The sequence below is a fragment of the Niastella sp. OAS944 genome (genome assembly GCA_024809215.1).
Taxonomy (GTDB): domain Bacteria; phylum Bacteroidota; class Bacteroidia; order Chitinophagales; family Chitinophagaceae; genus Niastella.
The window spans coordinates 57,672-115,342 of the sequence record JANUBW010000015.1; the positions used below are offsets into that span (position 1 = coordinate 57,672).

General features: G+C 44.7%; 34 protein-coding genes and 1 pseudogene (2 of these 35 cut by a window edge). 8 read left to right on the forward strand and 27 right to left on the reverse strand.

All coding sequences use genetic code 11. The annotated features are described in order from the left end of the window. The 9 genes from GGD38_RS36270 to GGD38_RS36310 form a co-directional block, all read right to left on the reverse strand. Window positions 1–1,459, reverse strand: partial view of a zinc-dependent metalloprotease gene (locus tag GGD38_RS36270; protein WP_375301026.1) — the 5' portion only. 1,016 nt of this gene lie to the left of the window's left edge; 1,459 of the gene's 2,475 nt are visible here — the first part of the coding sequence; the start codon lies at window positions 1,457–1,459; its stop codon lies off the left edge, out of view. 54 nt (window positions 1,460–1,513) lie between these two features. After that, window positions 1,514–2,614, reverse strand: a complete 1,101-nt coding sequence (locus tag GGD38_RS36275) for a redoxin domain-containing protein (protein ID WP_375301027.1) — start codon at window positions 2,612–2,614, stop codon at window positions 1,514–1,516. Window positions 2,615–2,653: 39 nt separating this feature from the next. Next, on the reverse strand, window positions 2,654–3,955 hold the full coding sequence (locus GGD38_RS36280; protein ID WP_375301028.1) for a thioredoxin family protein: 1,302 nt from the start codon (window positions 3,953–3,955) through the stop codon (window positions 2,654–2,656). Window positions 3,956–3,969: 14 nt separating this feature from the next. Further along, the gene (locus GGD38_RS36285; RefSeq protein WP_375301029.1) at window positions 3,970–4,926 is read right to left on the reverse strand and encodes a putative zinc-binding metallopeptidase; all 957 of its coding nucleotides are present in this window, start codon (window positions 4,924–4,926) and stop codon (window positions 3,970–3,972) included. Between the two features lie 51 nt (window positions 4,927–4,977). Continuing rightward, window positions 4,978–6,519 carry a RagB/SusD family nutrient uptake outer membrane protein gene (locus tag GGD38_RS36290; RefSeq protein WP_375301030.1) on the reverse strand — a complete coding sequence of 514 codons (1,542 nt, stop codon included), beginning with the start codon at window positions 6,517–6,519 and terminating at the stop codon, window positions 4,978–4,980. A 27-nt stretch (window positions 6,520–6,546) separates the two neighbouring features. Next, window positions 6,547–10,281, reverse strand: coding sequence for a SusC/RagA family TonB-linked outer membrane protein (locus tag GGD38_RS36295; protein ID WP_375301031.1), 3,735 nt, complete (start codon window positions 10,279–10,281; stop codon window positions 6,547–6,549). A gap of 59 nt (window positions 10,282–10,340) precedes the next feature. Beyond that, window positions 10,341–11,522: a FecR family protein gene (locus GGD38_RS36300; protein WP_375301032.1), complete on the reverse strand. Its 1,182-nt coding sequence runs from the start codon at window positions 11,520–11,522 to the stop codon at window positions 10,341–10,343. Between the two features lie 50 nt (window positions 11,523–11,572). Further along, entirely contained in the window at window positions 11,573–12,151 is a 579-nt protein-coding gene (locus GGD38_RS36305) for an RNA polymerase sigma-70 factor (protein ID WP_375301033.1), read from the reverse strand. A gap of 158 nt (window positions 12,152–12,309) precedes the next feature. Then, window positions 12,310–12,948, reverse strand: coding sequence for a hypothetical protein (locus tag GGD38_RS36310; RefSeq protein ID WP_375301034.1), 639 nt, complete (start codon window positions 12,946–12,948; stop codon window positions 12,310–12,312). Window positions 12,949–13,568: 620 nt separating this feature from the next. Here GGD38_RS36310 and GGD38_RS36315 point away from each other — a divergent pair. Further along, on the forward strand, window positions 13,569–13,694 hold the full coding sequence (locus tag GGD38_RS36315) for a hypothetical protein (protein WP_375301035.1): 126 nt from the start codon (window positions 13,569–13,571) through the stop codon (window positions 13,692–13,694). A gap of 59 nt (window positions 13,695–13,753) precedes the next feature. Then, window positions 13,754–14,173, forward strand: coding sequence for a hypothetical protein (locus GGD38_RS36320; protein WP_375301036.1), 420 nt, complete (start codon window positions 13,754–13,756; stop codon window positions 14,171–14,173). Between the two features lie 68 nt (window positions 14,174–14,241). Here the strand turns inward: GGD38_RS36320 and GGD38_RS36325 are convergent, their stop codons facing one another. The 3 genes from GGD38_RS36325 to GGD38_RS36335 form a co-directional block, all read right to left on the reverse strand. Next, the gene (locus GGD38_RS36325; protein WP_375301037.1) at window positions 14,242–19,056 is read right to left on the reverse strand and encodes a RecQ family ATP-dependent DNA helicase; all 4,815 of its coding nucleotides are present in this window, start codon (window positions 19,054–19,056) and stop codon (window positions 14,242–14,244) included. A gap of 62 nt (window positions 19,057–19,118) precedes the next feature. Beyond that, entirely contained in the window at window positions 19,119–22,244 is a 3,126-nt protein-coding gene (locus GGD38_RS36330; RefSeq protein ID WP_375301038.1) for a response regulator, read from the reverse strand. Between the two features lie 513 nt (window positions 22,245–22,757). After that, window positions 22,758–23,294, reverse strand: a complete 537-nt coding sequence (locus GGD38_RS36335; protein WP_375301039.1) for an RNA polymerase sigma factor — start codon at window positions 23,292–23,294, stop codon at window positions 22,758–22,760. Between the two features lie 111 nt (window positions 23,295–23,405). On the opposite strand from GGD38_RS36335, the gene GGD38_RS36340 reads away from it, so the two are divergent. Next, complete coding sequence (locus tag GGD38_RS36340; RefSeq protein ID WP_375301040.1) at window positions 23,406–24,290, forward strand: helix-turn-helix domain-containing protein; 885 nt, start codon at window positions 23,406–23,408, stop codon at window positions 24,288–24,290. Here the strand turns inward: GGD38_RS36340 and GGD38_RS36345 are convergent. The 10 genes and pseudogenes from GGD38_RS36345 to GGD38_RS36390 all read right to left on the reverse strand — a co-directional run bounded on the left by GGD38_RS36345 (window position 24,287) and on the right by GGD38_RS36390 (window position 43,228). Then, entirely contained in the window at window positions 24,287–25,678 is a 1,392-nt protein-coding gene (locus tag GGD38_RS36345; protein WP_375301041.1) for an SGNH/GDSL hydrolase family protein, read from the reverse strand. The genes GGD38_RS36340 and GGD38_RS36345 overlap by 4 nt on opposite strands. Next, the gene (locus GGD38_RS36350) at window positions 25,671–28,106 is read right to left on the reverse strand and encodes a glycoside hydrolase family 38 C-terminal domain-containing protein (protein ID WP_375301042.1); all 2,436 of its coding nucleotides are present in this window, start codon (window positions 28,104–28,106) and stop codon (window positions 25,671–25,673) included. The genes GGD38_RS36345 and GGD38_RS36350 overlap by 8 nt, the downstream gene beginning before the upstream one ends. Continuing rightward, window positions 28,106–31,921 carry a GH92 family glycosyl hydrolase gene (locus tag GGD38_RS36355; RefSeq protein WP_375301043.1) on the reverse strand — a complete coding sequence of 1,272 codons (3,816 nt, stop codon included), beginning with the start codon at window positions 31,919–31,921 and terminating at the stop codon, window positions 28,106–28,108. Before GGD38_RS36355 ends, GGD38_RS36350 begins: the two co-directional genes overlap by 1 nt. 22 nt (window positions 31,922–31,943) lie before the next feature. Next, window positions 31,944–35,030 carry a SusC/RagA family TonB-linked outer membrane protein gene (locus GGD38_RS36360; RefSeq protein WP_375301044.1) on the reverse strand — a complete coding sequence of 1,029 codons (3,087 nt, stop codon included), beginning with the start codon at window positions 35,028–35,030 and terminating at the stop codon, window positions 31,944–31,946. A 33-nt stretch (window positions 35,031–35,063) separates the two neighbouring features. Continuing rightward, complete coding sequence (locus tag GGD38_RS36365) at window positions 35,064–36,812, reverse strand: RagB/SusD family nutrient uptake outer membrane protein (RefSeq protein WP_375301045.1); 1,749 nt, start codon at window positions 36,810–36,812, stop codon at window positions 35,064–35,066. Between the two features lie 5 nt (window positions 36,813–36,817). Further along, window positions 36,818–39,712 (reverse strand): SusC/RagA family TonB-linked outer membrane protein, encoded by a 2,895-nt coding sequence (locus GGD38_RS36370; protein ID WP_375303730.1) that lies wholly within the window; start codon window positions 39,710–39,712, stop codon window positions 36,818–36,820. Between the two features lie 12 nt (window positions 39,713–39,724). Then, window positions 39,725–40,012 (reverse strand): annotated as a pseudogene (locus GGD38_RS36375) (carboxypeptidase-like regulatory domain-containing protein); the annotation flags it as partial. Window positions 40,013–40,036: 24 nt separating this feature from the next. After that, complete coding sequence (locus GGD38_RS36380) at window positions 40,037–41,041, reverse strand: DUF4961 domain-containing protein (RefSeq protein ID WP_375301046.1); 1,005 nt, start codon at window positions 41,039–41,041, stop codon at window positions 40,037–40,039. Beyond that, a complete protein-coding gene (locus GGD38_RS36385; RefSeq protein ID WP_375301047.1) occupies window positions 41,041–41,463 on the reverse strand; it encodes a DUF5004 domain-containing protein in 423 nt (140 codons plus the stop codon). The genes GGD38_RS36380 and GGD38_RS36385 overlap by 1 nt, the downstream gene beginning before the upstream one ends. A 13-nt stretch (window positions 41,464–41,476) precedes the next feature. Then, window positions 41,477–43,228 (reverse strand): RagB/SusD family nutrient uptake outer membrane protein, encoded by a 1,752-nt coding sequence (locus GGD38_RS36390; protein ID WP_375301048.1) that lies wholly within the window; start codon window positions 43,226–43,228, stop codon window positions 41,477–41,479. Between the two features lie 398 nt (window positions 43,229–43,626). Between GGD38_RS36390 and GGD38_RS36395 the strand changes: the two genes are divergently transcribed. The 4 genes from GGD38_RS36395 (at window position 43,627) to GGD38_RS36410 (ending at window position 50,506) form a co-directional block, all read left to right on the forward strand. Beyond that, window positions 43,627–44,667, forward strand: a complete 1,041-nt coding sequence (locus tag GGD38_RS36395) for a prolipoprotein diacylglyceryl transferase (protein WP_375301049.1) — start codon at window positions 43,627–43,629, stop codon at window positions 44,665–44,667. Between the two features lie 84 nt (window positions 44,668–44,751). After that, window positions 44,752–46,209 (forward strand): apolipoprotein N-acyltransferase, encoded by a 1,458-nt coding sequence (gene lnt, locus GGD38_RS36400; protein ID WP_375301050.1) that lies wholly within the window; start codon window positions 44,752–44,754, stop codon window positions 46,207–46,209. After that, a complete protein-coding gene (locus GGD38_RS36405; RefSeq protein ID WP_375301051.1) occupies window positions 46,206–48,131 on the forward strand; it encodes a DUF5005 domain-containing protein in 1,926 nt (641 codons plus the stop codon). The genes lnt and GGD38_RS36405 overlap by 4 nt, the downstream gene beginning before the upstream one ends. Window positions 48,132–48,157: 26 nt before the next feature. Then, on the forward strand, window positions 48,158–50,506 hold the full coding sequence (locus GGD38_RS36410) for an alpha-L-rhamnosidase C-terminal domain-containing protein (protein WP_375301052.1): 2,349 nt from the start codon (window positions 48,158–48,160) through the stop codon (window positions 50,504–50,506). A 1-nt stretch (window position 50,507) separates the two neighbouring features. On the opposite strand, the gene GGD38_RS36415 is transcribed toward GGD38_RS36410, so the two are convergent. Beyond that, on the reverse strand, window positions 50,508–50,870 hold the full coding sequence (locus GGD38_RS36415; RefSeq protein WP_375301053.1) for a DUF2200 domain-containing protein: 363 nt from the start codon (window positions 50,868–50,870) through the stop codon (window positions 50,508–50,510). A 194-nt stretch (window positions 50,871–51,064) separates the two neighbouring features. Between GGD38_RS36415 and GGD38_RS36420 the strand changes: the two genes are divergently transcribed. Beyond that, window positions 51,065–52,561: a malate:quinone oxidoreductase gene (locus tag GGD38_RS36420; protein ID WP_375303962.1), complete on the forward strand. Its 1,497-nt coding sequence runs from the start codon at window positions 51,065–51,067 to the stop codon at window positions 52,559–52,561. 53 nt (window positions 52,562–52,614) lie between these two features. Here the strand turns inward: GGD38_RS36420 and GGD38_RS36425 are convergent, their stop codons facing one another. The 4 genes from GGD38_RS36425 to GGD38_RS36440 form a co-directional block, all read right to left on the reverse strand. Beyond that, entirely contained in the window at window positions 52,615–54,588 is a 1,974-nt protein-coding gene (locus GGD38_RS36425) for a hypothetical protein (protein WP_375301056.1), read from the reverse strand. Between the two features lie 6 nt (window positions 54,589–54,594). Further along, window positions 54,595–55,752, reverse strand: coding sequence for a S8 family serine peptidase (locus tag GGD38_RS36430; RefSeq protein ID WP_375301057.1), 1,158 nt, complete (start codon window positions 55,750–55,752; stop codon window positions 54,595–54,597). Continuing rightward, a complete protein-coding gene (locus GGD38_RS36435; RefSeq protein ID WP_375301058.1) occupies window positions 55,745–57,082 on the reverse strand; it encodes a hypothetical protein in 1,338 nt (445 codons plus the stop codon). Before GGD38_RS36435 ends, GGD38_RS36430 begins: the two co-directional genes overlap by 8 nt. A gap of 136 nt (window positions 57,083–57,218) precedes the next feature. Next, window positions 57,219–57,671 carry the end of a reprolysin-like metallopeptidase gene (locus GGD38_RS36440; protein WP_375303963.1) on the reverse strand. It continues 2,736 nt past the right edge of the window, so the window shows 453 of its 3,189 coding nt (coding positions 2,737–3,189); its start codon lies beyond the right edge, outside the window; the stop codon is at window positions 57,219–57,221.

The following is a 57,671-nucleotide window of genomic DNA, read 5'->3' on the forward strand; positions in this document are numbered from 1 at the left end:
GCGCCACATAATTAAATCGGGCATAATCCATTATAGATGGCGTATGGCCATGCGCTTCAACCCAGGCTTTATTACGCAGGTTCTCTACAGGAACGGTGGAAGAAGCCCCCCAGTTATGGCGCAACCCCAATGTATGACCTACTTCGTGGCTCGAAACAAAACGTACCAGCTTACCCATCAGTGAATCGCTGAGTCGGGGCGTGCGGGCACGCGGATCAACAGCCGCAGTTTGTATAAAATACCATTTATACAACAGGTCCATAACGTTATGGTACCAACTGATGTGTGTTTCCAGTATTTCGCCGCTGCGCGGGTCGGTTACACAGGGGCCCATAGCATTGGGAATATTAGAGGGTTTGTATACCAATACAGAATGCCGCGCGTCTTCGAGGCTCCAGGTGGAATCGTTAACAGGCGCCTCTTTGCCCAAAATGGCATTTTTAAATCCAGCCTTCTCAAATGCCACCTGCCAGTCGTTGATGCCCGCCAGCAAATAAGGCACCCATTTTTTGGGCGTAGCAGGGTCAATATAAATAACGATCGGTTTTTGCGGCTCCACCAGTTCACCGCGGTTGTACCGCTCCCTGTCTTCTGGTTTGGGCTCCAATCGCCAGCGCGAGATATTGTAATTTGTTTTCACGCCCTGTGGGTTGGCGTCATAATCAACAAAGCCGTTAGCAAAATACCCAACCCGGCTGTCGTAATAGCGGGCCTGCATAGGCGTTTTAGGCAACAATAGTATAGAACTGTTCAGGCCTAATGTGGCTGGCGTAGTGCCTTTAGTATAAGTTTTGGTGGCCCTTATCTCTATGTTGACCGGGAAGGCTTTTACACTTTCTGTGTAAGAGCGATCGGCCAGCAGAGCGGCCAGACCGTACTTCTTTTTATTAATGCCGCTGAAGAAAAGCAGCTCATTATCGCCATTGATATAATCGGTAAGATCTATTACTGTACCGTCGGCGCCCTTTGAAAAAGCCTTGATGTCGAATGCCGCAACAATGGGTTGCACATTGTTGTTGATGAAGGAACGGTACAAACCGTTTTCGCTGCTATCAGTAGAACGGTCGGGGTAGGAAATGCTTTTTATAAACATTTTATTGTTGGGCCCCTTTTCAAACCTTATCACACTCTCTCCTATTTCGTCGCCTACAAAACCAATCTGGCTCACCCTTAATTCCGCGGCTGCGGCATATACCCGGTTCACCACCAGCAGGTCTCTATGTAACAACGAATCGGGTATCTCGAAATAATACCTGTCCTCTACTTTGTGTACATTGAAAAAACCCTGCTGTGTTTTTGCTTTAGCGGTTATAATCTCGTTGTAAGGCTTGGGCGCACTGGCCGGCCGTGCCGCCGGCCTGGGAGTTGATGTAGAGTCGCCTGTTTTCACCTGGGCCATACCGGCAGTAGCGGCAATGGTTGCCCCAAACATGAACAGGGCATGTTTTATAATTTTCATGATGTTACGCTGTAATTTTAAATGGTTGGTTGAGGTAGCTTTGAAGTATGGGGTTTAATTCTTATTCAGTAGTTCAGCCAGTTTATGGTCCAGCGCCGCTCCGTGTACATCATGCGCAATGATCTTGCCATCGGGACTGATCAAAAAGTTTTGCGGAACCGATTCAACGCCATACAGGTCAACAGCTTCATTTCCGTACACACTTACCCATGGCAATTTGAAACCGCGCGACAATTTTAGCCATTGGGCCTTATCATCGCGGTTAGTTGATTTGGTGATCATAGAAACATCAAGGATGTTAAACTCCCTGTCTTTAAACGTTGCAAAGGTTTTTCTTAAATGACGCTTTTCGTTCATACAGGGCCCACAGGTGGTTGACCAAAAGTTCAGTAATACATATTTGCCTTTAAAATCGCTCAGCGAAACCGGTTTATCTGCTGTATCCTTTGAAGTAAAATCATACGCCTGCGTACCCGGTTTTGTTTTTTCCCAAATGGCTATTGTATGACCATATATTTTCCCAGGTCCTTCTTTTTTGACACGGTCAGATAATAAATGATACAGGGGCCCTACTTCGTCTACATTTGGCGTTTTACCATATTCATACCGCACCAACCTGAAACTTACATAGGAATCGGGATGGGTTTTAATAAATTGGGCATTTACTGCTTTTTCAGCAGCCATTATTTCTTTTAATTTTTCATTATACTCATCGCGTGAAACTTTTGCCGTGTACAATTGCCATTTTTTTTCTTTAACCGGTTTCAAGAGGGCCCTAAGCTCCTGGTAATTATGATTCTCTATCCCGCCTTTAACCATTGCCGTGTGCAGTGAATCGCCGGTAATGGTAATAACCCCGTTCTCAATAAAAAGATCGAGCATTTCATGTTGCCCGTTGGTATTTAATGGCTCTCCTTTTCGCCGCAGGTAAAGTGTTGCTTCAACCGGAAAGTTGGCTGTTCCTTTTAATTCAAACCGGCCATTGTTCAGCATCGCAGAATCTTCTATAAAGGAATAATCGGGCAGTTGCTGAAAGGAAAGATAAATTTTTGCAGGTGCGTTTAAATTACCCAGCCTGCCTTTTATTACATATTTTACCTGAGCCAGTAATCCTATGGGCAATAGCATGCCCATCATGATCATGATCTTTTTCATTATGCATTTTTTATTTCTTACTTCTTACCTCCTGCTTACCTATTCCTCATCCAACAGTTCCCCTTTTTGCATATGCGTGAGGTTGTTTTGTACTATATCGCGGTGAAGACTTATAGTAGGAAGACAGTTCAGTGCTTTTGTTTTTACGAGTATGGCATTGGTGGTATCGCCGCTTTCATACAACAGGTTGGCATAAAAAGTAAGCGCGGGCGAAAAGTTTGGTATAAGCTCGAGCGCTGCTTTTGACCATCGCATGGCTTTCAGTACCACTTCCTTTTCATCCCTGAAATGTTCGTAGTATATTTTGGCATTTTCGCTTACCGTAAATGCGCCGTTGTACATGGCGGCATCTGCAGCTTTTTGTTCCGGTGTTTGCACTACGCCCTTCTTCACCGGCGCTACCGGTTTCAGTTGTGCGCAAATACTGTCGAGCCAGTGGTTCGCCTGCTTGCCAAACTTTTTCCAGTTGCCGGTAGCTGAATAAAATTCAAGCCAGTCGCCCTCCCCTTTTCCGTACGATCCCGGTAACACAGCCATTTTATTTTTTGCGGCAATGTAGTTTTTCATGGCTGTTTCATTGCCGGCTTCGAGTGCATAAATGCGTGTATTGCTGAGCAACATGTCGTTGGCAAACTGTAGCGCTTCGCGTTGCAGGGTGTTGGCCTGCCGGCGAAAGTCTTCACTGTATTGTTCCAGTACTTTGGCAGCCCTGCCGCCATAGTATAGTTCCCGGGGATGTTTTATAAGGAATGCCATCATTTCGGGGCTGCCGGGGCGTATGGCGGTTTGTACGGCCAGGTATTGCTCTATTTCGCCAAAAACATGCATTTGGTTGGCCATTAGTTTATCAATATACAGGCGAAGGAAAGCAGTATCTTTTTTCTTAGCCGCATACTGCGCTTTCAGCCGCGGCAGGCTGTAGGGATTGGTAAACTCCTGCCGGGCGGTTGCAGCTATGTTCAGGAAAACAGAATCTTTGCAATAGCCTACTCCTTTGTTATAAACGGCGCCTTTGTCGTCGAGGAAAAGGTAAGTAGGATAATACTTTATTTTATATTTTGCAACCAGCGCTTTGCCTTCTCCTTTTTCTCCATCTATTTTAAGGCTCACGAAACCGGCGTTAAAAAACTGACCCACATTCTCCTGTTTAAAGACTGTGTTGGCCATTTGCCGGCAGGGGCCGCACCAGGCGGTATAAAAATCAATAAACACCAGTTTGTTTTCTGCTTTTGCTTTGGCGCAGGCAGCCGCAAAGCTCCCGTGCTCAAAATTGATGCCCTGTGATCTCGTGGTAAGCGAAAGGCATAATAGCGCGAATACCAGCCGGAGTACTTTTCTCATATCAACATGTGTTTTTAATCTTGTTTATTTCCTATTGCCTGTATATCTATATTGTAATTCTTTTTAAAATAATCCACCAGCAGGTTATACTTTTTGCGGGTAAGCCCCTGCACATCAACAGTTGGATTAAGCATATAGGCATCGAGGCTGGCTTTTGGTTTTGCACAAATGGTATCGAGGAATGCCAGGATATCTGTCATGGGGTTAGGCGCCCTGCCCGAAACAACGGTATCATATCCATACTTGTATTGATTTGCTTTGGTGAGGCTGCCTACGGAATAATCGCTTACCTTAAAAAAATCGGCCGGCACGGGCACGAGGGCCGGAACGGTGCTTACCAAAGGGTACATCAGGTGTTTCAGAAATAACCTGTTCAGTTGCGCTTTCAGTTGCAGTTTGGAAGCCAGCGCATAGGTATTGAATGCCGTATCAATTTTAGGCAGCGTAAGATGATCGATGCCTTCAATGGGAATTATAACAGGGTTCAACCACGGCGTATCATATACTTTGGTATTATTATTCCAGCGGGTATTGTATATAAGCCCGGCCAGCAATATTTTCTGGGGCAGGTATTTTTTCTTAAAATCTTCGGGGTAAAAGCTGAACCAGTACTGGTCCATAAAATCAAGCGCCGATTGTATGGCAATGGAATCACCGCTGCGCATGATAACCGGTCCGGGTAATGCTGCGGTGCCACCAACAGGCGGCGAGGCCAGGTTATAACTGAGCTGGTAATTAAAATCGATGTCGGAAAATTTATACAGAATGTACGAATTGTACCGGTTAAAATAATCAAGTATGGCGTTATCAAAGGAAGCATTACCCTGCGGCAGCTGGTAACGCTGTGTTGATTTTTCTGAAACCTGCGGCGGATTTTTGTCTTTGCTGCAGGCTACTATCCCTACAGCTAAGAAACATACCATTGATAACCCCAGGACTGCTTTTTCGAAAATATTATTGAACAGTTGCATAGATCATTGTACTAATTGTTTGAAAAGAGGTTTACTGTTTGCCTGGTATTTCTATGGGTTTTGTTCCAGGGCCGTGTTGGCTTCGATGGCATTTGCCGGAAATTTCATTACATAACGGTTGCTGCCCTGCGGCAACGTATAGGTTTCTACGGGAAGCGCTGCATTGGTTACAATCGGTTCATTGGGGTTGAACGTGTGCTCAATAGAAGGCATTCCATAACGGCGCAGATCGAACCAGCGGAACTCTTCAAAAGTGAACTCCCTTCTTCTTTCATTGAGGCAAAACTGCAACACCTGTTGCGGATCGTTGTTCAGCGAAGACAATAATACCGTGGCATTGGCCGCGCCGGTTTTAAAACGTTTTATGCGCAGGGCGTTCAGATCGTCCAGCGTTTTTTGCAAAAGCGATGCATCGCCATTTTTTATGGCATTGCGTACATATGCTTCGGCCCTGTTCACATACGCTTCGGCCATACGAAAACAACGGCTGGCCACGCCACTGCCTGCGTACATCTTTGAATTCATGTAATACCCGCTTAACCTCGTAAGAAAATAGTTGGGGGCAGGGTTGCTTGAACTCCACACCCCAAAACGCATGTCATTGGTTTCGTACAGGCTGATAAGCTGGGAAGAAGCTATACACGAATAGTTACCCATATTCAATGCACTCCAGTCGCCGCCTATTAAGTTGCTGAAAAGAAATAACATTTCTGTGTTGGAGGGCTCTATAAAACTGCCGTTCTTAGTACCATTATACACTTGCGCTACCGGCACGGTACGGGAATTAAGATCTGCCAGTATGGGGTATTCTGCCAATAGCCGGCCGGTATAGTCAATTACCTTGTCCCATTCTTCCATATACAGGTAAATGCGGCTGGCCAGCAACCAGGCTGTACGGTAGTTAACCCGGTATACTGTAGAGATCTTTTTTTGTTTCTCCAGCAGGGCTATGGCTGTTTCTATATCATCGGTAATAAGATCATACACCTGTTTTACCGTACTGCGGCGAACAGCTTCATCGGAGATGTTCCCATTGCGAATGATGGGAACACCCAAACTGGCGCCCGGGTCGTGCACGGCATCGTTATAAGGCCAGCCATACAGGTTCACAAGCATAAGGTAATAATAGGCCCGCAGTACCAATGCCTCGCCCTTTATCTGCTCTTTCTCCGCCTCGGTGCCGCTTACATCGGGTAACATATCCATTACTACATTACAGCCCCTGATGCGGTTATACAGGTTTTGATATGGATTATTTGCACCGCCGGCCGAACCTAGGGCCGCCTGTTCGTATACGTTATCAGACCAGAGATAGAACGGTTTTATATAGTTTAGGAGGCTGGTGCTCGTAGCAAGATTCTGCAGGTGCATATCATCGTCCATCAAATTCAGGTAATTGCAGAGGGAATAACCATCGCCGGCGATTGTCCCCGTAGCTACATAAGGATATCCTTCTTTAGCCAGCAGCTCATTCAGGGAGGCGGCTGAAGTTGGGGTCAGTTCGTCCTGCGAAGCTTCTTTCAAATATTTCTTACACCCACTAAGCGCTAACAGGGTTATCAGTGAAAAAGTGATGATTATATTGCTGTTCATGATTGTATTTTTTACAGGCGGTTTTAATTAAAATCCTGCGTTCAGGCCGAAGGAGAAGGTCCTCATTCTGGTGAGGGTAGGCGTAATTTTGCTGGCGTCGGTTGTGAGTACTTCGGGGTCCTGCCCGTGCAACTTTTTACTGGCAATAATAAACGGGTTGGTCACATTGGCCGAGAACGTAAGCTGGTTAAGCACTTTGAGCTTTGCCAGCTGCTTACCGGTAATGTTCCAGGAGAACATGATATTGTTGCAGCGCAGGTGACTGCCGTTCACCACACGCAGGTCGCTGTAGTTGTACATGGTATACCGGTACCACGAGCCGGCTAATAACGCAATAGACTTATCGCCGCCGAATTCCGTATTGCTGATGCCCTCATCGGTGGCATATATGGCGGGAATATCGGTATACGCTTCATCGCCCGGCTTTTGCCAGCGGTTCACCAACTGCAGGCTGGCGTTTTTGTCGGGCGCCGGCGCCTGGTACTGACCGTTGGAGCCGGCCTGCATAATGGGATTCAGGCGCAGGTAATAGCTCAGTTGTATATTGAACATGGCAGACAGCGACAGGTTTTTGTAACGCAGCGATGTATTGATGCCGCCGCTGATCTTCGGGTTGGCATTGCCGCTGTATGCCAGGTATTTGGTTGCATCGGGGTCTTTCAGTAAAGCCTTGTTGGTATCAACATCCAGGTATTTGAACATGGCCCGGCCGGAATTGTGATTGAGCCCGGCATAACGGAAACTCCAGAAGCCGTCTACCGGGTAGCCGTTTACCAGCGCCGTTCCGTTGGTTAGCGTTTTCAAATTGGGGGTATAACGGGGCTGCTCAACGCTATTCTTATTTATGCTGGTATTGAACTGCAGGCTCCACATCCAGTCGCGCGTTCTTACCGGCACTACTTTCACCGACAGATCGTAGCCCCTGTTGGTCATGTCGCTGCCGTTCACATACATCTGCGCGGTGCCGTATTCAATGGGCACGGTTCGTTGTGAGATGAGGTCTTTGGAATATTTGTAATAATAATCGAACGTAAAGGAAACGCGGTTCTTCAGCATCGAGAAGTCCATGCCTATATTCCAGGTACGTGTTCTTTCCTTGCGCAAGTCGGGATAAGGCATGGTTTTAATAACCAGGTACGATTCGCCGTTCAATGGATTGTATATCGGTGAAGTGTACTGGGCTATGAGGTTAGGGCCTACATCTTCTACAATATTGCCCTGAAAGCCAAATGAGCTGCGAACGGTAAGGTCATTTATCCAGGTAAGTCGGTGTTTAAACCATTTTTCCGCCAGCACATCCCACCGGGCGCCGATGGCCCATACCGGATTGAATGAGGCATTGGTATACTGGCCAAAGCGATTGCTGGCGTCGCTGCGACCGTTTAAGTTGATGGTATATTTTCGTTTGAACGAATAAGTAAGGCTCGTAAAATAAGATACAAAATTTGAAAGGGTATTGGTACGCCGGTTATAATATTTATCGGCAAAGGCATCTGAGGAGGTGGTGGGCGAACCGGGATGGGCAATTGAATAATCATAATCGACCACATCGCCGCGATCGGGGAAATAGCCATAATTCTTGGTAGCAACGCCTTTGTAGGTATTGTTGCGTACTTCGAAGCCGCCCATCAGGTTAAAATTATGCATACCGTCGCCAAGCTTCCTGTTATATTGAAGTGTATTGCGAAACAGGTAGCCGTCGCGGTTCATATCTTCCCTTTCCAGCACGCCGCCACGAGGCAGCACCGAGGCTTGTTCCAATGTGCTTCCTTTAGGTAGTTCGCCCAGGTTGGCGCCCCTGATCTGTGCCACGAAAAATGAATTTTCATCGGCCCAGCGCTCCTGCGTGCTGCGGTCGAAGCTTCCCGATAACATGGTTTGAAAATTCAGGTCTTTCGTTAGCTCTACCTGCAGGTCGGTATTGAAGGTAAGCCCGCGGCTGTCGGTGGTATTGCCGGTATGGGCCCGTTCGTTTATAAAATTATATTTCAGGTTCGAGGTGAGCGTGGAGTAAGCCCCATTGGCCAGGAGCACAGAGGTAGTGCTGTTTACAGTAGAATAATATTGATCGGCTGTTAGCTCCCTGTTGGTGTACAGGGCATATTGCTCGGGGTTCACATTTGAATAAAAGCCATTGTTCTTAAGCGCGTTTGCCTGCAGCCCAATATGCCAGCGCATTCTTTTATTCAGGCGATACTCCATGTTCATAAGGGCGTTCAGTCTTTTCTGGTCGTTGCCAATGGCGCTGTTGGCGGTAGCGCTATACCCCAGCGAGCCGTAATAAGTAGCTTTGTCACTACCGCCGCTGATGCTTAACGTATAATTCTGGTTGTGGGCATAGCGGTACAGTTCATTGAACCAGTCTGTATTATTTTGTTCCAGCCGGGTAACCCCGTCGTTAAATTCCTGTTGTGTGATCTGCTTGTTGATGTAGAGATAATACAAACTTTCATAGCCCACATTCTGCGGCCCTTCTTTTACCTGTACATTTCCCTGTGGACCGGTTGCTGCATAGTTCACCCCTTTCTCAATCAATTCTTTTGAGAGTGCTACACGCTGCGCTGAATTCATTAGGTCCTGCCGGTTGTAGCCTGGTTTTTCAGTAATGCTGTGATCGGTCCTGAAATTGATCTTTGATTTGCCAGCCTTACCTCTTTTGCTGGTGATCACAATTACGCCGTTGGCGGCGCGTACGCCATATAATGCGGTGGCAGAGGCGTCTTTCAGAAAAGTAATGTCTTCAATATCGTCGGGGTTCAGGCCTGCTATGCCATTGCTCATAATACTGAGGCCGGCGGTCATGGAGGCTTTGTCGGCGGCGTTGAGGATGTTGTCTAAATTCTGGTCCTTAAATGGGAATGGGTCTTCCCTAATGATACCATCCACCACCCATACCGGTTCGCGATTACCCAACAAGGTTGATGTACCGCGAACTCTTATTTTAGGGTTTGAACCAACAGTGCCATTAGGAACGCTGATGGCCACACCTGGTATTTGTCCCTGCAGGGCAACGTCGACCCGCGTAATACCGGCAATGCGTATATCTTCTCCTTTTACTTTGGATGTGGCGCCTACCGACTCCCAGGTACGCAGGTTCTGATACCCTGTTATCACTACTTCATCTTCCGATTTTCCTGCCGTTTTCAATATTACGGTCAGTTGTTTTCGGTTGTTCACCCCCACTATCTGTGTTTCATACCCGATATACGAAACGCGTAAGACGGCCGATGGTTTAAGCGTGAGCGTCAATTGTCCTTTACTATCAACCAGCCCTGTTTTAGTAAGATCGGAGTGGTCTGAAACCGTGGCGCCGCCCAGCAGGGAGCCCTCATCGCCTTTAACGGTAATAGTCACCTGACCATACTGTATCTTCGCAACGGACTCTTCCTGCACCATGGGAACACTGATCTTACGAATGATGACCACATTTTTATTGAACACATATTCAAGGCCGGTGCCTGCCAGTATTTTATCGAGCACGCCCGACAAAGGAGCGACGGTCATGTTGAGACTAATGTGCTGAGCTTTATCAGAAACATTTGCCTCAATAACGAACTGCAGTTTTACCTGCCTGCGTAGTATCTGCAATACTTCATCGAGCGAGGCGTTGTCGACCTTTACCGTAACCCGCTGTGAAGCCAGGGGCTGATTTTGGGCCTGCACAGGGTGGTTAAACACAAGCAGTAAAAAACTGAATGTAACAATCAAAAACGGTTTGTAGAAAAGGGCAAAAGAATCCCTGATGAGAAGTTTTGTTCTCATAATACAATTGATTTGGTTAGTTAGGCTGGAAAGGTTTATGAAATTGGCATTAGCAGTTGCTATTTTCCATTAGCAGGCAGTATAACGATCGTTTTATCTTTTACGGCAAATTGAATATTGCTGGTTTGTTCAAAATTCTTCAGCATTTCGGCAATACTATTGGTAAGGTGAAGCGCTCCGTTGTATTCAATGTTCTTTAGTTTTTCTTCGGCAAAACTTATTTGTACGTCATATCTTCTTTCCAGCATCTCTGCCAGTTCGGCAAGTGTCATTTTGGTCATCACCAGGTCATCGTCTTTCCAGGCTATAAAGTCACCGGCGAATACTTTTCTTGTTTCAGTATTGCCGTTGCCTACGTTGAAAACAGTTTGATGATCGGGTGTAAGCTTTACTGCTTTAGCGTTGCCCGGCGGAGTGAACAATACGCTACCCGTAACCAGCGTAGTATAGACCTTTTTCCCATAGGTTTTAATATTGAAACTGGTACCCAATACTTTTGTTGCTGTATTGCCGGCGTGCACCACAAACGGCCATTTATCGTTATGCACTACTTCAAAATAGGCCTCCCCTTCAATGGTCACTTTTCTTTCTGCTTTATCGAAACGTACCGGATACGATATTTTACTATCGGCGTTCAACCAAACCTTTGAGCCATCGGATAACACAAGGTTGTACAGGTAACCGCGGGGAACAATGAGCGTATTTATCAGGGATGCATCGCCTTTTGCATGTTCGCTGTTCTCATAAGCAACTGTTCCCTGTTGTAAGTGTATAAGCGTACCATCTTTTTCCCGGAGTTGTGTGGCTGTATCTAATACAATGGTTTGTCCGCCGGCCGTTACCAGTTGCACCTTGCTGGCAGGCTCATGGTTAGCCATTGCCTTTTCAACAGTTTGCAGGTTATTTATGGCCCCATTGATACTGAACCTGGTATATAACCACCAGGCAGTACCGGCAATGAACAGCAGGCTGGCTGCAGCCACCCATTTCTTCCAGTTAATGGCTATACGGCGAACGGGGGCCGCCCTATCTTCTTTTTCCATTATATGCACCCATGCCTTTGCAGCATCCAGTTGCAGTGCGCCTGTGAGCAGTTGATCATTTTTTACCTGTTGCAAGCGGGCAAAGAGCGCCTGCTCTTCGGTAGAAAGCGCACCGGCCAGTACCTGCTGTTCATCTACGGGCTTTTCCAGCAGATCTATCAATTTGTCCCAATCAATATTTTGCGACTCCTTTTGCATAAGTTCAGTTATATGACAACCGGGTTAATTAATAGGGTGTATGTGTGTTATTATTTTTTTAAGAAAAAATAGAAAAGGGGCAGCAACAGCTTTAGGAGGTTGCGCAACTCCTGGTAGGCCAGGCGAAGGTGCATTTTAACGGTATTCACAGATATTCCCAGCTCGGCGGCAACCTCGGCATATTTCATATTATGCTGCCGGCTGAGGATAAAGGCCTTTTTGCGTTGCTCGGGCAGGTTGTTTACAGCTGTAATTATTTGCAGATAAAGCTGGTCAGTTTCATCGGGTTGTGCAACAGGAAGTAGTGTTTCGTCGCCGGGGAAGGTGGCAGAAGAAGCCGTTTCATGTTTAGAGCGGATGCTTTCTTTTTTAAGATAATTCAGGGCGGCATTGCGTACCGATACCAATGCAAACGCGGCAAAGGATTGCTTTATATGAAGCGAGGCGCGGTTTTGCCAGCATTTTATAAAGAAATCCTGTACAATATCTTCACTGGCATGCCAGTCTTCAGTTATTTTACAAGCCTGCAGGCATAGCCACTGGTAGTATTGGTGAAACAATAACTCATACTCTTTCCTATCCAGGACCGATAGATCGATGGGATCATTATTGGATCGGGCAGCAGCCATTCACTTTTTTTCAGTTTAGAATTTTCAAACTTAAAGTAATTTTTCAATGGCAGCATAAAGGCGTAAAAGAAAGTAAATTATGAACAATAATATAAATTAATGAGCAATTTCAAAAAATACTGTAAAAAGGGCGGCCGGCCTTCGCTTCCAATAATGATCTACTGGTAGTTTTGGGTGGCGTTTAATAAGATCTGTTTTGTTTCGTAGAATATTCTTAGTGTCGGAATTATATGCAGATTTTCTGCTTCTATTAATGCCCCTCTATAGGTTGCGGAAATATTTTTGGGGCCGTAAATGATAATTGTTCCGTTGCAGTCATGCGATGCATATGGTAGCGATTGAATAATGTGCTCGTTCTTTTTTTTGCCTTTTTTGATAAGTTTAGCCTGAAGGGCATCTTCACTTATCTGAATAATGTTGGTGATGTTATTTTGAAGAAGCCTTTTTACGATGCTGTCGGCATTGAATACTAATAATTCTGAATTGTATGGTTTGAATTCAACAATGGCGCCATTTTCTAAGGTGTCTATTGTTGATGGAAAGGGTATCCCTTCAATCGGCTGCAGGCTTTTAATGAAATAACCTTTCCAAAGTAAGTTTTCCTGAATAAAATAGAAAGAACTATACCCTTCGCATATTTTGTAAATTATGGTGTTTTGCAAATTGATCGTTTTGGCAATAGAGTCTTCCACTTCGCTAAAATGTTTATAGAATTGATATAGCTTATCGCTTTTAATGGTTTGTGCAAAACCAGCCTGAACGCTCAAAATGAAGACGAAAAAATGTATTGTTTTCATGTCTTTTTACTACCTGGTGTTTCTTACATATTTGATGCAGATGCTGTAGAAAATCATATTTTTCTGCGAAATATTAGTTTTTCTCGCAGAATATTGGCTTTTCCTGCGAGAAATATGAAAATCTCGCAGAATACGAGGTTATCTCGCAGATAATAAGAAACGCTCGCAGAATTTTAAATTCCTTCGCAGGAAATTAGAAAAGCCCGCAGAAAATAAGATTTCCTCGCAGAAAATAAGAAAAGCTCGCAGAATTTTGAGTTTCCTCGCAAGAAATAAGAAAAGGTCGCAGAATTTATGGTTTGCTCGCAGAAAATAGGAAACGCTCGCGGAAAATGAGAAACGCTCGCAGGATTCTGGCGTTTTTCGCAGGAAAACAGAATCCCTCGCAGAAAATATGAAAAGCCCGCAGAATATGCGATTTTCTCGCAAAAAGTAGGAAATGCTCGCAGGAATTTGCTTCTGTTTCAACTAACCGTTATATTTGTAATGGTTACTGTGCTTTTAGTTTCTCGCCTGCAACCTACTTCACAACAGATTCCCCAATTAGTTTTATTACGTTTTTATTTTGATAATTCCGGTTTAGGTCTTATTGGTAGCTATACAAATTAAATTGCCGTTTTATGAACCGGATAACACCAATTAACAAATTACACCAATCTGATCTGGTAGTAGTAAGCCGTCGCATTGTAGAAAAAATGGAGGACAATGAGTTTTTCTTCCCCCGCACCCAGCCCTGGGTAATTTAAAAAAGGTAATACCTGATCTGGATTCGGCACTCGTTAATGCACGTGGTGGCGATAAAGAAATGATGGCTATTAAAAACAATCAAAAAGATCTTGTACAGGGTCTGTTGGCGGAACTGGCCGAATATGTAACAAAGATCTGTAAAGGCGATTTAGTACTGTTGCTTAGCAGTGGTTTTGATATAACCACAGATGAACCTGGTATTTTACCTGTATCTATCGAAATATTGGATGTAAAATTAGGCCCGCCCGGTGAGGTTACTACAAAAGTGAGAAAGGTAAGCGGCGCCAGAGCTTATGTTCACGAGTATACATCAGAGCAGCCCACCTCCGATACCAATTGGTACCACCAGCCCAGTGGTCTTTGCACTCATACCTTTAAAGGGCTTACTTCCGAAAAGCGCTATTGGTTTCGCGTTATTGCTATTGGCAGTGGTGTACAGCTGGCTTATTCGCCTATTGTTACTATGGTGGTGCAGTGAGGGGTAATTTATTTCCTTATATCCCTGTTCATGCGTTCCTTTACACGCTTAATGCAGTTCTAAGATAATTACTTTCTTTCGAAGAAAAGTTCGGGCAAGATGATCTTAACCTCTTTTTCGGTACCTTCTTTCAACCAATACACTATGAAGTTTACTTTTACGCCCTTTATTTCATAGTTTTTATTTTTAATATCAGCGATTTGTTTAATGAACTGCTGAGAGAATTTTAAAACTGACTGTCCGCTTGAATTCAAACATTCATCCCCGTTCAAGGTCAACACATCTCCACTTAATAGATTTGAGATCAGGTGCTGTTTGTTTATGAAATAATCTAACCAAACATCTTTGTAAGTCAGGTGCATGGCAAGCTCATTGGGCGGTAAATATTTCTCTTTATTATCTATTCGTTCCAGGTTTACTGTAGAAAGCCCATCAAGAAGGTTTGAATTTACATGAACCGTCAGGTTTTGTTTTGCTCTTGTAAGGGCAACATACAATAATCGTTTGGCATCGTCTGTAACTGCGTTGAAGTTTTCGAGCATTAAAAAAACATTGTCAAACTCTTTTCCTTTAGCCTTATGAATTGTTGAAACGAAAATTGTTTCGCCGTTCTCATTGAAAAAATCTTCTAACTTAGATTCCCGAATAAATACATCAAGATCGCTTTTGTATTTCTTCTTTGTATTAGTTGCTTCAAAATCCCTGATCAGATTATTGCAGATATCCCAATTGGTACTTGTGCGAAATTTGATCGTTAATTCCCGTTTTGCCTTTTCCCAAACATCGTCGCCGATCACAAAAACATCATCCGCCAAATTTAACTGACTTAAAAAATACCTTACTTCTAAAAGATTGTATAGGTTGAAGCTGTCATTGGTTTGAATTAATTTTGCCTGCATTCCATTTTTCAAAAAAAGCCCCGTTATTTGTAATGCTTCTGAATTCGTTTTTGTAAGCACGCAGGTTGAGCCTGTAAGATCAGTTGTAAGTATGTTATGTACAAGCGGAGTTATAAGATGGTTGCTTTCATAGCGAATCAGCTTTATTTTCCCATAATCTGTTTGCCGGGCAACAATTGGCGTGTCTTTCAACCGGTGGCTGATGCGTTTTACAAATTGATTAGTAAAGTTAACCAGGTTCGCTTTGCTTCTGTAATTTTCAACCAACTCGTGTTTATTTGCCTTGTTCACGTGAATGAACTGTTCAAGATATTTTGAACTTGCTCCTCTGAATTCATAAATATTCTGATCATCATCTCCCACCGAAATTACCCTCATTTCTTCGTTCTGTTCCATTAATACATTTATCAAATTAAACTCATCTTCGTCCATATCCTGGGCTTCATCAATTACTAATACTGTTTTTGTGATTTTACTTGCTTCAACCTCCTTGTTTATGATCTTTTCTATAGTCTTTTTTAATATTTCGTCCGACTTATCAAGGTTTCCAACCTTACCTAACAAATCAAAACAGTATGAATGAAATGTTTTTATCTCAATGTAGCTGGCTGCGTTGCCAATTAACTTCTGTAGCCGTTTTTTGAACTCTGTTGCGGCTGCTCTTGAAAATGTAACCATAAGCAGTTGCTCGTGTTTTACATCTTCCATTAAAAGCAGCGAAGCGAGCTTGTGAACCAGTACTCTTGTTTTTCCGCTTCCAGGCCCGGCCGCAACAACAATGTATTTTGATTCGTTATCGTTAATGATCTTCAATTGAGTTGGAGAAAGTTCTCCAAAAAGCTGTCTGAACTTAGCTGGTGTAAGGTTTCGTTTAATTTCATTTTGCCGGCTGCCTTTGAAATACTTATTCAGGAACGATGGATAGTTTAACTGAAAATAATCTTCTACAAATTGCAAAGCATCTTTATAGTCGGTGATCATCTTTTTTGCATACTCGCCAACAATATGAATTTGATTAACCCGGTTTTCGTAGAACTGATTTAATTTTTGATAATCCTCAACTTTATAGCGTCGTTTGTTATCCTGTTCAAGTCTTTCAATGGTAAGACGATTGTACACAACCAGAAATCCGCCTTCTATTTTGATTGCCTCAATTCTTGATAAATACAATAAAGCATCTTCAATGTCTTCGATCCGGATGTTCTTTTTATAGAGGTTTTGACTTTTTTCATACGCGTTTTTCAATTCGTGCACTGAAAACTCAACCAGCACTTCTTCTTTTTCTGTGTCATCATCCGAAGTACCTGTATTACTTTTTTGATAGAGAAGGTCAACAATAAACCTGGCTAATTCATGCCGCATCACCAGTTTTTCTTTTAGTGTTGCTTTGGGGTGCAAACAAATTACCGAAAAATGATTTTTTGAATATTCCTGGTTCTGTCGCCTGATCCAATTCTTGATTGCCCAGAAGTTGATGATAGTTGTGATCTTTTTTGTGTCTGCATCTTCGCAACCTTTGGCGGCGGCTGCTTCATTCAGTTCCTTAATATGGAAGGTCACTGCCTGTTCTTCAAATACCGGGAGCAGGAAATTTTCAATTTTGCTGTATATTTCAACTATGTTTAGAGAGCGGTTTTTGTTTTCTCCTTTTTTGATATACGCGGTCAGGTCTTTTGCGTCGGCCAGTATATTTTCTTCACGAAGCAGGTTAACGATATTAATGACTTCCTCTTTTACCATGCCCAGGTGATCGCTAATGTAATCAACTCTTGATTCGGCTGATTCTTCATTTGAGTGTTTCCTGCTTTTGCTCGAAAAAAGTTTCTTAATTATCCGAATCCCTTTCTCTTTTTGCTTTTCTTCAAACTTTTCTGATGCGTTTATTTTATCAATGGCTTCCTGTGCATTTTGGGAAAGAATACTGGTGGCAAAAACCCTTGGCATGTTTTGCCCGCGTTTTAAATATCCGGATTCTTCCAGCGCCGCAATGGCTGTTTTTACCCTTGTTTCAATTTCTGCAACAGTATCGTCCCACCCGGCTTTTCTTGCAATTTCCAGGGCAGAGTTTGAAACTGTTGACCGGAACTTTGTGATCTCTTTTATGGCCTTCCATATCTGTTGAATTTCTTTAATGGAAAGCCTGGTTTGGTTTAGAAGGATAAAATGCTTGCTAAGGTCTTCTTCGTTAAATAAAACATAACAATCAGCTTCTAAATTTTCATCGCGCCCCGCTCTTCCTGCCTCCTGAATATAGTTTTCCAATGAATCGGAAATTTCATAATGGATCACCATGCCAATATCTTTTTTATCAACTCCCATTCCAAAGGCAGAACTTGCCACCATTATTGGAACATTACCCGATAAAAAAGCTTCCTGGTTGGCCGTTTTTTCTTTTATATCCAGTTTTCCATGATATGGTTTTGCTTTAAAACCATCTTCTACTAACCGTTCGGCAAGTGCATATGCTTTTCGGGTTCTTGAAACATATATAATAGTGGGGCAATTTTTTTCTTCAATTAAGTCTCTTACCGCCTGATACTTTTCTTCTTCATCGCCTTTTTCGAAAACTTTATAGTGCAGGTTTGTTCTTGATGCTTTTGACGTGAATAATTCAAGATCGAGCGAAAGTTTTTCCTTAAAGTAATCCCGAATATCCTCAATTACCTTTTGCTTTGCCGTTGCTGTAAAACATGAAACAGGAATGCCATCTTCGAGGTTTTTCTTTTCCTGAAGTGATTTAATAAAGTCGCCTATGTATAAATAATCAACTCTGAAATCCTGACCCCAGGAGGAGAAACAGTGTGCTTCGTCAATTACAAAACGAACAATTTTTCGTCCTAAAAGCAGGCGTTCTATTGTTCGTGAACGCAATGCTTCAGGGGAAATATAAAGGAGAGAAGCGGAGCCTTCTTCAATTCTTTCGAGAGAATTTTGTCTTTCCAGCGGGTCAAGTAATCCGTTTATTGTTACCGCTTCAGTGATACCTTTAGATGCAAGGTTGTCTACCTGGTCTTTCATCAACGATTGCAAGGGGGAGATCACTACCGTTAAACCTTTTGAACTTTCGCCACTTATAAAAGCCGGAACCTGAAAGGTGATTGATTTTCCACCTCCTGTTGGAAAAACAGCCAGTAAAGATTTATTATCAACTGCTGCTTTAACCGCTTTTTCCTGTAACGGTTCACCGCCGTATGTTCTGAACGTATCAAATCCAAAATAGCGCTTTAATCCCCTATGAATATCCAATGCGGTGTTGCAATAAACGCAACCGCTTATACAAGGTTTATTTCGCAGCAGGTACATTATTCTTTCTACTGCAGGATAATTTTTAAGTACCCAGGGTGGTGTTATTGAATGTATTTTGGGTTCCTTTATAAATGAATTGATAAGCGATAAGCTGTAAGCCAGCTCAATTGAATGCGCTGCAATTATATGCTTCAGGTCAACCTGCTCACATATCTCATTCTTAAATTTTGTTCTTATTAAATATTCAGGATCTGTACCCGGGCTTTCATATGCTATAAAACGGAAAAAGGAATTAAATTCTTTTTTGTCTTTTAAAAGCAAATAGAAAATTTGATTAAGTATTTCATCGTTGAATTTAAAAGTAGCGAGCTCATCATAAAACAGGTCCTTTGCTTTAATTGAATCATTCAAAGGATTGTTAGTCTCTTCTGATTGAAGTTTATCGTCTTTTAGCAATTTATGATACGGCCTGGTAGGAAAAAGTAATGGAGAAAGGAACAGGGTGTCAATGATATTTGCAGGAGCTATGCCTGCATCGTTTAATGCGTTACCAATATACTTTATGTCGTGGTTGAGGATGTTGTGACCGCAGATGAATTCTGTTCCTTTAAGAAACTGAATGAATTCGGCTATCGATGATTTGTGAAATGAACTTCCATCTCCCCTGATACTGCCAATATCAAGGACCTTCAGGCTTTTGGGCTCAATTTCGGTATCAATAAATGCAATCGAATTCATTGATCAATTGCTGCCAGTTAGTTATCCGAATATACGTAAAATGTTGAATTTGTGTGCTTTTATTAGGACGATACCGCATCCCCTAAATACTGATTTATATCACTTATAATAGCCATAACCTCTTCCAGTATTTTTTTCTCCAAACCCCTGAGCTTGTCAAAGTCGGTTGTATGGATGATCTTGTATTGCATCAGCAGGTCTTTTAAGGCATCTAAACCCGTATTGGCGCAGGTGCCCAGCATATTGTGTTTTGCCTCTGCCAGGGCTGCGGGGGCTTTAGCGGCAACATGTTGTGAAAATTGCTGTCTGAAGGTATGCAGGTCATGCAGCAGGAGTTCCAAAATATGTTGTTCGGCCCGGCTATCATCGCCTACTATTTCCTTAATCGCCTTTATACTAAAGTGATGGTTGGGGGAAGCCGGTTCATCCTTAATGATCCATCTTTTGAGTAGCTGCTTCAGATCGTCCTCTACAAATGGTTTTACCAAAAAGTCGTTCATGCCGGCCTGTAAACATTTTTCCCGGTCGCCTTTTACATTACCTGCCGTTAAAGCAATGATGGGTTTGTTTTGCATCGCCTGCTGCCGGCGAATATGTTTACAAGCTTCTATCCCATTCATTTCCGGCATTTGTACATCGAGCAGCACCAGGTCGGGTACAATGCGCTCGCAGGTACTGATGGCCTGGCGTCCGTTGCCGGCTTCATGAATAACGGCGCCGGGTAATAACCGCTCAATGATGGAGCGGGTAAATATTTTGTTGATGGCATTGTCTTCCACAATAAGCACCTGTAGTTTCAGGCGGGAAAGGGCTTCGTCTTTAGGTGCAGGAGGATGTATTGTAAGGTCTGCTTTTTTCTGTACGCCGCTGATACTTGAGAAGAGGTCGTGCAAACGCACCGGTTTCAGCAGGTAATTGGCAATATGGAGTGATTCGCTGTTTAATAAGAACTGTTCTATATCGAGCACATTACAAAGCAGTATCACTTTCTGTTTTTTGCCATTGGCGCCGGTGTCGTGTCGCAGGTGACTAATGAGCTCTATGCCGTTCATGTTAGGCATATGGTAGTTTATAAGTGCCACATCATACACCTGTTTATTAATAAGGGTAAAGGCTTCGGTTGCGTTGGCTGCCGTTGTTGTTTCAATATTTTTAGCGGTGAGCATATCGGCAATTAACTGCCGGTTGCCCGCATTGTCATCTATGATCAACGCAGAACGAATATCGGGCTGTTGTACAAGCTGTAACAGGGGCTTGCCTTCTGTTGCTACCGTAAGCACAAACGAAAAGGTACTGCCTTTACCCGGTTCGCTGCTTAGTTGCATTTGGCTGTTCATCATCTTTAGCAACAGGTTGCTGATGGTGAGGCCAAGACCGGTTCCGCCATACTTTTTAGTGGCACTGGGGTCTGCCTGGGAAAAGGATTCAAATATTTTATCGCTGTGTTCTTTATCAATGCCTATGCCCGTATCGCGTACTTCAAAACGGATATCCATTAAACCGTTGCCGTATATGCGTACCGGTTCAACGGTAATGGCAATTTCACCCTGTTCGGTAAACTTTACAGCATTGCCAAGCAGGTTGGTAAGCACCTGTTTCACCCGCAGGGCATCTATGTAAATATACTCCGGTAATTGCAGGGAGATATTCAGCAATACTTCAAGGCCCTTTTGCTGAGTTTGAAAGGCTATGAAATTGGCCGTTTCAGAAATAAGATCGTACAGGTTGGTTTTTTCGGTATATAATTCCTGTTTGCCCGATTCTATTTTAGAGAAGTCGAGGATGTCGTTGATGATGCTTAGCAAAATATTGGCCGACTGGTTTATGATGCTGCCATATTGTGATTGCACCAGGTTAAGTGGCGTTTTCAGTAGCAGATCGCTAAAGCCGATGATGCCATTAAGGGGAGTTCGAATTTCATGGCTCATATTGGCCAGGAAATCGCTTTTTGCCATGCTGGCCTGTTCGGCCTGTAGTTTGGCGCGTTTTAATTCGCTTCGTTGCAGCGCTGCTTCGGTAATATCTTTTGTTTGTATCAGAATGCCGCCTATGGAGCCATCGAGGTTATACCAGGGACGAACGCCCCAGCTTATGTAGCGGTCGGTGGTGGCGCCAATTGGCCGCCAGATGTCTTCATCACGATATTCTACTGCACCGGCCAGGCATCTTCTGTGAACCGCTTTCCATTCATCGGGTATATTGGGAACTACTTCGTAGTGATATCTGCCAATGAGTTGTTGGCCCTGAAGGTCATTTTCAATAAGCCATTGGTTGGTAACAGCCAGGTAGCGCAGTTCGGTATCGAACATGGCCACCGCCACCGGGGCATGTTCAACAAATGCGTTCAACATCGATCTTTCCCTGTTCTCTTCCGTTACATCGCGCCCAATGGCAATGAGGTGACCCGAAGGTTCTTCAATGGTGATGGTCCATTGAACTGTTCGGTATTGATTATGCCGGTACAGGATGCGATGGGTAAGATGGTTATGGTCGTTACACGTATACCAATCGTGAAAACATGCGATGGTTGATGACCGGTCGTCGGGATGCACCATTTGGAAGAAAGATTCCTGGAGTAAGCGATCACTGTTTATGTTGAATATTGTATTAAATGCAGGATTCGCTTTCAGAATGTCGCCATTGCGGGTGAACGTACAAACAAAATCGGTTGAGATATTGAAAAGCCTTTCAAACTGCTGGGCTTCGTTTATCTTTTTATAATTTTTTACCAGCGAAGTGGCCGATTTCGCCAGTAACATAAATTGTTCTCTTTCCTCCGGGGTGAGTTTTTTAGGTTCGTAATCTACGATACAGAAAGTGCCCAATGCATTACCTTCATCGTCAATGATGGGATAGCCGGCATAAAACCTTACGGCTTCATCGGCAAGCGCCACGGGTTCACCACTAAACCGCTCGTCGTTGGTAGCATCTTCCACTTCCAACAGCTGTGTTTGCTCAATGGTATAATTGCAAATGGCCAGTTCGCGGGCAATTTCATTATTTGGCAAACCGGTTTTTGATTTAAACCATTGCCTGTCTTTATCGATCAATGAAATAATGGCCACAGGAACTTTAAATATGGAGGCGGTTAAGCGGGTAATATGATCAAACTCTTCTTCGGGAAGGGTGTCGAGCAGATTATAGCATTGCAATGCATGTAATCGACGTTCCTCTTTTAGCGTGTCCATGGTTGTAGGTTACGAGCACTCGTTCAAGGTTAATTATAACAATTTCCTAAATTGTTTATACATCAAAAAATAAACCAGGGGGTATTTTTAGGGGTAAATATAAAAAGTTTGTAAAATACATAGATACCATTATAAGCAGGCCGCTTCCATGTACGGGGAGGCAGCGGCCTGCTGACGGGGAAAGGGGTATCAATAGTTTTTTGAAAAATGTTTTTTTAGAAACTTTCTTATGATATATGAAACACTCATTGTTATGCAAATTGGACAAACCCCGAACCTAAAAAAGATGAACCCCAGTTTTTTATACCAGGGCAAATGGGATGGAATGATTGGGCAACTCATGTATTCTTTCATTGTCGTTAAATTTTAGTTAACCAAAGAAGTGATAAATGCATATTGCAGTCAATACAATTGAGATGAAGCAAAGAATTAATTTGTTTCTTTTTGTCATTGTTTAAATGTTTTGCCAGCATTTATACCCGAAATGGAAAACTATCACCCCGGCGGGTAAAACTATTTCTTACCTTCTTTTCTCAATTGTTCAATGCATTTATATTTCTGGTTGGTTGCCGTGTGTTTGTTCCTCCAACCCATTTTTATCATCAGGTTATCTATAGGTTCATTTAAATAAAAGATGGCTTTTAAAATTCGCTGGCAATGGATGGTGATCTTTTTGAGCCAGGTGACCACTTTTTCATTATTTGTATTTTCTTCCTGCAAGAGGTCCTCCGGTGTCTCTAATAAAGTATGGTCATCTGTAAGAACAACAGCCGGTTTATTATCTCTCAGCCTTTTTAGCCAACAATTTCTTGAAATAGAGAACAGATATGTTTTTAAAGAAGATGTTAGCACAAATTCAGGTTGCCTCACTTTGTTTAAAAGAACTATTACCGTTTCCTGGAAAATGTCCTCTGCATCCTGGTGGCTGCCACTGTTTTGTTTAATGAAGCTGGCTATGGTTGGAAAATACAATTTATAAAGTAACCCAAATGAAGCACTTTCTTCTTTTTTCAGCTTGTCAATAAGTGTGTCGTCTGAGAATGCCGGCATGTTTTGTAAGATTAGTCAATGGTTAATACCATTTTTTTAAGATTATCACCCAAAATGGAAAGATTAATATGGCTATCGTAAAAGTAAGTGATTTGAATTAACTTAGTACCTATGTCCAGATCCATACTCAAAGAAGCGCCACCATTAACCAAGTCGGATTGCTTCTCGTTGTTTGCCAGGTATAAAACCGAATTTGATTTTCCCCTGCATTTTCATGAAGAATATGAATTGAACTTTATTGAAAATGCAAAAGGGGTTAAACGGGTTGTTGGCGATAGTATGGAAGAAATTGACGATCTGGAACTGGTACTGGTTGGCCCCAATATTCCCCACGCCTGGTTCACGCATAAATGCCAAAGCGATAAAATATTTGAAGTTACCATTCAGTTTCACCGCGACCTGTTTCATGAAACCCTGCTGAAAAGAACACAACTTAGTAGTATACGGGAGTTGTTTGAACATTCCATAAAAGGCATCCTGTTCTCCAAAGAAACTATTCAACAAATAGCACCTCGCATTAAAGCGCTGGAACATAAAACGGGTTTCGATTCTATGATCGAACTAATGATCATCCTGAACGAATTATCTGCAGCAAAGGATTCCCGTTACCTCAGTGGCGAGAAGATCTATAATGCCGATTATATATACATGGACAGCGTTCGAATGGAAAAACTGATTGAGTTTATGAACGCTAATTTTAACCGCCCGGTGCGGCTGGCAGAAGCGGCCACGCTGGTGAACATGGCCGAGACTGCCTTTAGCCGTTTTTTTAAAACAAAAACGGGGGTGAACTTTGTCGATTTCTTAAACGACATCCGTTTAGGACATGCCGCACGTTTATTGATAGATACCAAGGATTCCATTGCTGAAGTAGCTGCCGCCTGTGGCTTTACCAATATCTCTAATTTCAACCGCACCTTTAAACGTCAAAAAGGGCTTACGCCAAAAGACTTCCGCCACAAACATGGTAATGTAGGCGAACGGCTTATTTTTTAATTCGCTTTCACTATCCTGATGGTATGTTTACGGGGTTGGTTTATTTTGTAGATCTCATTTACCAATACATCCATTTCCTTTTGCCACGCTGCCCTTACTGCTTCATACCGCGCAGCGCGGTAGTTATCTTTTTTTGAACCTACAAACCAGTCGCGCGTTGATCGCGATGCTACTGAATCCATAGCTACTTTATTGTCGTTAAATTGCAGCCCTATCTCTTTCAGGTAATTGAATTGTAGCCAGTAATACTGACGCAGCTTTGATTCCAGCGCCATACGCTCCTCGTTCAGCCACAACACTGCCATGGCCTGCTCAACCTGCGGTGTATTCAGCAGCGCCATATTAATTCCTGCTCCCAATTGCTCACCTGTGTATTTGCCAATGGACTTATTATCTATTGAAACCAGAAAGTTATCGTTATTCAATCCCTTTACGGTAAGCATTTCCTTATTCATTTCTTCAGTAAAGGGGATCACTTTCAGTGCATCTGCCTGTCGTTGGGGATTTTCCCATATTCTTGAAATAGTGTCTTGCGGAAATGGCAAAGAACCGGCGAGGTAATCAACCTGTATGTTGCCCGGTGCTACCGACAAGGCGGTGAGTATACAATTTTCTGACCGTTGTACTTTACTGGTAGTGGCATTGATCTCAATATCGGCAACAGGTTTACCTGCCAGCCCCTGCTGTTTTAAAAACAACCAGGCCATTACAAAATGACCGGCATTGCCGGGGTGAATGCGGTCGTTGCTGGTAAGGGTGAAAGTAGAATCGCGGCGTTGTTCCCGAAGCGTTATCTCTGTCATTGGGTGTAAAAAATCAACTAAACCCCAACGATGTGTTTTAGCCGCCTCCTGCTGGAAAGCCGCAATGATTTCCATCGACTTGCTTTTGCCGGGAAAATAGTTTTTTGGGTTCTTCATGGTTTCATCGTACAACGGCGAGGTGACCATTATTTTCTTTGCAGTGGTATAGGCTTTTAGTTTTTGCGCAATGGTATCAAAATATAATTTGCTTTGCCGCGCTTTTTCCTTTCCTGTCGAATCGCTATTGCCTGAGAGATATTCAAAATAACCGCTGTCGTTCATGCCAAAGGTCATACAAATGGTGGTTGGCTTTTTTGCAAACACATCGGCATCGAGGCGGCCCAGCATGTTCTGCGCCCTGTCGCCCCCAATACCACAGTTGTATACTGTTATACGGCGACCGGGAAAATGTAACATATAGTATAACCAGATATACGATTCGTAGTAACCTTGTTCTGTAATACTGTTGCCAACAAAACAGGCGCGCTCACCGGGTTGAAAAGGCGCCAGGGGTTGCACCTGCGCTATAGTGGTAGTTGATAAGGTTGCTATGAGTAACAATGAAAAAAAGTTCTTCTTATTCATGTTCGAATTTTATGGTGCGTATGCCAAATTGAGGTATGGAAATTTCAACATACCGGCGTCCGGTTTTATCGGTATGAATGGGTAATAATTTTACTGGGCGGTCATCCAGTTCTGCCTGTGCGGCTGCTTTGCAGGCAAAGCCGGGATATACTTTCACTGCCGGGCCTTGTGCTGCGGCGTTAAACAGCCGCACCTGTATTGTGTTTCCGGAAACCGTGACGGACGAAACCTCTACACCCTTTTCTGTTTGTAACAGCGAGCGTTGTTCTGCGCTATTTGCTGCCATTGTTATTAACGGTTCATTCCATTTGGTGCCTTCGGCCCACAACCCGGCCTGTTGCCAGTTTCCTTTATGTGGTAATAAAGCATAATGAATTTCGGTAGGCCCGTCAAGTGTATAATTGCGGTAAAAGATGCCATTGCCCGAATATTGTACGGTTAGCCCTAAGGGAAAATTTTCACCGTGCGTATAACTGGTGGTATGATCGCTGAACAAGGCCATGCCATATACTCCTTTTCCATCTGTTACATCAACCCAGTTTAGCAATACATTGTTCTTGATGCTATCCCAGCGATTGTAAAAAGTATTACGGAGTTTGCTTTGTGTTACATCGAACGGGGCGTTCTTGAATATCTTTTGTGCCGAAAGGTTTACGGGGAACAGCGCCAGTAATTTAAAGCGGTCGTCATAATACGCTTTTCTAACCTGGGTATCTTTGGGTTCATCATAATATTCGCCAATGGCGGTATTGTCGTTCCAATCTATCTTTAAATGAACATCTACCCGCGGTTGTCCCTGCTGTACGGTTAATGTTTGCGTAAAAGGATAACCGGCTATGTGCCCTTTGATAGCCAGCTTTACTTCTGCCCCACCCTGTTCAATCACTGCTACTTCGGCAGCTGTATCGGCACTGCTTCTTATACCACCCTTGTTGTAAAAATTACCGCGCAGCTCATTTAACCGTTTTCCTTTTTCAATAAATTCTTTATTACCCAACTGCTTTGCTACCCAGCTGATGATGGTGCCGCCTTTTGCGGCATCAATTAAGATGCGATACAGGTCTGTTTCTATCCGTATAATTCCATTATTCAGTTTTGTTACGGCCGCGCCTTTTATCAGTGGTAATGTATTCAACTTATAACTGGCGTAACCCATGGCCGGCACTTTTGCCCTAAAAACCCGATCGCCAGAACGTACCCATTCATTTCGTTCAACCGCCGTAGTATTGAATACGCATACATATTCGCCGCTATTGCCAGCCAATTTCTGCATGGCTGTTTTTGCTATGCTATCGCTTTTGTTGTTAGTGAAGTTTGTCCACTTCACCACTTTATGGGCCCAGGTATCGCCTTGTTTACCATTGTAAGGAACTATCCAGCAATCGTGGTGCTGCGATAATAGTAAGGTGCGCCAGGCCTCGCTGAAATTATTTTCAGGCCAGCCTGTTCCCTTCCAGATCTTAGCCATGGCTGCCAGCTTTTCTGCCTGTATAATGTTGTTCTCGGCATGCCGAACCGCTTGTGCTATTCGTTGTAACACCTGGGCGCCCCACATTAAACCTACCTGTACATCTTCCTGGGAAAAATGCCAGTTGTTCTCGGCCATGCCATTGGAGATATTGGCAAAGTAGCCACGCCAGGTAGTATATTTTGTAGGAGCATACACGCCGTTGTTGCCGGTTTCATTGGCTCCTTTTAACCAGGGACCGAATGACCAGCCGGCATCCTGTAAACACATGCCTACCGGATGTTTTATACCGTATGCAAATGCTTTTTGAACATATTCCTTACTGTTACTACTGGCTATGGTTTCCCAAATGGAAAGTGGTTTAAAGGCTTCCACTTCATATCGCGGTGAAGTAAGTATGGCACTGCCATCGGGACCAATCCAGTTCACCAGCTCGCCGCCAAAAGCACGGGTATAACCGCCCCAGCAGGTATTGGGATTTTTAAGCGATGCGTATTTAAATCCGTACGACTTTAATATCTGTGGTAAGGCGCTGGTGAAACAAGGCTCTTCCGATGAATAGGTGGTGAACTGTATACCCGGAAAATGCTGTTGCAGTTTCTTCATTCCATAATAAAACTGCCTGATCACACTTTCGCCGGAGATATTGTACATATAGGCCTGGCCGTACGCCGGGTTAACATATTCAATTCGTGCGTTGGCCGATTGATCGGTGAACAGCTTGCGAAACGCTGCATAGTTTGTTGCATCCTGCAGGGCAATACTATCCCACGATTCGGGTTCCAGTTCCAGGTTGATCTTCCAATTAGGGTATTGCGCCAGTTTTTCCACCATAAATTTTGTTTGCCATGGTGGAAGATGGCCATAGATGCCCCCATGGTAGCCATCGATGAAATAAGCGGTTTGCGCCGAAACCTTCAATACAAAAAACACTAAGATCGATACCAGTACTTGTTTCATTAATCAGTTTTTGGGGTGGGTTCGGCCCAGTTATCGGTACGAAAAGGAATTACAGGCCAGCCTTCGCCGTTATGTAAGGTGGTGACCGCATAATTAGTAAATGCATAACGCACCGCTACCGGCTTTTTCACTTTATCACTTGAAACGATGATCTTGTCGCCATCGATGGTTGCATTTGCCACATGGAACTGTTGATCGGCGCCGGCAATGGTAAAGAACTGCGGCGCCTTATTATCATCTGTATACAACCCGCCAGTGGTAGTGCCGGGTTCAAAATAAATAACAGCCTTTTTGCCACTAACTTCCATATGCTGGTATTGTGGTCCGCGCCATGTTATATTCAATTTCCCATAGGTACGGTTCAGGGCTGTTTTTGCCAGCCTGATGCCAATGGGTTTTTTATTATGCGGGTGCAGGTTCTTTGCTTCTCCCACGTCAACCGTGGTTATCATGGCTGTATTACCAAGCGTTGATACTTTTTCCTGGGCTTCACGAAAGAACGCATAATCCGCCAAAACCGGGTCTTCTTTTTCCAGGAAATAAGGTGCTACCTGTACGTAATAAAAAGGTAAGTTGTTTTGCCCGAATGTTTGTCGCCAGCTTGTGATAAGGGCCTGCGTAAGCCGGGTATAACTTTCCCGTTCTTTGCGGTTGGCTTCGCCCTGGTACCAGCAAACACCACTGATCGAAAAGTGCCGTAAAGGATAGATAAGCGCATTGTACAGCAAAAATGGCCGGGTAACTTTTTCAAAACTAAAGCCGCCATCGATCACTTCTTTTGACCGGGCACTATTGAGATAAGGTTGCAGGTATACGCGGTTCAACATAGTATCGGCAGCCAGTACCTGTTGCGGTACATATGCCTGCGCGGCCGATGCGCCAATACCGGAGAAGATGATACCCACCGGTACATTCAGCGTTTGTAGCAGCTCACGGCCAAAATAATAACCCACCGCACTAAAATCTTTTGCGGTAGCAGAACGGCATGTGACCCATTTGCCAGAGAAAGCTTCGTACGGTGTAGCGCTGAAATTGAGCCCTACATTTAAAAGCCTGAGGTTGGGATGATTGGCGGCTGCCACATCGCGCGTTGAATCTGTTGCCTCCTTTAAACTAAACTGCATATTCGACTGGCCGCTGCACAACCACAACTCGCCAATCAACACGTTACGCAGCGTGATAGCAGTATTGCCATTACTCACTTCAATGCTGTGTGGCGTATAATCACCCGGTTGAACCGCCGGAACGGTAACTATACCTGAAAAGCTTCCATCAGTATTTGTCTGCACGGTAACAGGTGTGTTCATCCAGTCGGTACGAATGGCTACTTCACTACCCGCTTGTGCTTTACCCCAAATGGTCAATGGCCGGTTTTGCTGAATTACCATACTATCCTGTAAACCGCTGCCCAGTTGCAGCTCACTGTTGTTATTTTGCGCCTGTGCATCCTCCTGATGCCCCCAGTTTTTATTGGGCGCCGGGCCCATCTCCAGTTCGAGCACACCACCGGCGGCAATATCGGCATGATGGATAAAACATTTATCCCAGGGTTTTCCATTTAGAAAGGCACGCTGAATATATACATTTTTTGCACTATTGTTTTTTGCAATTACTGTAAAGCTATTGCCCCTGGCATATTGCGGGTCTAACTGCAATACAATTTTTGAAAAAACCGGACTGGTGATCTCATACCGCGTATCGCCGGGACACACCGGATGAATACCCGATGCGGCCAGCACATACCAGGCCGACATTTGACCCACATCTTCGTTGCCAACCAGTCCTTCTACTTTATTATGATAGGCATTGGCACAGATCTTCCGGCTCCACTCCTGCGTTAGCCAGGGCGCGCTGAGGCGGTTAAACAGAAAGGGCACATGATGCACCGGCTCATTGGCGTGGTTATAGTAATCGTTCCATAAAAAATTTGCCGGTGTATTGTTAAAGAAATGCAGCAGGTCGGTGATCACACTATCACGGCCGCCCATTAGTTTTACCATACCCGGTACATCGTGCGGAACAAACCAACCCTGTTGATAGGGATTGCTTTCAACCGTACCGTAGAATTGTTTTAGCCTTCCCTCTTTTGGCCATTCTTCCCAGCTGCCATCTTCTTTGCGCGGGCGGAACCATTGTTTGGTTTTATCAAATACATTTTGATAGCTTAATGCCCTTTGTGCATATTTCTTTTCATCTTCCTTTTTACCCAATGTTGCTGCCAGCCGGCTCAGGCACCATTCGGAATAAGCATTTTCCAAAGTATTGGAAATGGGAAATGGTGAATTACCATAGGAGTTGCGACGCCTGTCGGTTGGCTCGCAGGTAGAGGTAAAGCCCTTATCGCCATTGCCAAACCGCTCGCAGGTATTACGGGCATAGGCATAGGCTTTTGCCATGTCGTAATTTCTAATACCTTTTGCATATGCATCTGCCAGCACCGATACGGCCGGGTTGCCGATCATACAACCCGAATAGGCATTCAATAATTCCCATCGTTCATAATATTCTTTCCCGCTTTCATGGGCCAGGTTAGTTAACGACCCAAGCATATCGTTCACCACTGCAGGGTTAATGATCGTTTGCAGTGGCATTTGACTACGAAACACATCCCAGCCGCTGAAAACCGTTCTGCGGGTTTTATTGGCAGGGCCTGTATGTATTTTCCCATCTCCACCGGTATAAGCGCCATCAACATCCGATACAGTGCGCGGGTCTATCATGGTATGATATAACGCGGTATAAAAAACAGTTTTCTGTTCTTCGGTACCGCCTTCTATTTTTATTTTATTCAGCGCCTGGTTCCACAACTCCCGGGCATTTGCATGCACTTTGTCAAAATCCCAACCTGTGATCTCGTGTTCGAGGTTCATTTTCGCGTGTGCCGCATCGGTAAAAGAAATACCGGCTTTCATCATAACCTGTTCGTTTGCTGTAGTAGCAAATTCAGTAAAAAAGCCAAGGTGTTTACCCTGTTGTTCCGGGGCTTGTTTAATTACTCCGTTTGCTGCCGCTTTTGCAATCCGTTGCTGGTATTTATGGCTTTCAAGGTCTTCTCTCTTTCGTTTCCAGTCATTGGGGATAGCGGCGCTCCATACTCCATATTGTTTTAATGGTTTGCTGAATTGCGCATAAAAATAAACGGTATAGCTGGCCAGCCCTTCGCCATTGCCCCAGCCGCCGCCATCGGGTGTACATTTCATCCATCCTTCAATGGTATGGTCATCAACAACGCGCACATATTGTTCTGTTGAAGTACCGCCTACCCTTCGCGCCAGGTCTATTTGAATGCGTGAACGCTTATTGGCCGGAAATGTAAAACGCATCATGCCACTGTGCGGCGCTGCCGTCATCTCGGCCTTTACCTGGTATTTTGATAAGGTCACTTTGTAATACCCGGGGCTTGCTGCTTCCGTTTGTTTGGCAAAAGCCGAACGATAACCTTCGGCTTCATGACCGGCCCGGCCAGCCGATGTTTTTAATGCGCCGGTACAAGGCATTACCAAAAAATTACCCAGGTCGCCATACCAGCCAATACCACTCAATTGTGTAAATGCAAAACCTTCAATGGAGGTGTGTTCATAGCTATAGCCCGAACCATTGTCGCCGCCTGTAATGGTATTTGGACTAACCTGCACCATTCCGTATGGCGTGGTAGCGCCGGGAAAAGTTTTACCTAAACCATGACTGGCGCCTGCTTTATCAATATTGGTACTGGCCCCAATAAATGGGTTTACATACGATACTGCCTGCCGTGGTAACTGACCGGCGCCGGATAAGGTGGTTAACAACAGGGACGCCATTAAATACTTTTTCATTTTAATCATTCAAAGAGTTTTACTATAATCCTACCTGTAAACCGATATTAATTACGCGTTGCGCCAGGTAGGCATCGCCCGCTGTATTACTGGCTACTTCAGGGTCGGCCTGGTATTTTTTACTTACATTACTCCACGTAACCAGGTTATACGCGCTCAGGTACAGGCGACCGTTATTTATTTTTAACGGTAACCAGCGGTGCGGTATAATATAACTTAACTCCACCGTTTTAAGTCTTATATAGTGGGCATTAATGACCCAAAAATCAGAATTGTAAGCACCGGGGCTATTGATGGTAGTTGGGTTGGTGGTAAGCCTGGGGAATTGGGCAGAACCGGCAGTAGAGGGCGTCCACCGTTTTTGATGCAGCGGTTGAAACTGGCCTTTGAATGGCTCAATGGCTGTACCTGTTAAACCCAAACTATAACCAAACGCTCCCTGAAAAAGCACACTTGCATCAAAACCTTTATAACCGATCTTTATAGGTAAACCAATAGTAGTGTTTGGCAGGTTAGGCCGGCCAATGACGGTAATGTCGTTTTGATCAATAATACCATCTTCATTCAGGTCTTTATATTTAAGATCGCCGGGTTGAATGGCTACAGCGCCTACTGGTTTGGCTACTTTAGGATCGTTTATTTCTTCCTGGCTATAAAATCCCTGGAACAAATAGCCAAGGGGCTGATTAATGGAATGGCCCGTTTCGGCCAGCCAGGGATAACGGGGCGCTGCCTCTGCTTTAAACAATACCTTATTCTTTGCATATGACCATACCAGTCCTACACTATATTGTACGTTCCCAATTTTATCGTGATAGTTAAATGTTTCTTCCCAGCCCCTGTTCACTGTAATACCCACGTTGGTTGGCGAAACACCTATACCTAACACCAACGGGGTGTTGCCGGGCGCCACCAGCTGATCGTACCGCCGTTCGTGAAAATAATCGGCCGATAATGTTATTTTATCATTGAACAGGTTTACATCTAAACCCACATCGTATTTCTTTGCTTTTTCCCAGGTAACATTGTTATTGCCAAGCGCCCCTTCAGATATAGTACCTGCGCCCTGGTTGGTTTGTCCAAAGCTATATCCGCCACCCTGGTTGTAGATCTGGTTGTAGAGGTATTGTTCGCCCGGCGCCACATCGGAACCCACCAAACCATAGGTGGCGCGCAACTTAAACAAACTTGCAGCGGGAAAAATGTCGCCGAAAAATTCTTCTTTGGCAACGTTCCAGCCAATGCCCACGGCGGGAAAGAAACCATTTCTTTTTTTCGCCTGAAAACGGTCGGAACCATTAAAGGCGCCGTTGAAATCGATCAGGTATTTTTGTTTGTAATCGTACCCCACTTTTAATGAGTACCCGCGATATTTATGCGGCACCTGGCCTACTTTGGGTAACAAACCTGTTGCATCTATATCTATCCGGTAGCTTTCCTGGTTCCATAAAAACAAACCAGAAACATGGTGGTCGGCATCAAACACGCGATCGTAGTTCAGGTAAACCTGTACGTTGGTGCGTTGGTTGTCGAGATCCGTATTTCCCAGTGTTCTATACGTTGCATAGGTATAACCACCACCGCTTACGCCTGTGTTCAGGTGATAGCTTTCATCGCGGGCATTGTACCGGTACGTGGGCGGAAAACCCCTGAACAACGTAAGGTTGTTTTGTTGCACACTGGCATAAGCTATCCGCCCTATAAGCGATAAACCGCGGGTAATATCATCGAGCTTTTCGGTAAAACCTAACAATACGTTATAATCTGTACGGCGATCGCGGCTATACCCCTGCGTTGCCAGCTGTGCATTGATAGTGGGCAACTGGTTTTGCGTATCATATGCATAGGCCCAGCTTCCATCGGGATTAATAACGGGCGCCGAATAAGGATGTATTTTAGAGAAGTCGTAAATGTTGCTGATAACATTCATGGCATAAGGCTGGTTGATGTCGCCAAAGCGCACCGTTGCATCGAGCCGTATACTGAGGTTCTTTGTTGCCTGTATATCAAGATTAGAACGGGCATTGTATCGCCGGTAAAAATAGTTGCTGTTTACATTGTCGGCGTTGGTAGAGAAATTTCTTATGCTGCCGTTTTGGGTAAATACACCCCCTGAAATAAAATACTTTACATGACTGGTACCGCCGGAAATATCGAGGTTACTGTTGACCTGCGTTGAATAGGGCTTGTTGAGGGCCTTATACCAGTTTACATTGGGATGACCATACGGATCGCTGCCGGTTTTAAATGCATCCAGATCAGCCTCATTGAAGATGGGGGTAAGACCGTCGTTCGTATACGCTTCGTTCACCAGTTGTGCCGTTTGATACGAATCTAAAAATTTGGGCGTTCGTACCGGAGCCTGGGCACCGCCTTCCATACGCACATTGAACTTTGGCTTACCTGCTGCACCTCTGCGTGTAGTTACAACCAAAACGCCATTTGCGCCTTTAATGCCATAAATAGCTGTGGTGCTGGCGTCTTTTAAAATAGAAATGCTTTCTATTTCATTTACGTTTATCTGCGCTAATTGTGCATAGGTATATTGAATATCGTCTACAACGATCAGGGGCTGGTTACCCTCGGGGTTTAATGAGCTAACGCCACGAATAAAATAATCGGAAGCATCTTTACCCGGTTGCCCCGAACGCTGCTGGGTAAAAAAGCCGGGCAGTTTTCCTGCCAGTGCATTCTGTACACTGGAAGTTGGTACATCGCGGATCTCATCGGCATTAATAGCGCTTACAGCACCGGTATTGGTTATACGTTTCTTTTTACCAAAACCCACCACTACCAATTCTTCCATACCCTGTACCGATTGTTGCATCACCACTTCCACCTCGTCTTGCTTTTTAACGTTCACTTCCTGTTGCTGGTAATTCAGGTACGAGATCACCAGCACGCCCGATGTACCGCGTAAAACAATTCTGAAATGGCCGCGGCTATCGGCGGCAACGGCATTGCGCGGTTCCTTTTTTTCTGTTATGGTTGCCCCCGCCAATGGGCCATTGGCATCTTTCACCGTACCCGTTATCACTTTATCCTGCGCAAAAGCCAGGCCCGGCAGTAAAAGAACAGCTATTGAAAAAAGAACGAGAAGCTTGTTCATATAAAATAATTAGGTTGTTAGTATTGGTTTGTTTTACCACTGTGGGTTTTGCTGCATTTGGTTGTTCTTTATCACTTCGCTGTAAGGAACAGGATACAAATACATTTGCGGATCGCGGAAAACCGTTTTGAGCACCTGTACAGGATTGTAAAAAAGCTGACCGCCACTTGACAGTTGCAGGTCGAGCCCGCGCAATGGGGCACTGTTATATACCTGTGCTGCTATTTTCCACCGCCTTATGTCCCAATAGCGTTGTTCTTCAAATGCCATTTCAATACGCCGCTCATTTCGAATGAAGTTGCGCATCGCCTGCTGGTGCATACCCTGTGGTACTCCGTACGTGTTACCGGCATCAGTAAGTATGCCTGCTCTTTTGCGTAGTGCGTATAATACGTTGTATACTTCTGATGATGGGCCCGAAAATTCGTTAAGCGCTTCAGCATAATTCAGCAACACGCCTGCATACCGGTAATATACCCAGTCGTGGTAAGTGCCGGAATAAGATGGCGGGTTATTGCTTACGTTTTCAAATGCACCCATGAATTTGCGCATGTAGTATGAGGTCTTTGTTTGTTGAACGGTACCGCCGGGTTTATCGAGCCCACCATTATAAGTTTGTACGCGGCGGTTTAACCATAATGAGCCATTGTGAAATACCGTCAACTCCAACCTGGGATCACGATGAACATATGGATCATTTACATTATAGTGCGCTGCCGCATCGGTGATGGCATAACCGGAATCGGAAGGAAAAGCATCTACCAGGTTTTGGGTGGGACTGGTTGCGCCATTGCCGCCAGCCGAAGTAAACCCAACCGGTGCGTTATTCGATTCAACCCCATTGGCCGGGGTACCGGTTTGCATCCAGCAAATGATCTCGGTGTTTGCGCCAACAGGCGCTGCCTGCGTGGTAAATACGTCGTTGAAGTTGGGCATTAGTTTATAGGCGCCATCATCAATAATGGCTTTAGCGGCATCTGCTGCCAGCTTCCAACGATTAACATCATAATTGGTATAACCGGTTAATGCATTGGCCGGCTCAATATTACCGCCATTGAACAAAGGACTTGCTGCATACAGTAATACTTCTGCTTTTAATGCCATAGCTGCACCCTTTGTAATGCGGCCATAGGTATTGCTGTTAACCATGGCGGCTGTACGCAGACTGTCTTTTATATTATCGCATTCGCTTACTATATAATTTACACACTCGTTAAATGTGTTACGGGGTAATTGTACATTGTCGGTTATCTGGCGAATGGAATCGCCCAGCAGCGGAACGCCACCATAGCGCTTTACTAACTGAAAATACAACCAGGCCCTTAAAAACCGTGCTTCGCTGCGGTAAGCAGCCCTGGCTGGCTGGCCATTGGGCAACTTTTCTATCATAGGCACCCGGTTTATGTATACTATAAATACAGTGGCATTGCGAATGGCCGTATAAAAGCGGGCCCACACATCATCGGCATTTGTTTGGGTGGCTGAATAGCCGCCGGTTGATATTGTTTGTACGGCGGGAATACCCGATGCAGATGCCACCGCATCATCAGAAGCCGCATCGAGATAGTTACCGCCAATTCTGTTATGACCGTTATAAAAAGTTTGCTGGTAAGTAGTAAGCAGGTAGGTCATAGCCTGCTTGCCCAACGAATCGCGCGGATCAAAAGCAAGGTCGAGCGTTATTTGCTGTCCTAAAGGAACCGTTTCATACGTTTTGCGGCAGGCACTAAACAGGCAGCCAACAAAACAAAGTACAATCGTTATATAAAGAAATTGCTTCATGTTGGTTACAGTTTTACAGTGATACCGGTATTGATAACTTTTTGCATGGGATAATTGGGGAATGGCACCTCAGGGTCTACGCCTTTATAGCCTGCATGTGTGAACAGGTTTTGCGCATTGGCAAAAACTTTTATTCCCCGCAGTTTTATTTTTCTTATCCAGGTATAAGGAAGGTTATAACCTATAGCCACATTCTTTATGCGTATGTAATTGCCATTGCGCAGGAAATACGAGCTGCCTATATATAAGGGCGAATAATTGTAGCCGCTGCCGCCGGCAGTTAACCTGGGATAGGTAGCTGTTGTTGTGGTCTCCGGGATCCAGCGACCCAGTGCCTGTTCATACGCCTGCGAATAACCGTTGTTCTGTCCCTGAAAACCGGCGTCGGTATAGTTGTTGCCAACATATTGTTCGCGGTTGGCAACACCTTGCAGCAATATACTGGCCTCAATGCCTTTATAGTTTATTCCTGCCGTTAATCCATAATAGATCATCGGCCGTTCTTTGCCCATGGGCGCTACATCGAACTGATCAATAACATGGTCTTCATTCAGGTCTTTATACCTGATGTCGCCGGCATGTGGCGTATAACCTGCAATAGTAGCCGCGGTAGTGGCTTCTGTGCCGGTTTGAAAAAGCCCGTCGGCCATTAAACCGTATCGTTGCCCAACAGGATGGCCGGTGCGTACATTCCATGAATAAGGCTGGAATTGCTCATCCATAAAGATCACTTTTGATTGTTGCATGGAAGCATTGCCTGTGAAAAAGTAGTTGAGGCTGCCAATACGGTGCTGCCAGGTAAGTGTTAATTCGGCGCCGTGATATAAATTAATGCCAATATTTTCTACCGGCCACTGTGAGCCAATGAGCGCAATACTGCGTCCCCGGGTTTGCATTACATCAAAATAACGTTCGTGATAATAGTCGGCCGTAATCAATAGCCGGTTATTGAGAAAGGCCATGTCGACCCCCGCATTCAGCTTATCGGCTTTTTCCCAGGTGGCGCTTACATTGGCCAATACCTGGCTGCCGGGCACACCTTGTTCGCCCAAACCAGCGCCATTGGGATAATTGCTGCCAATGGGATAAGTACCTGCTACCTGGCTAAAATACTGTCGCCAGATATAATAACCATAAATGTCTACATTGGCATTACCGGTACGGCCATAAGTAACGCGCCATTTTAATTGGTTTAACCAGTTGGATGAAGACTGCATCCAGTTTTCTTTGGCCATATTCCAACCTATGCCACCGGCATAAAAAAGTCCGTATTGGTTACCGGGTGCATAACGGTTATATCCACTATAATTAATGGCGCCTTCTGCAAAATATTTTTCCGCATAGTTATAAGAAGCCTTTGCTGCAAAATTGGTAAGCGATGAAGGAATATCGTAATTCAACAGCACATTCTTTTGATCGAACAATAGCATGCCCCCCACATTGTGATGTCCAAACTGGCGGTTATAACCTGTTGACAATTGCACAAAGCGATACCTTGCCCAGGAAGTGCTGGTGAAATTGTTTACCTGGTTAACGGTACTGCCATAGCGGTGATAGGCAGTATCGCCACCCGCTGAAATGGTTTGCGAAAACACCGGCGCCTGTTTGCTGCGGTCCTGATTGCTTGCTTCCTGCACCGATACATTGCCTTTTGCTTTTACCCACCAGCCTTTTACCCAGTTATCGAGTTTGTAACTAAGGTCAAGGTTTACCATTACATCGCGCAGGTGATCGGTCATATAACCACTGGCAATGGTTTGTGCCAATAAATTGGTGGTGTAGTTAGAAGTACCGCCAAACGATTTATCGGCATTGTAAACCGGGTAGGCGTTGTTGGGTGTGGTGAGCAAACCTTGTAAAATGCCGGCGGTACCAGCACCGGGTTGCGTACCATCCTGTAAACGCCCGAAGAGCTGCAAGCCTACATTGAAATTTTTATTGACGTCTATGTCGATCCTTGAATTGATCATATACCGTTTCAATTGCGCATTCGTGTTGTAGGAATTGGCATCGGAGGTTACGAACAGGCCGTTCTGGTTCATATAATTTAAACCAACAACATAGCGGGCAGTGGCGCCACCGCCGGTAACATGCAGGTTATACCGGTTAAGGCTTGCATGGTTGCGCAAAATGGTATTATACCAGTTTACATCGGGGTGCCCTGCCGGATCACTATTGTTGCGATATGCAGCAAAATCGGCGGCAGTGTATGCAGGTGATTTGTTATCGTTGAGCAATGCTTCGTTAAGCAGGTAAGCGTACTGGTAAGCAGGTAATGGTTTGGGCAATTGCAAAGGCGTTTGCACGCCGGTTTCTGCAGTAAAGGAAACGCGGGGCGCACCAACAACGGGTTGTTTGGTTGTAACTATCAACGCACCACGTGCGCTGTTCTGCCCCAATAAAATGGTGCTAAGCGCATCTTTTAATACGCTTACCGAACTAATGCTTTCGGGGTCTAACGAATAAAACTCGCGTTGTACACCGTCGATAACCATTATAGGGTTCTGGCCCAAACTGGCGTTATGACCTCTTAACTGAATATTGAACTCTGTATTATCTGTAGGCCCTGCCCCGCTGTTATTGTTGGGAATATTACCTACAAAAATATCGCGCGAGGTTAAGCTACCGGTTAAAGGCTGATAAAAACCACTGGTTTGTATCACATTCAAACCGGCCAGTCTGCCGGGTAACGCGTAGGTGTAAGAAGAAGCGGGTGTGGTGTTTATTTCATTTGACCCAACGGTTGCAATACTGCCTAAAAAAGAAGTGGCGTTTGTTGTACCATACAATACATTTAGTGCAGGCACTGATCTGTTGGGTATATAAATGGTATCACCAGCGGGTGTTACGGTGTTATGCGGGCCAGGTGTTTGGGCCAGGTACCGGTTGTGCAAACGCACGTACAGCTGCCGGTTGTTTTTTGCTTTTATTTCGGTTGTATTATAGCCCGGGAATTCAACAACGAGCATGGCGCCGGGTGTGGCCGCTATTTCAAACCCGCCATCTTTGTTGGTAAGCGGGCCGGTGTTTTCGCCTTTACGGTGTACGATGGCTCCCTGTACGGGATACCCGTAATCATCGACCACCGTTCCTTTTATGTTTGTTTGCGCCAGGCAGGTATGCGGTAGTGCCATAGCGAACAACAACATCAGCAGCATGCCGCCTGTATGTACAATGTGTTTATATATGGGGTAAACCATAGCGAGTAGTTAAGCAGTTTGTTGTTATTGGCATTTGAATGTGAACGTAAATGGCGTTGCGCCGCCGGCATAGCCCACCTTATTGGCGCCGGCGCCATCGGTGAAATAATAGCGTAGTCCGGTGAGGCGCTGATTGTTTGTAAGGTTGAACAGTTTATGGGGCCAAATGTCTTTTTGCCATTTGTTCAATCCCAATGCCGTCATTTTGGTGTCATCGGTTTGGGTACAAACAACCAGGCTGTCGCCGGTTGCGGTAATACCTGCTATGCAGAGGTATACCTGCGATGCGTTATCCAATGCAGTGGATTGTACGCCGCCGTCGAAGGTCACGGTGATGATATCATTGTCGAGCGAGTTGCGTGGATCTACTGTTGAGATCTGGGGATTACAAAAGTCAATGAGATCGCCCTGGCCATTCACCCTAAAACAATTGGCGAATGAAGCCGCATAGCGATCGCTGCTGCTCAGCCCATCGGTACTGTTGGCAACGCAAAAGCCCGGTTTGAACAGCAGGTTATCGGTACTTGTTTTGATCTTTATACTAACGGTAGCGTGTATGGTGGCATTGGCTACTACCGAATAGCTGGTATTTGAATAAAACGCTACCCACTCATAGTCGGGCAACAGGTTGCCGCCATTGCCTATTTTATTGGCAAGCAGCGTAGGCCAGTCGAGCCCCCCGCCCTGCGGCGCCGGTGATCCTGCAGGTATAACCGACATGCCCTGGTCGCCCGAAGTAATATCGCTGGTAAAGGTGATGGTTGCATTTTGCGCCACCTTCCATACTTTGGGTACCAGTACCGCTACCATAAAATTGGAAGTTTGGTTGTCATTTGTTTCAATGGTTACGTTTAGGGTTACCGGCAGTATTTCGCCACCGTTCACACTCGATGGCATTACTACATTATTAATGGTAATGGAACAACTGGCAATGATCAGTAATAGCAGGGCACCCACTATCTTCCAAATAACACCGGCTGTTATTTTTCGCTTACCCTTTGGTTTATGTTGTTTGGGAAGTTCTTGCATTAGTTTGCTTTTTGAAGGGTGTATTGATAGGTGTTTGCACTACAGCCCGGACTAAACGTGATTATAAGGTTACGTTGCCCGCCGGTTACAGGGAACAGTAAGGGAGAAGTTTTTGCGCTGCTGTCTGTAGCCTGAAAGCTGAGGGTAAAGGGATAGGTTGGATCATCAAAGGCCCATTTGCCACTGCGGTTTACAATAAAGGGCACCAGGCTGTCGATGGTATAGGTGCTATCGGTAAAACGAATTCTAAACTGCGAGAAGTTGAACCGCATGGTAAGATCGGTACCGTTGCGGGTGGCTTTAATGATCTGCCAGCTTCCCGAAAGATCTTTAGCCGGTTCCAATGGTGCAATAAGCAATTCGGGTTTACAGGCAAAAAATAACAGGGAACACAGTATTGGCAATACAAGTATTTTTTTCATATGATTATCGCTGTTAGTATAATGGGTTCTGTAGCAATTCGGGCGATTTGGCTATTTCTGATAGCGGTAGCGGCCACAGGTACATGGCTTTTGTAAAATTGTGTTTTCGTACGTTGAAAGGTTTGTACACAACACCGGGGCCGCGGTTCACTTCCATTCCATGCATCAACTGATTTTCGGTTTGTTCGGCCAGCATCCAGCGGCGTACATCCCAAAAACGAAACCCTTCAAAAGCCAGTTCCAATCTTCTTTCTTTTTGAATAAGGGCGCGCATCTGATCGCGGTTCAACCCCGGTGGCAATTGCCAGGGGCGCAAACCGGCCCGTTGCCTGATGGCCTCCATGGATTGATATACTTCTGCTGTTGGGCCATATGCTTCGTTGGCAGCTTCGGCAAAATTCAATACTACTTCTGCATAGCGAATAAGCGGCAGCACCCGGGTGGTGTTACCTACACTATTGTTGATCACATTGGGGTCAACCATTTTATAGATGTATAACCCGGTGGGCGTGCCTTTGTACACTGCATCGCCGCTCGATGCCACTGCTGGTGTAACCGATGTATTGATGTATAATTGAATTGGTGAAGGCTGGTTGGTGCCAAAGGTTACCCGCAGCGTTGAATCGTGCATGATAGTATAACCCAGGCGCGGATCACGATTTTGATATGGGTTGTTGGGATCGTATCCCGAAGCAGGATCGGTAATGTTTAAGCCGTTACTCATAGGAAAGGCATCAACTATTTCCTGGTATGGGTAAGAACCACCCGAACCGCCACGGGAAGGCACATCCCACAGCGACTCCAGGTATTTGTTATCGCCCATCATACGGTTGAGGATATACTCGGTATTATAGCGTTTGGTGAACAGCGACTGAAACCCAAAACCCAACTCACCGGGTTTTGAAGTACTGTCAACCACCAACTGGTAAGCATTCAGCGCAATGACCGCTTTGGCTGCATCGGCTGCCAGCTTCCAGCGATTGGCATCGGCATCGGGGTAGGCAACAAGCGCAGCAAGCTCGGCATTGCCGCCGGCTAACCCGCCATTATTGAACAGCGGGCTTGCGGCAAACAGTAACACCCGGGCTTTAACTGCCATGCAGGCTCCTTTGCTGGCCCGGCCATATTGTGCACCACTCCACGTAACCGGTAGTACAGCGCCGGCCTCATCCAACTCGGTCAATACATAGTTTACACATTCGCGCCAGGTGTTACGTTTTACCTCTATTTTATCGGCTGTTGCATAAATGGTATCGCCAATTAACGGCACACCGCCATAGTGTTGCATCAGCATGGTATAGTACCAGGCACGGAGAAAACGGGCCTCTGCTTTTACCTGTATTTTTAAGGCGCTGTTGAATGGTATTACAGGTATGTGTTTCAGGAACTGGTTAACCGCCCGAATATTGGTATAACAAATTTTCCAGGCATCGTTAGGAACAATGGCCGGGTTAACCGAGCCGGTGGCAAATTGTATAAAGCCATTGGTGCTGGCTGCATTGGGGCCTTCTGCTTCATCGCAGGCCGCTTCCAACCCGCCGGCCCAATTAGCGCCAAGTTGTGTAAACCGGCGCGGGTCTGTTGCAAAGCCTATGTTTACATAAATATTGTTCAGGAACTGCATGGCGTTTGAGCTGTCGGCGAAGGTGGTAGTTTCATCCAGGCTGGAGGTTACCGTTTGATCGAGAAAACTCGTTTTCTTACAGGACGAAAGAACAGCCACCAACCCGAAAAACAGCAGCGCTGATATCGCAAGTTTTTTCATTATTTAACACGTTTAGGCACTTCGTATGGTAAAATTGTACAGGTTTTTAGGCCGGTTTTGTATAAAGAATTTTTTAGATCAGGTAGAAATGGGCCCGTCGGAAGCTGTTAATTTGGTCGCCGGAGTAAAAAAATGATGCGGAAGGCATGACGCGGTAAGATGCGTGACAGACAGTTGAAAAAGGTAATTTTGATTGCATCCCCGGGCGTGTAAGAATGACGGTTGTAATCTCATATACAAGCAATTAGCGTTTAAATATTAAAGTGATGCGATGTTTTTAATGCTAACTTTGGTAAAAAGGCAAATCGTTATTGCAAGATTAAATGTAGAAAGAAAAAGCATTTTTTATATACTTTTCTGCCTGAGTGAAAATGGTGTATGTTATAATAGTATAAGTGATGAACCCTTTCGGACTGTTCCTTTTACTGGGTTTTGCGGCTGCTTACCTTACTTTCAGGTTCGAATACCGGCGAAATGAGGCTGAGGGCGTTATTCACCCATTTAAAGGGCCGAAGCAGGTAGTGCATCCATTGCTGTGGGCATTGTTAGGCTTAGTGGCCGGCGCCAAATTGGTTTACTGGTGGCTGCATCGTCATCAATATATAGGTACACCGCAGGATTTTATTTTTTCACTACGTGGTAACCTGGTGGCGGGTTTACTGGCAGCAATAGTAGCCGGGCTAATAGCAAAACGCCAATCACCACGCGGCACTGCAGCTGAAGTAATGCATCCTTATCAGTTAATGGACTATCTGTTGCTCTATTGCGGTTTGTTTGGTTTTGCCGGGGCCATTCTTTTTGCCAAACTGGAAGATGTTGCTGCACATGGGCTAATCTTTTCTTTCAACGGACTTAATTACTATGGCGGCCTCATTGCAGGGTCGCTTACTTTTTTATACATCAACAAACGCTATGGTATTAAAACTGCAATTGCTGCGGATATCGGCAGCTGCGGTATGATGCTGGCGTATGCGGTTGGAAGAATTGGATGTCATGTTGCAGGTGATGGCGATTGGGGTATTGTTAATGACCAACCCAGGCCGGGCTGGTTGCCGCAATGGTTATGGGCATCGCACTATCCACATAACAGTGTGCATCAGGGTATTTATATTCCTGGCTGCAATGGTAATAATTGCACGGTGCTACCGTTGCCCGTGTACCCTACCCCATTATACGAGGCTGTTATTTGCTTTGGCCTGTTCTTATTGTTGTGGAAGCTGCGCCGCTCCATAAAAACTTCAGGAATTCTTTTTGCATATTTTGCCATCCTAAACGGTGCTGAACGTTTTGCAATAGAATTTATCCGCGTTAATCCACGCTACACAATTGGTTACTGGAATGTAAGCCAGGCACAGGTTATTGCCTTGGGTTGGATGTTTACCGGCTTTATTGTTCTCCTGCTTTCTTCGCGCAAAAAGAATAATATTATTTTACCATAGCGCAAATTGGGGCCGACAAAAAAGTATTTAAATCAAGTTTAAGCACTTACTTTTAGTGTATACTTCACTGCTGATTGCCTGCATATGAATCGTTATACACCAATAGTGGGAGCCATTGCTTCGGGCTTATGCCTGTTTATAGCTATGCAACACACGGTGGTTTTTCTTGCATGGCTGGCGTTAGTTCCGGTCTTCATTCTACTGTTTAATGGTTCGGGCTTTACACCTTTTCGTGCTGGTATTATTATGGGCGCCACCCTTGCCTGCTGTGCCTTTGCCTGGATGATCACCGGCGTACAGGCGTTCACCGGTTTATCTGTTGGGTACGGTGTTGGGCTTTTTCTTTTATGTGTAATGCTTTTTTCCCTCGGTTGCGCCGGGGTGTTATGGCTGGCGTTTCGCATTCCCAATCCATTATATATTGCTGCGGTATGGACACTTGCAGAAATTGTGTTGCAATGGGCGGCAAGTGGTTTGCCCTGGTTTCTTTTTCATGCAGGCAATGCCGTTTCGGCCAACCTGTATGCCATTCAGCCGGCAGCTGTCATAGGTGTTGCCGGTATTAGTTTTATTATAGTATGGGTAAATGCGCTTATTGCAAAGGCCATTGCCAATGGCCGCTACAAACAATTATTGTTTCCCGGTTCTATAGTAGTTGGCTATATATGTTGGGGCTGGTTATCATTGGTTTTATTTGAACGCACAAATAACGTTGCTCAACAGCCCGGTTTTAAACTCGCCATATTACAACAAAATATTCCGCCTGAGCTACAGTGGGACGAAGCTAATGGCAATGCCCTGGCGAATCAATTGCTGCAACAGGAACGCCAATGCATTGCAAAGCATCCTAACCTCATATTGTGGTCTGAATCGGTTATACCCTGGACGTACGCTCCTAACGACGACCTGGTTAAAGAACTGCTGCGTAATTCCAATGCTGCCAATATTTCGCATGTACTGGGTATGAACACTGCAATTACAAATGATGTAGTTTGTAACTCGGCCTATTGTTTATTACCCGGTGGTAAGTTGGCCGGCCGGTACGATAAAAGAACGCCATTGTTGTTTATAGAACAATGCTGGCAGGGTTTACTGCTGCCCTTTGTTTCAGCCAATGGTTATTCGGTATTACCCGGCAGCAACAATTTACCGCTATCAACCCCTTATGGCAAAGCGGGTATCCTTATTTGTAATGAATCGGCGCTGCCGGCTGCTGCAGCTTCTACAGTAAAGCAGGGCGCTCAATTTCTGTTGAATCTCAGTAATGATGGCTGGTTCAGTAATACCTGGCTTGTAAACAGTCATTTTTATAATGCCCGCTTGCGCGCCGTGGAAACCCGTAAAGATGTTGCCATTAACAGTAATAATGGAAGATGCGGTTTAATAAGCGCTTCGGGCCGCATTACAGAAGAAGACCTTGTTACCATTCGCCCCAATGCGGTTCAAGCCATTGCTGTACTTTATACTTTTCTGCCCGCCTGCATTTGTGTTTGCATTGTACTCGCTATCATTATCATAAACCAGAAAACCAAATTAACATGAGAACAAAACGATTACTTGCACTATGTATAATTTTATTTGTCACCAGCAGCCATGTTGTTGCCAGCTTTAGCCAGGCGCACTGGCGCTGGCGTAAAGACAATGCTTCTGAAAAAAACGCCACCTGGTTAAGTCCGCAGGATTTTCCTGCTACCCTTCCCTTTGTGGCAGGTGTACCGTTGCGTCTCCGGATGGAAGTATATAACAGTCTTACCAATACGGAAATAGGTATAGTTAACCTGCAATACCAACGCGGTTCGGGCGCCTGGACCACTATTAATAATACCAGCACGGGACATGATTTTGTAATGGCCGGTTCAAGCCCTTATATTACCGACAAACAGCCAACTACTACTCAAATACGGGATGATGGCGCCGGAACTTTTGTTGGCGGCAAGGTGCTGGTAAGTACCTGGCAATTCCCCGATACTATAAACGCAGGTAATAAAAAGGAATATGAATGGTGTATAAAACCAACAACCAATTTATCAAAGGACAGTACCTATCAATTCCGGTTATTATTTACCGGTACTCAGGATGCATTGGGTTATGTTTCACCGGTGCCCATTATGATGTACCGAGCTAATACCACCATTCCTGGTAATGCCGGTATTTATAAAGATCCGCAGGTAACTGCTTTCTTCGATAGGAAAACCGGTTGGATAGCCAGCGATGGGGCGCTTACCATTCCGCTCTCGGATGGGCGCGTGCTGTGGGCCATGAACGATAGTTATATCGATCACCTCGATACCGTGGCGGGTACCATTCCCTGTCTTTTTCAGGTAAGAAATGCCGCGCTTGTGCAGCCGTTGGGCAATTGGAACTGGACGGCTACCAGTACCCGTATTGGTGCCGGACCAGGTATCCCCAGTTTGTTTAAGAACAATACCGACGACAATTACCTGCTATGGCCAACCGGTGGTTATCAGTATGGCGATACCGTGTATGTATATAACAGCAATATCAAAAACTCAAATGAGGGACTGGGTTTTACCAGGGGCGGTAATGATTTTATTGGTAAAATGATAATGCCCGGTCTTAATGTGGTTGGCTACGATGCTCTGCAAAACTTCAATGACATCACTTTTGGCGTGGGTTTTCATACCACTGAGCCGGATAACTACATCTACACCTGGGGTATACAGGGCGCCTTTATCACCAGCAATATTGTGGTGGCGCGTTTTCCAAAAAACAATCCCCGCGCACCATGGTCGTTTTGGAATGGTTCGGCCTGGGATACGTCTATTGCGCATATTGCGCCCATTACCACCGGCGCTTCCAATGGTGTGTACGTGGCCAAAGTGCGTAATAAATATGTAGCGTTGAGCACTGAATTTAGTGTGAGCTGCGATGCAGGTACCCGTATTTATGTAGCCACCAGCAATAATATTACAGGGCCATTCACCAACAGAAAAGTGTTGTATACGATACCTGATAATGAGTTAGGTCATACCCCTTTCTTTTATGCCCCGGCCCTGCATCCTGAATACATCAATGCAAACAACGAAATACTTATTACGTATGATATCAACACTTTTAGTACCTGTGTGCCGCATTGCATCAACAACGGGTTTAATCCCGATTATTATCGTCCGCGCGGTTTAAGAGTGCCGCTGCAGTTGATCGATAGCAGCATTGCATTAACGGGCAGGCAAAATGCATCTCATTCCCGAGGTTGTAGATTATCGGTATTCCCTAACCCGGCCCGCTCCTGCATTACAGCACTGTTGGAAGGTTTCAATGGCCGGCAGGCAAATGTGGTACTGCGTAATACAAGGGGGCAGGTTGTTTATACAAACCGGCTGGCTATAAATAATGCGGCTACAATAACCATCAACTTACCAAATAAGTTACCACATGGTACCTATGTATTGCAGGTGAATAATGAAACCTACAGCCAGGTAACCAAGGTTTTGCTACAATGAACAACTACAAATAATAAATTATACAAATGAAGTTTCTTGTTCCCATCATCACATTAGTAACACTTCTTTTTTACAAGACCGGTAATGCCACTCCCCTGCCTGTTACCTGGAACGCCAGTTGGATAGCTGCACCGGGTGATGATGGACGTGAATATGGTGTATATTATTTTAGAAAACAGATTGAGCTGGCAGCCAGGCCGGCTGGTTTCATAATTCATGTTTCGGCAGACAATCGTTACAAGTTATTTGTAAACGATAGCCTGGTATCACTTGGCCCTGCAAGAGGCGATCTGTACAACTGGAATTATGAAACGGTTGACCTGGCGCCTTACCTGGTTGCCGGAAAAAATATAGTATCGGCCGTGGTATGGAATGAAGCCGACTTCAAACCCGAAGCACAAATGAGTTTTCGCACGGCATTTATTGTACAGGGTAACACGGGTGCCGAGCAAATACTCAATACCAATAATAGCTGGAAATGTAAGCGCGACCTGGCCTATGAACCCATTGCCGGATTTTTTGCCGCCAGCGTTGGCGAGCTGGTCGACAGAAATAAAACCGTTAATCACTGGACAAGCGCCGGCTTTGATGACAGTGCATGGCCTTTTGCCAATAATCTTATTAGCGGGCAGCCCAAAGGTTTATCAGACGGGTTTGGCTGGATGCTGGTGCCCTCTCCATTGCCACCCCGCGAATTAACTTACCAACGTATACCGGTTGTTCGTAAAGCCACGGGTATTACCATTCCGGCAGGTTTCCCTGCCAATAAGACCGCCGTAACCATACCTGCTAATACAACGGCCACTATACTACTCGATCAAACCTATTTAACCAATGCCTATGTAACCCTGCATTTCAGCAAAGGAAAAAATGCAGGTATTTCTTTGCGTTATGCCGAATCGCTGGTGGCTGAATTTACCAGCTATGGCGCCCGGAAGGGAAACCGGAACGAAGTAGAAGGAAAGATCTTTTCGGGCCGTAAAGACAGCCTGGTATCCGACGGAAGTATTGACCAGGTATATACCAACCTCAACTTTCGCACCTTCAGGTATATTCAGTTGCTGGTGCAAACACAAAACGAACCACTTACTATCGATGATCTATACGGAACTTTTACGGGATATCCCTTTCAACAACCGTCACGGTTTGTTACTACTGATACCGGTGTTAGCAAAATATTGGAAATAGGCTGGCGTACGGCGCGTTTAAACGCCTGGGAAACGTATATGGACTGTCCATACTATGAGCAGCTCCAATACATTGGCGATACCCGTATACAGGCCATGATCACGTATTACAACAGTGCCGATAACCGGCTGCCGCGCAATGCCATTGAACTTATGGACCATAGCCGCTTAACAGACGGCGTTACATTGAGCCGGTACCCATCAAAAGGCACGCAGATCATTTCAACCTTTTCGTTATGGTACATTGGCATGTTACACGATTACTGGCTGTACCGTGGCGACAGCTCATTCATAAGTAACAAATTACCGGGCGCAAGGGCCATTCTCGATTTCTTTGGTAAATACCAACAGGCTGATGGTTCATTAAAAAATACACCCTACTGGACGTTTGTAGACTGGGCCAATGGACAAAACTGGTTTGTGGGTTCACCACCCAAAGGAACGGATGGCAGTTCGGCCATTCTCGATCTGCAATTATTATGGGCCTATCAATGGGCTGCCGGTTTGGAAAGCAAATTGGGTTTGAGAAACTATAGTAAATTATATTTGCAAAAAGCTGCACAGTTAAAACAAACCATTCAACGTAAATACTGGAATACTGCCCGTGGGTTGTATGCCGATACCAAAGAGCAAAACAGTTTTTCGCAACATACCAATTCATTGGCCATCCTTACAGGTATGTTAAACAAGGGTGCTATGGCGGCAGTAGCGAAACGCATGTTCACCGATAGCACGCTTACACAATGCACCATCTACTTTAAATATTATTTACACCAGGCAATGGTTAAAGCCGGCTTGGGCGACGGCTATTTGAACTGGTTAGACATTTGGTATAAAAACATAGCCGCAGGCCTCACCACCTGGACGGAGGATAGCAATATTGATTATACGCGAAGCGATTGTCATGCCTGGGGCAGCAGTCCGAATATTGAATTCTTCAGGACCGTGCTGGGCATTGATAGTGATGCGCCCGGGTTTAGTAAAATTAAAATTGAACCACATGTAGGAAAGCTCACCAACGTTGCCGGCGAAATACCCCACCCCAATGGAAAGATTGCAGTAAGCTATCAATTGCAAAATGGCAAATGGACAATAGATATTCATTTGCCGGCGAGAACAACGGGGACGTTGGTGTGGAAGGGGAAAATTTTTGAGTTGAAGGTTGGGGAGAATAGGCTGGTGATATGAACTAACCTCGTAAAATCTTCTCCATCTTCTTTCCCTTTGCCAATTCATCTATCAGCTTGTCGAGGTAGCGGGCCTTTTTGGTTAAAGGATTATCGATCTCTTCAATGCGGTAGCCGCAAATTACGCCCGTAATTAGGTGTGCATTGGGGTTTATGGTGGCGCGTTGAAAGAACTCTTCAAACGTCACCTTTTCCTTTATCAGTTGCTGTAATTGTTTGTTATTGAAACCTGTTAACCATTGTATTACCTGGTGTAATTCTTCTATTGTCCTGCCTTTCGTTTCTACCTTTTTAACATACATTGGATAAACAGAGGCGAAGATCATTTTGGCTATTTTCTGATTATGGGTATCTGTAGGTTTCATTTAGTTTGAATGGCTTTAGTGTAAATTTACGGCAAGAACTTCAAAATTTGACCCTAACCAACTGAACTACACCCCTCCAGAAACATCAAACGTCGCTGGTACAGTTTTTTGTCTGCTGATATGCTTCGGATTATAAAAATAAATTCATAACTTGCGGCGATTCTTGCCTGGTATATAATTTTATTAATTTATATATGGCAAATAGATCTATTGTAGAAACTGATGTGATATTGGTAGGGGCAGGAATCATGAGCGCCACGCTCGGCATGTTGTTGAAGCAATTAAATCCTGCTATAAGAATTGAAATAGTTGAGCGGCTTGATAGTGCAGCCACTGAAAGCTCCGATGCCTGGAATAATGCAGGTACAGGTCACTCCGCATTTTGCGAATTAAATTACACTCCTGAAAAAGCAGACGGGTCCATCGATATTTCGAAGGCAATTAAAATTGCTGAATCTTTCGAAGTATCTAAACAATTCTGGGCTTACCTTGTAGCCAACAATATTATCGATCTCCCCCATTCGTTTATAAAACCTATTCCCCACATGAGTTTTGTATGGGGCAATAAGAATGTTAACTACCTGCGCAAGCGATACGATGCGTTGCAAACCTGTCATCTTTTCGAAGGCATGCAATACTCCGAAGATCACAATGTGATCGGTCAATGGACGCCGCTGGTTATGGAAGGAAGAAAAGAGGACGAGCCGGTTGCTGCTACAAAAATGGATCTTGGTACCGACGTTAATTTTGGTACGCTCACAAGAAACCTTTTTGCGCGACTGGGTTCAATGGAAAATGTGAATACCCATTACAAACATGATGTTACGGGGCTGAAGAAGAAAAATGGTAAATGGAATGTAAAAGTGGTGAATGCAGAAAATCATAACCACTACACTATAACCGCGCCGTTCGTATTTATTGGCGCCGGTGGCGGATCACTGCCTTTATTATTAAAGTCAAGAATACCTGAGTCAAAAGGTTTTGGCGGATTCCCTGTAAGCGGTCAATGGTTACGTTGCACCAATCCTGAAGTTATAAAACAGCATGCGGCTAAGGTATATGGCGCTGCTGCAGTGGGTTCTCCCCCAATGTCGGTTCCCCACCTCGATACCAGGTGGATAAAAGGAAAACAGGAATTGTTGTTCGGGCCATATGCCGGCTTTACCACTAAATTCTTAAAGAGCGGTTCATGGCTTGATCTTATTAAATCGATCAAGTTCAGCAATATCAAGGCAATGCTTTTTGCCGGTGCGCGCAATCTTCCCCTTACCAAATATTTGATAGACCAGGTAAGGTTAACGCCCGATGCACGCCTTGATGCGCTGCGGGAATATTATCCAAATGCACGTAAAGAAGACTGGGAACTGGCTGTAGCTGGTTACCGGGTACAGGTTATAAAGAAAGATGAGGAAGAAGGTGGCGTGCTTGAATTTGGTACAGAAGTGGTGAGTGCTGCAGACGGAAGTATTGCTGCCCTGCTGGGTGCATCACCGGGCGCATCAACCGCAGTTTCCATTATGATAGACCTTATAAACAGGTGTTTCAAGAATGAGGTGAACAGTGCAGAATGGCAAAAGAAGCTTAAAGAAATGATACCTTCTTATGGAAAATCACTGGGTAAAGATGCTGCATTGGCGCAGGAGATCCGTGATTATACCAGTGAAGTGTTGCATTTGCATCAGTTTGCTTAACACGCACTTTTATATATAATTAACCCCGACGGTTCCGTCGGGGTTATTTTTTTCTATTTCGTTCGTGTATGAAGATTCAGGAGCGGGATATCTACACAAATACCTGCGCTCAGTCGCCAGTAGATCTTATTATTATTGTCCTCGCTTGGCACCAGTTCTTTGTTATTATCGATCTTTCGCAGGTTAGGCCCCATTTGTACGCCGAAATTGGCCGATAATGGTGTGTTTGGAATTCCTAACGATAAAAAAGCACCGGGAGCTATAATATTCTTTAGGTGTATGGTGGGCACCTGGGCGGTTGTATCATCGCCAAACCGGAAGGCTGCAATGGCGCCTAAGTCAACCAGTGATAAAAACAGGGAGGTGCTCCATTCTGCTTTTTTCTTCCAAAACAACAACCGGTGACCGCCGCTGAATGCTATACCTATGGGCGCAGTTACACCAAACGTATTGAATGTGATTTTGTCCTTGTTCTCAAGGCCTTTGATCCACTCGTGCCCGGTAAACAAACCGGTATAGGCATTTACCGATACATTAAAGCAGGTTGTTCTTTTTATTTTGGATGAGCCCACCGGCAATACAGCTGTTTCAATGGCCTTGGCCACTTCTTCTGAGTTTTCGGCCTCAGCTACAGCAGCCATAAAAGAACCATATTTCATTAAAAGCTCTTCCACTTTGCCCGGCTTGCTTGTTTCTATCTCATCTTCGATAAACGTATGTTTATACAGTGTATACGTGTTTATGATGGCAGACCCATAGTTGCGCCGGTTGAGGTCGAGGGCAATATCGCAGGCGGTACGCACATTGGCCACATGGTCTTTAAATGTTTGCGGTATAGTAATATTAACACCTTTGAGATCCGCAACCTGCATTGTATATTCAATGGTATTGAGCGTTTCGTTATAAAAGCCATAATAATCGGCAAAGTCGCGTTTGTCTGGCGCTTTGCCTGCCAGGTTCTTTATGTTTTCTGTGAGCGTTGTGGCCTGGGCAATAAATCCTTTAATAAAAGTATGGTAAGCTGTTAAATTGTCTGGGAGTTCCCTTTTTAAAATATGCGTTAGTGAATCTTTGTTAAATTTGATCTGTTGCACATGAGCCTGCTGGTACAACAGGCCAAAGTAAAACTTTAAAGTAATAGCATCATCTAACAACAATTTCAGCGAGTCGCCGCTGATCCAGTAATGATCGGTGCCGTTTGACCGTAAAGATTCGGAAAACAATATTCCTGTTTGCACACCTGCTTTAACGTCTGTGTTCACTGCATTTAGCAAGTTGACATCATATTCGCCAATGATCTGACCCGGGTGTTTTTTCTGCACCAATCCATTACCCACATACAGGGCACTTAACACTGTAGCTTTTAATTCGGGATGTTCTTTAAAGTAATTCGAGTATACGTCCCGGTTTATCACTTTGGGCAGGTTAGGCAACAGGCTGGCGAGGTCTTTTTCAAACGCCTGGCGCAGATTGTTGAGGTAAACCGAATAATTATAGATCTCATCGCCAATAGCTGTTAACAATCTATAGGTTTGGGGAAACAGTATTTGCAGATCTGTATATTCCTTCTTATTGATCTCCCTGTAAAACCGGGAGAAAAAAGCAACGTTCAATTCTTCTTTTGTGCGGTTCACTAAAAACCTGGCAAAGCCATCTGCTATTTTGGTTACATCGAGGTTGCCGGCAGCAGACAGGATGTTAGGCAAGCCGACTAACATCCCTTCGGCGCCAATGCCTGGACCTATAAGGGTATCAATCTGCGCACCGAAAAAAGGATTGGTTTTATAGAAACTAAAAATCGAATCTTCTGATAGATCGGGGTTGTTTTTGACTGAATCCGGCAGATAACTTTTCAGAATAGTTAGCAGGTTTTTTACAGATTCATCATCATCATTAAATTTAAATTTATTGCCGGTTACCGTTATCAGTTCCTTGCGGACCTGTAACGCATCGTAATAAGGCGTTTGAGCTACAGCCGCAGAAAACGACAGGCTGCAGAAGCATAGCAAAATGACAATCTTTTTCATGAGCAGTTATTTTATTTTTGAAATAGCATTGCGAAGATTAATACGACCAAAGCCATGCTCGTTGTCGAACTCTACGTCAGGTCTAATTTTATCTACACCTTCCACAAGGGCATCGATACAATTTATCTTTTTGGGCAGATGTTTCTTTTGATACGAAAGCATAAGAGCAATAACCCCCGATGTAAAGGCCGTGGCGATACTGGTGCAACATGCTTTACCGATACCATTTCCCCGGGCTGCCGTTAATACCTCTCTATCTCCCGGGGCCAGCAGGGTCAGGTGTTCGTTGAAGTTTGATAAACTAAAACGGTTGCGATTTTGATCAAAAGCGCCTACCGCCACTACCCCTATATCATTTTTTTTATTCTTATTGTAACAGGCGGGAAAGCGAGCCTTACTGCTGTTATCGTTACCAATGGCTGCTACCACTATTTTACCTGCGGTCAGGCAACGATTAACAGCGGCTTTTATATCAGGGTCGTCATTTAATGAATAACTGATAGATACTACGTCTACTTCTGCTATGGAGGCCGCATGATCAATAGCAGCTGCAAATTCCTTGGGCTTAATGCCCAACCTTTGTTTTGTACCTTTTGCGATCAGCAATTGAACCTGCGGAGCCACGCCGAATACTACATGTTGTCCCGTAGCACCGATCATACCTGCCATGCTGGTGCCGTGTCCATTGCGATCTATAAGCTCTTTATCTTCCACCACAAAACTTTGTGACTTTGGGTGTAAATTCGTGAGATCAAAATGTTTGTCGATGCCCGTATCTATCACGGCTACGGTTATACCACTGCCGGCTGTTTGCAGCTCTTCCCAAATAAATGGGATCTCAAACATTTCGTGCGCCCAGCTCATTTTGCCGGGTATGAATGGAAGGTTAAAATAATCGATTACTGCTGCATCAGCCGGAGCTGCAACAACTCCCTTGTTTGTTACCTCCTCTAAACGCCCGCCCCAGTACCATTGCTTCTCATTTTTTGCGTTGATCTTAAAGTACCATTTGCTTACCCCTTTCAGGTTTTCTTTCTCTTCAAATCCATCCATTTCAATAACCTTCCCTGTGGGCTGTACAGCGCCGATGATGCCAAAGCTGGTGCCAGGCCCTTTGCGTATGCGCAGGGGCAATTTTACTCTTACGGCAATTTTGTTATCCATCTAATTCAGTATTATTGCCGGCATCGTTGTTACGGGTAGTGCTGCCACTACTGTTCACAGACTTTACCGATGAACGAAGACTTACAAATTTGTTCAGAAGGTCGAACCAGAAAGGCGCTCCCATGCCAATAGCAAAAGCTGTGATAAGGAAGCCGAGCCATTTACGAAAGGCCCACAAACGAAAGCCCAACACATACGTTCTTTTAAGGCCGTTATCGAACTCATCTGTGCCATAAAGCATAGCAAAGGCCTGCTGGTCAATGATCGTTTTTTTATAAGTGTGAAGGCTGTCGATGATGTGTATATAGCGAAAACAATCGGGGCTTCCCATAATTGCTGCATCGCGTTTTTGACGTGCATCTTTCAGCAGGTTGTTGTATATTGTTGTAGCGGTATCAATATTGGCCTTATATGCCTTATACCGGTCACGCCACGGTTTTATGTCCAGTGCGTACTTCATAAATGCAGTGTCGCTACGACCATAATCGCCCCAACCCAATCCCACCAGGTTATTCACGGCCTTCAGGTCGGCTTTTATAGAATCCATCACTTCTTTGGCAATCGACGAATCCCCGCCCTTAAGTTCGGATTTGCCTGCAGCTGCTGCCCCCATTTCGGCCAGTTGGGCGCGGGCTGTTTTGTTCTCTGAGAGGTAGTCGGCAATCTCAATGGAATCTATATTCATGGTAACGGCCATGGTAATGCCAATAAGGAAGAGTTTGAACTGGGTACCGCGTTTGTACCAGCCGCTTACGCGGTCCATGGTATCGTTGTACCATTTGGCCAACCTGAACTTCAGCACATCTATATCGCCGGCCGCCTCGTTAAGATGAAAGGTGAGGATGCTGTGCGTTTCCGGTTCAATCAGGTTGCGCTTGGCGTCCATTACGGTCTGTAACATAGCAAAAGTGGCTGTCTTGTTGCGGTTGCTGCCATCCAGGTCTTTAAGGGTTTCAATAAGTATGGTGGCAAAATTCTCGGCACTTAGGTAAGAAGGCTTTTTAAACAACTGGTTCTGACCGTAATTTTTGATAATAGGGTGTTGGTAAAAGTTATTGTACAGGGTGTAGCTCCGGTTTTTGCCTACCAGCCGGTTCATCCAGGCAGAAAGTTCTTTCCAAATGTAACGGTACAGGTACCATCCCAGATCGCCAAGCGGGCCTTTGCTTTTCCGGGTATTGGTGAGCATACTTTTTATGCCTTTATAAAGCATATTGGCCCTTTGATGCATTATTGTGGCAACGGCTTCCTGAATTGAAGTGGCCAACAGGCTATATAATAAGAATATAAATAGCAGGCCAATAGCAACATCCATGACTACGCTAAGCATAAGTAATTAGTTTAGGGAACATGCTAAAGGTCGAATGTTTGAGGGGCAATATGACCCCGTATTTTCACCCTTTTTTACATGAAAAAAGCCCTCCCAACGCATCGGGAAGGCTTTCATGATAAAATGCTATGTGTAATTACTGCTTAATGATCTTCTCCATCTTCACATCCTTTCCGCCATTCTTAATTCTCAACATATAAACGCCTGCCGGTAGTTTCGAAATATCAAGCGGTGTGTTTACGGTACTCACCTGACGGTTCATTACAATGCGGCCATTTACATCAAACAGGCTCAGGTCCGATTTTCCTGTATAACCTGTAAGGTTAATGTTTACTATATTATTCACGGGGTTCGGGAAGATATCTATCTTCTGTACATCGCTGTTAATAAGATCACCTCCGCGGCTGGCAGTACCTAATTGTACCCGTAATGTATAACATGAGGTGGCGCTGTTAGCTCCGTTATAACCATATACCTGGGCGTAATAAGTACCTGCAGTATAGGTTCTCGTAATTGTTTCACTGGTAGTGCTGCCGGCCTGTGAAATAGCGAGCTGTGTACCTGAACTGTTCAACACTTTCAGGTCATA

Bases quoted from the DNA above. Each gene is read 5' to 3' on its own strand.
- GGD38_RS36350 (WP_375301042.1), bottom strand. From the start codon at position 28,106: ATGAAACAAGTACTGGTATCGATCTTAGTGTTTTTTGTATTGAAGGTT.
- lnt (WP_375301050.1), top strand. From the start codon at position 44,752: ATGAATCGTTATACACCAATAGTGGGAGCCATTGCTTCGGGCTTATGC.
- GGD38_RS36405 (WP_375301051.1), top strand. From the start codon at position 46,206: ATGAGAACAAAACGATTACTTGCACTATGTATAATTTTATTTGTCACC.
- GGD38_RS36310 (WP_375301034.1), bottom strand. From the start codon at position 12,948: ATGAAAACAATACATTTTTTCGTCTTCATTTTGAGCGTTCAGGCTGGT.
- GGD38_RS36290 (WP_375301030.1), bottom strand. From the start codon at position 6,519: ATGAACAGCAATATAATCATCACTTTTTCACTGATAACCCTGTTAGCG.
- GGD38_RS36320 (WP_375301036.1), top strand. From the start codon at position 13,754: ATGATGGCTATTAAAAACAATCAAAAAGATCTTGTACAGGGTCTGTTG.
- GGD38_RS36430 (WP_375301057.1), bottom strand. From the start codon at position 55,752: ATGGATAACAAAATTGCCGTAAGAGTAAAATTGCCCCTGCGCATACGC.
- GGD38_RS36330 (WP_375301038.1), bottom strand. From the start codon at position 22,244: ATGGACACGCTAAAAGAGGAACGTCGATTACATGCATTGCAATGCTAT.
- GGD38_RS36325 (WP_375301037.1), bottom strand. From the start codon at position 19,056: ATGAATTCGATTGCATTTATTGATACCGAAATTGAGCCCAAAAGCCTG.
- GGD38_RS36300 (WP_375301032.1), bottom strand. From the start codon at position 11,522: ATGCAAAAGGAGTCGCAAAATATTGATTGGGACAAATTGATAGATCTG.
- GGD38_RS36315 (WP_375301035.1), top strand. From the start codon at position 13,569: ATGAACCGGATAACACCAATTAACAAATTACACCAATCTGATCTGGTA.
- GGD38_RS36385 (WP_375301047.1), bottom strand. From the start codon at position 41,463: ATGAAAAAAATACTTGTATTGCCAATACTGTGTTCCCTGTTATTTTTT.
- GGD38_RS36390 (WP_375301048.1), bottom strand. From the start codon at position 43,228: ATGAAAAAACTTGCGATATCAGCGCTGCTGTTTTTCGGGTTGGTGGCT.
- GGD38_RS36435 (WP_375301058.1), bottom strand. From the start codon at position 57,082: ATGCTTAGCGTAGTCATGGATGTTGCTATTGGCCTGCTATTTATATTC.
- GGD38_RS36380 (WP_375301046.1), bottom strand. From the start codon at position 41,041: ATGCAAGAACTTCCCAAACAACATAAACCAAAGGGTAAGCGAAAAATA.
- GGD38_RS36275 (WP_375301027.1), bottom strand. From the start codon at position 2,614: ATGAAAAAGATCATGATCATGATGGGCATGCTATTGCCCATAGGATTA.
- GGD38_RS36395 (WP_375301049.1), top strand. From the start codon at position 43,627: ATGAACCCTTTCGGACTGTTCCTTTTACTGGGTTTTGCGGCTGCTTAC.
- GGD38_RS36340 (WP_375301040.1), top strand. From the start codon at position 23,406: ATGTCCAGATCCATACTCAAAGAAGCGCCACCATTAACCAAGTCGGAT.
- GGD38_RS36345 (WP_375301041.1), bottom strand. From the start codon at position 25,678: ATGAATAAGAAGAACTTTTTTTCATTGTTACTCATAGCAACCTTATCA.
- GGD38_RS36355 (WP_375301043.1), bottom strand. From the start codon at position 31,921: ATGAAAAAGTATTTAATGGCGTCCCTGTTGTTAACCACCTTATCCGGC.
- GGD38_RS36295 (WP_375301031.1), bottom strand. From the start codon at position 10,281: ATGAGAACAAAACTTCTCATCAGGGATTCTTTTGCCCTTTTCTACAAA.
- GGD38_RS36420 (WP_375303962.1), top strand. From the start codon at position 51,065: ATGGCAAATAGATCTATTGTAGAAACTGATGTGATATTGGTAGGGGCA.
- GGD38_RS36365 (WP_375301045.1), bottom strand. From the start codon at position 36,812: ATGAAGCAATTTCTTTATATAACGATTGTACTTTGTTTTGTTGGCTGC.
- GGD38_RS36335 (WP_375301039.1), bottom strand. From the start codon at position 23,294: ATGCCGGCATTCTCAGACGACACACTTATTGACAAGCTGAAAAAAGAA.
- GGD38_RS36360 (WP_375301044.1), bottom strand. From the start codon at position 35,030: ATGAACAAGCTTCTCGTTCTTTTTTCAATAGCTGTTCTTTTACTGCCG.
- GGD38_RS36410 (WP_375301052.1), top strand. From the start codon at position 48,158: ATGAAGTTTCTTGTTCCCATCATCACATTAGTAACACTTCTTTTTTAC.
- GGD38_RS36415 (WP_375301053.1), bottom strand. From the start codon at position 50,870: ATGAAACCTACAGATACCCATAATCAGAAAATAGCCAAAATGATCTTC.
- GGD38_RS36425 (WP_375301056.1), bottom strand. From the start codon at position 54,588: ATGAAAAAGATTGTCATTTTGCTATGCTTCTGCAGCCTGTCGTTTTCT.
- GGD38_RS36285 (WP_375301029.1), bottom strand. From the start codon at position 4,926: ATGCAACTGTTCAATAATATTTTCGAAAAAGCAGTCCTGGGGTTATCA.
- GGD38_RS36305 (WP_375301033.1), bottom strand. From the start codon at position 12,151: ATGGCTGCTGCCCGATCCAATAATGATCCCATCGATCTATCGGTCCTG.
- GGD38_RS36280 (WP_375301028.1), bottom strand. From the start codon at position 3,955: ATGAGAAAAGTACTCCGGCTGGTATTCGCGCTATTATGCCTTTCGCTT.